Origin of the sequence: Hyalangium gracile (assembly GCF_020103725.1) — a bacterium.
Lineage (GTDB): Bacteria > Myxococcota > Myxococcia > Myxococcales > Myxococcaceae > Hyalangium > Hyalangium gracile.
In genome coordinates this window covers 57,672-114,556 of record NZ_JAHXBG010000021.1, presented here as the reverse complement: position 1 = coordinate 114,556, position 56,885 = coordinate 57,672, and the positions used below count along the sequence as shown (strand labels likewise).

Sequence of the window (56,885 nt, the reverse complement as noted above, 5' to 3'; positions counted from 1 at the left end):
AGCCCGCCAGGAAGCCCAGTCCTCCCAGCGGGGTGATGGCGCCCAGCGCTCGGACGCCCGTGAGCGCCAGCGCGTACAGGCTGCCGGAGAAGAGCAGGATGCCCGCCAGCATCGCCCAGCCCGCCGCGGAGAGCAGCGGCGAGGGCCGCGTCTGGGCCACGAGCCCGATCGCGATGAGCCCGAGCGAATGGTACATGTGGTAGCGCGCGCCCGTCTCGAAGATGGTCAGCAGGTCCGCGGGGAGCCTGGCCTTCAGGCCATGGGCACCGAACGCCCCCGCCGCCACCGAGACGAACGCGCTCACCGCGCCCAGCACAATCCATAGCCGCATCGTCGAGCGCCTTTCATCGAAGGTCCGAGTGCGGCAAGGTACACCGCCTCGGGCGAGGCGTCTCGTCCCGGGTATATCCCCCCGCGGCTGTCTCCTGGTTCTCGATGACTGACTCCACCTCGAAGAAGCGAACCTCCTCCTCCTCCAGCGCCGAGCGCCCGCTCCCGTTCGAGCTGCGCGAGTCCCCCATCCAGGGGCGCGGCGCCTTCGCCACGCGCCGCATCCGCAAGGGCGCGCGCATCATCGAGTACACCGGTGAGCACATCACCCAGGACGAGGCGGACGAGCGCTACGACGACGAGGCGATGGGCCGCCACCACACCTTCCTCTTCACCCTGGACGAGGACACGGTGATCGACGCCGCCGTCGACGGCAACGAGGCGCGCTTCATCAACCACAGCTGCGACCCGAACTGCCAGGCGCTCATCGAGGACGAGAAGATCTTCATCTACGCCCTGAAGGACATCTCGCCCGGCGAGGAGCTCTGCTACGACTACGCCTACGAGCGCGCCGAGGGCATGGACGAGGAGTCCGAGAAGCTCTACATGTGCCGCTGTGGCGCGAAGAGCTGCCGGGGCACCATCCTCGCGCCGCCCAAGCCGCCGGCTCGCGCGCGCAAGAAGACGGCCAGCAAGGCCAAGCAGGCGAAGAAGACGAAGAAGGCGCCCTCCACGAAGCAGGGCGCCCGGAGCCAGCGCAAGACGGGCGGGGGCACCGCCTCCCGGAGCCGCAAGCGGGCGTAGGCGGCGCGGGGCCCCGCGGCTACTCGTAGCGGAGGGACTCGATGGGCGTGAGGCTCGCCGCGCGCCGGGCGGGCCAGATGCCGAAGAACACGCCCACGCCTCCGGAGAAGGCGAAGGCCAGCAGGACCGACTCGGGCGCCACGGAGGTGTTCCAGCCCGCCATGCGCTGGAGCGCGTACGAGCCTCCCACGCCCAGCAGCAGGCCCAGGGCTCCTCCCACCAGGCACAGCACCAGCGACTCGATGAGGAACTGGAGCATGATGTCGCTCGGCCGGGCGCCCAGGGCCTTGCGCAGGCCGATCTCCCGGGTGCGCTCCGTCACCGACACGAGCATGATGTTCATGATGCCGATGCCTCCCACGAGGAGGGAGATCGCCGCGATGCCCGCCAGCAGCAGGGTGAACGTCTGCGCCGTCTCCTGGACGGTGCTCAGCAGCGAGGCCTGATCGCGGATGTTGAAGTCCGCCTCCTGCCCGGGGCGGAGCCGGTGCTCGCGCCGGAGCACCTCGTTGATCTCCACCATGGCCTCATCCATCCGGTCCTCGCTCACGGCCTGCACGCCGATGGAGCGGACGCGGTCGCTGCCCATGATGCGGAACTGGGCCGTGGCCAGCGGGACGTAGATGCTCTCGTCCGGGTTCGAGAACCCCTGCGAGCCCTTCTCCGCGAGCACGCCGATCACCTCGAAGGGCACGCCGCCGATGCGGATCGTCTGTCCCACCAGCGACGGTCCCGAGACGCCTCCGAGCTGCCCGCCCACCAGCGCGCCCAGCACCGCGATGCGGCGGCGCCCCCGATCCTCCGCGTCCGTGAAGAGGCGCCCGGAGGAGATCTGGTAGTTGTTGATGTTGAAGTAGGAGGGCCACGTGCCCACGATGGACAGGTTGGCGTTGCTGCTGCCGTGCTCCACCTGGGTCCGGGTCTCCATCTCCGGCGCGACGGCCAGGATGTCCTTGGGCGCCGCGCGCAGGGCCTCCGCGTCGTCCACGGAGAGCATCGCCTGGCCTCGGCCCAGGCCGCCCATGAAGGACTGGCCGGGGCGCACGGTGAGCACGTTGGCGCCCAGCGTCATCAGCCGGGCCTCCACCGAGCGCTGCGCGCCCTCGCCCAGCGCCACCATGGTGATGACCGCCGCGATGCCGATGACGACTCCCAGCATCGTGAGCAGGGAGCGCAGCTTGTTGGCGACGATGGCGTCGAGGGCGACCCAGAGGATCTCGAGGATCATCATGGCCGCGTCACCGTCCGCCGCCGCCGCGCGGACCACCGCCTCCGGCGCCGGGGATGACGCCGCCCGTCCGCTGCCGGATGCGATCCAGGCTCTGCTGCTGCTGCTGCTGGAGCTGGGCCACGGAGACCAGGTACACCTGCTCGCCCTCCTGCAGCCCGCTGATGACCTCCGTGTTGTCCCAGTCGCTCAGGCCGAGCATGACGCGTCGGGGCTGAGGCCCGCCGTCCTGCTGCACGAAGATGACGCCCGGGCGCCGGTCCGCGTTGCCTCCTCCCCGGCCCTGGCCTCCACCCCGGGAGCGGAAGCCACCGCCACCACCCTCCGCCAGTCCCTGGGGCCGGCACGCGCGCAGCTGCTCGCGATCGGCGTCGGACAGGGCCGGGACACCGGCGTCCGAGCGGAGGCGCTCGAACAGCGCGGCGCACTCCGGAGAGGGCTCCGCCGCCGGGGCGCCAGGAGGACCGGAGCCGCCCGCGGCGGACGGGTCGCCTCCTCCGGGGAGGCCCGCGTTGGAGGGGGCTCCCGCGGGCCGGAGCTGCGCGCGCACCGCCGCCTCGTCCAGGCCCAGCGCGGTGGCGGCGGAGGCGGCCTCGCGCATCGCCACTACCGCCGTGTTGGGGATGGCCACGACGCCATTGCGGCTGGCGACCTCGATGGACACCTCCGCGTTCATTCCCGGCCGGAGCAGCCCTTCGGTGTTCTTCAAGCGGATGAGCACCGGGAAGAGCGTCACGTTCTGCTCCACCACGGCCTGCGGCTCGATCTTCACCACCTCACCGGTGAAGGTGCGGTTGGGATAGGCCTCCAGCGACACCCGGGCCTCCATGCCCGGCTGGATCTTCCCGATGTCCGTCTCGTCGACCTTCGCGCGAGCCTGCATTTCGGACAGGTCCGCCATCTTGAACAGCGTGGTGCCTCCGGACACGTTGGAGGTGGCCGAGGCGATGATCAGCCCGGGCTCGATGGTGCGCTCCAGGATGGTGCCGGCGACCGGGGCGCGGATCGTCACGTCCTGCCGCCGGATGCGGGCCAGCTGCAGGTTGGTGTCGGCGCGCACCAGCGCCGCGCGGGCCGTGGCGGCCGCGTCGACCGAGGTCTCCAGCTCCTGCTGGGTGACGACCCCGGAGGCCCGCAGCTCCTCCATGCGCTTGCGCTGGGCCTCGACGGTCTGCAGGCGCACCCGGGCGGACTCGAGGTCCGCCTCGGCCTGGGACAGGGCGTTCTGGACGTCTCGCGGATCGATCTCCGCCAGCAGGGTGCCCTGCTCGACGCGGGCGCCCGTCTCGACGAGCACGTTCTGCACCTCGCCGGAGGCCTTGGACTTCACCTCCACCACGCGGATGGGCTCCAGCAGGCCGGAGGCCTCCGCCACGATGGCCAGGTCCATGCGCCTGGCCGCAGCGGTGGGCAGCTGGCTGGTGGGCGTCTTGGGCTGCGAGCGACCGCGCGCGAAGTAGACCCCCGCGCCGATGAGGGCGAGCACTCCAACGATGAGGATGAGCTTTTTCCAGTTCACGAGCGCCTCTCCGTCCGCGCCTGCTCGCCTCGCGGGTCCGACCGGTTCATGCCGGCCTCCGGGTGTCCCGCTCGATCACGCCGTCCTTGAGGAAGAGGATCCTCCGGGCGTGGTCGGCGATGTCTTGTTCATGTGTCACGAGCATCAGGGTCTGTCCCTGGGAATGCAGCTCGCCAAAGAGCGCCATGATCTCCTCGCCCGTCTTGCTGTCGAGCGCGCCCGTGGGCTCGTCCGCCAGCAGGAGCGCCGGGCGGGTCACCAGGGCGCGAGCGATGGCCACGCGCTGGCGCTGACCGCCCGACAGCTCGTTGGGACGGTGGTCCTTGCGCGCCCCCAGCCCCACCTTGTCGAGCAGCACCGCGGCGCGCTCGCGGCGCTCTCGCTTGCGCACGCCCGAGTAGACGAGCGGCATCGCCACGTTGTCGAGCGCCGAGGCGCGGGGCAGCAGGTTGAAGCTCTGGAAGACGAAGCCGATCTCTCGGTTGCGGATGCGCGCCAGCTGGTCCTCGCCCAGGCCAGCCACGGCCTGCCCGTTGAGCCAGTACTGCCCGTCGCTGGGGACATCCAGGCAGCCGATGAGGTTCATGAAGGTGGACTTGCCAGAGCCGGACGGGCCCATGACGGCCACGTACTCGTTGCGGCGGATCTCCAGGTTGACGCCGCGCAGGGCGTGGACGGTCTCCGAGCCCAGCCGGTACGTCTTGGTGAGGTTCTCGACGCGGATCACCACATCGGAGACGACGCGTTCCCCGGCGGAGGACTCGGGCGCTCCGGCCGCGCTCACAGCTCCCTCCCGACGATGGACTGGAGCTCCGCGCGGGCCAGCACGTAGTCGAAGCGCAGGCCCACGAGGTTGTTCTGCGCCTCCACCAGGGCCGTCTGCGAGGTGAGCAGCTCCAGAATGGTGGTGGCGCCCAGGCGGTAGCGCTCCTGCTGGACGCGCAGGTCCTCCTGGGCCACCTCCACGGCCTGGCGATTGAGGGTCAGCCGCTCCTCGACGAGCTGGAGCTGGCTGAGCACCCGCTCGGCCTCGGCGCGCACGGAGCGCCGGGTGTCGCTGAGCTGGGCCTGGGCGACCTCGGCCTGGGTCCGCGCTCGCACCATGCTCTCGTCGCGCGCGAAGCCATCGAAGATGGGGTAGGAGAGGCCCAGCCGGACGGACCAGCTCGTCCGCCCGCGGTCCTGGTAGAACCAGTCGTAGCCGGCGGACAGGCGGACGGAGGGGTAGTACTGGGAGCGCGCCGTGCCGATGCTGGCCTCGGCGGCGGTCACGGCGGCCTCGGCGGCCCGGACGGACGGCGCCTGGGCGACGAGCGTGGCCACCACCTCCTCACGCGAGGCCTTGAGGGGCGCGGGATCGATAGGGCCGGAGGGGGCCGGGTCCACGGGCCCGTCCACGCCGACGAGCCGGCCCAGGCTCAGGGCGGCGGTGAGGCGCTGGTTCTCCTGCTGGAGCAGGGCCTCGCGCGCGGTGTTGAGCTCGAGCTGGGCGCGGAGCAGGTCCGAGCGGGTGGCCGAGCCCACCGCGAGGCGGCGCTCGGCGAATCCCACGCCCTCCTGCGCCCGCTCGATGCGGGACTTCGCCACGGTGATGAGCTCCTCGGCGCGCAGGGCATCGAAGAAGGCGCGCTCGACGGAGAGCTCCACGACGAAGCGCTGCCCGGCGAGCGTGGCCTGCGCGGACTGGGAGTCCGCCTGGGCCCGCTGCCGCTCGGAGCGCCGGCGGAAGCCGGTGAACACGTCCCAGGAGGTGGAGAGGCCCGCGCTGTAGGAGTCACTGGAGCCGGTGACGGTGGCGCCGGTCTCGGGGATGAGGCGCTGGCTGCTGGACAGGGAGCTGTTGGCGTTGAAGGACAGGTCCGGCAGGTAGGCGCCGAAGGCGGTCTTCTCGGCGGCGGTGGTGGTGCGGACGGTGCCCTGGGCCTGGACGATCTGGGGGCTGACCTTGATGGCGCGGGAGAGGGCCTCCTCGAGCGTCATGCTCACCCAGGGCGCTTCCTGCTGGGCCGCGCCGTCACTGGGAGTGAGCGTCAGGGCCAGCAGGCCCATGAGCAGGGCGGAGAGGGGGGCGCGCGACCGGTTCCAGGAGGAGGTGAGCATCGTCGGATGAGCGTGCAGTTCCAGGAGCAGAACACCTGGGGGGACCGGAAGTTAAATTCCGTCATCATTTCAGCAGAGTCACGGGTGGGCTCCTCTGGAGAAGAAGGTGGGCTGATGGCTTAGAGTGCCCTGGTGGACGAAATCCTGCGCTTCCTCCTCACGACTCCTCCCCAGCCGGGCTCGCTCCAGTCGGTGGGGGACTGGTGGCGCCAGCACCTCGGGCTGGCCTCGCGGTTCACGACGCCGGTGGACTTGGCGCTGGCGGGCGGCTTCATGGCCGACAGGATGGGGTTCGCCTTCGCCTCGGGGTACCACGCGGCGCTCCGGTGCCTCTTCCCGCGGATGCGCCCGGATCATCGGGGCGCGCTGTGCGCGACGGAGGCGGGCGGGGCACACCCCAGCGCCATCCAGACGCGCCTGTCGGGTGGGGAAGGGGGACCGCTGCGGCTGTCGGGTGCCAAGAACTTCGTCACGCTGGGCACGGCCGCCGAGACCCTGTTTGTGGTGGCGAGTGAGGGGCAGGACGAGCAGGGCCGGAACCGGCTCCGGGTGGTGATGATCGACTCCCGGCGGGAGGGGGTGCACCTCAACGAGCTGCCGCCCACGCCGTTCGTGCCCGAGGTGCCCCACGCCGAGCTGGAGCTGCGCGACGTGGCGGTGTCTCCCGAGGAGGTGCTGCCCGGGGATGGGTACACGCGCTACCTCAAGCCCTTCCGGACGACGGAGGACTGCCATGTCCACGCGGCGCTCCTGGGATGGTTGCTCCAGGTGGGGCGGCGCTCGGGCTGGCCGGAGCGCGTCCAGGACGAGGCGCTCGCGCTGGCGGTGACGATGCGCGGGCTGGCACAGGCGGAGCCGTCCTCGCCCGCGGTGCACGTGGCGCTGGGAGGCGCGCTGGAGCTCTGCCAGCGGCTGGTGAGCGGGCTCGAGGAGTGGTGGCCGAAGGTGGATGCGGAGACGCGTGAGCGGTGGGAGCGGGACAGGTACCTGCTGGGCGTGGCGGGCAAGGCCCGGGCGAAGCGCCGCGAGGTGGCCCGCCAGCGGCTCGCGGGTGGGTGAGCCGCAGCTGGCTGGAGCGACTTCTGCGTCAGGTGCGCCCCCTGCCGGGCGAATCCTGGCCCAACTGGTCTGCCTGTCATACCAGTTGGGAACCGGTTCGCTCAAAGGGCGCCCCCCTGGTCAGGCCGCTCCCCTGGCACCTGGCCTCCCTCCAGGGTGTAAGAACTTCTCCGGAATGACTTAGAATCCCCCGCTCCATGGGTGAACCCTTCGGCAACTACGAGCTGCTCCAGCCTCTCGCGACGGGAGGGATGGGACAGCTGTACCTCGCTCGCAACCGGGCGGAGGGTTTCCAGAAGCTGGTCGTGGTGAAGATGCTCCTGTCCCACCTGTCGCGGGACCAGGGCTTCATGGCGATGTTCCTCGACGAGGCGCGGATCGCCGCCCAGCTCAACCACCCCCACATCTGCCAGATCTTCGAGCTGGGAGAGCACGCGGGCACCCACTACCTGGCCATGGAGTATGTGCCGGGAGTGGACCTCCGCTCGCTCCAGCAGCACCTCACCGAGCGTGGCCAGGTGCTGCCCCCCGCGCTGGCCTGCCGGGTGGTGGCGGACGCAGCGTCCGCGCTGCACTACGCGCACGAGCTCACCGATGACAGCGGCCGGCCGCTGGGCCTGGTGCACCGAGACGTCTCCCCCTCCAACGTGCTGGTGAGCTTCGACGGCGCGGTGAAGCTGATCGACTTCGGCATCGCCAAGGCGGCGGGGCGTGCCTCCGCCACCGCCACCGGCCAGATCAAGGGGAAGTTCGCCTATATGTCGCCGGAGCAGGCCGAGGGCGAGCCGCTGGATGCCCGGAGCGACATCTTCTCGCTCGGCCTGGTCCTCCACGAGCTGCTCACCGGCCACCGCGTCCTCCAGCGCGACTCGGATCCCGGAACGCTGAAGGCCGCCCGTGAGGCTGTCATCGCGCCGCCGTCCACGCTGCGCCCCTCCTTCCCGGAGGATCTGGACCCGGTGGTGATGCGCGCGCTCGCCCGGCGCCCGGAGGAGCGGTACGCCACCGCGGGTCAGCTCGCGCTGGCGCTCGAGGAGTGGCTCCTGCGCAGCCAGCAGCCCTCGTCGCAGACCCACCTGACGTCCTTCCTGCGCGGCGTCTATCCCGACTACAAGGAGCGCTCCCGAGCGCGCTCGGAGACCACTCCGGTGTCCGGGCTCGAGGGGACGCTCATCCGCACGCCCTCGGGCGGGAGCCAGCAGCCTTCCGGGCTCACCCGCACCTTCTTGACGCCCGAGCGCGCCCAGTCCGCGCCCCCCGCCGAGCCAGCACCCGCCACGCCTTCGCCTCTGCCTCCTGCTCCTCCCCGCCGCACACTGGGGAGGAAGCTCGCGGTCGGCGTGGCATGGGGGCTGCTGCTCGCTGGCGGCGCATACGTCACGCGACGCCCGGCCTCGCCCACGGCCGCTACCAACGTGCCTGCTCCCGGGCCCGCGACCGAGAGCGCACCCGCTCCGGTCCTGCACACGCTGCGCATCACGACGGACCCCGCGGAGGCGGAGGTCCTCATCGGTGGCTCACCCGCCGGCAAGACGCCGTTCGTGCACTCCTTCGAGCACGGCAAGCGCCTCGACCTGACGATCCAGGCTCCGGGACGGGTGCCGGTGCAGCGCACCCAGGAGATGCTTGCAGACGCCGAGCTCGCCCTGGAGCTGGCGCGCAAGAAGGCGACCGTCACCCTGAACAGCAAGCCCCAGGGAGCCACGGTGCTCCGGGATGGGCAGCGCCTCGGGGAGACGCCGCTGAGCTTCTCCGGTGACGAGGAGGTGCCGGTCCGGCTCGTGCTCAGCCTCAAGGGCTACGTGTCCAAGGACGTGGAGCTCACCCCGCGAGACGGAGCGGTCCAGGAGGTCGGGCTGGTTCGTCAGAGCGCCAGGGAGGACTCGCCGTTCAAGACGAAGGCGCAGCGATGAGGCGCTTGCTGATCCTGCTCCTCGCGCTGGTGGCGGGGGCAGCGGGGGCGGCGGACGTGGCCGACGAGGCGGAGTTCCACTTCCGCCGCGGTCTGGCCTTCCAGCGACAGGGGCGCTTCGACGACGCACTCGCCGAGTTCTACGCCTCCAACCGGCTGGTGCCGAACCGGAACGTGCAGCTGAACATCGCCTCCACGCTGGGGCGGCTGCAGCTCTACGACGAGGCCTTCCGCGCCTACTCCGAGGTGGCCCGGCAGCCGCTCGAGCCGGACGAGCGCGCGGACGTGGAGCAGGCCCTGGCCTTCCTCCGGCCCAAGCTGGCGCTGGTCCGCGTGGAGTCCACGCCCCCCGGGGCCACCATCTTCATCGGACGACGGGATCTCGGTGCGCTGGGAGTCACACCCAAGACGCTGGCCCTCAAGCCCGGCCGCCATCGCATCCTGCTGGACCTGGAGGGCTACCGCTCGCGCGAGGTGGAGGTGGACGTGGCGCGCGGGCGCGAGGTGGTAGCCACGGGAGAGCTGGAGCTGATCGTCGGCGGGCTGGAGATCCGCGACGTGCCAGAGGGCGCCGAGGTGCGGCGCGAGGACACCGATGAGGTGCTGCGCACCGGACCGGGCGAGGTGATGGGGCTGCGGCCGGGACGGGTGCCGCTGCGCGTGGTGGCCCCTGGCTTCCTGCCCACCCGGCTCGACGTGGAGGTGGTGGCCGATCAGCTCCGGCCCGTGCACCTTCCGCTCATCGCCGAGCCGCCGCCGCCCCGGCGCGTCGGCAGCCTGGTGGTGCGAGCCAACGTCGACGGCGCGGTGGTGCTGGTGGATGGCCGGGAGGTGGGCTTCACCCCGGCCGTCATCGAGAGCGTGGACGCGGGGCGGCGGGTGGTGGAGGTGCAGCACGAGGGGCTCGAGCCCTTCCGGGCCGAGGTGGACCTGGAGGATCGGCAGCTCCGCTCGCTGGATGCCCACCTGCGCCCCAAGCGGCTGGAGGTGGCCGGCGCCACCCAGCGGCTCATCCATCTCGAGGACGCGCCCGCCTCGACCACCATCATCACCGCGGAGGAGCTGCGCATGTTCGGCTACCGCACGGTGGCCGAGGCGCTGCGCTCGGTGCGCAGCCTGCAGGTGTGGACCGACCGGCTCTACGACTCGGTGGGCATGCGCGGCTTCGGCTGGCCGGAGAACGCCAACGCCCGGATCCTCGTGCTGCTCAACGGGCACCCGCTCAATGACGTGGTGCGTGGCTACGGCCCGCTCGGGATGGACCTGGGGATCGACATGTCCCAGGTGGAGCGCATCGAGGTGGTGCGCGGCGAGGGCATGGTCTTCGGCAGCACCGCCTTCCTCGGTATGATCAACGTGGTGACGCGCCGCGCGGAGGAGGGGGTGCACGTGCGCTTCGGCATGGGCGCCGACACCCTGCGCGGAACCGATCTGCAGGCCATGGCCTCGGGCCGGCGCGGAGCCACGGAGCTGGTCGTGCTCGCGGGGAACCAGTATCGGGAAGGAGATCCACTTCCCGCGCCCACGGGGGTGGGCCTGCTCTCCGACGAGGAGTCCGTGGAGCGCGCCTTCGTCCTTGGTCGGTACGGGGGCTTCTCACTCACCTCGGGCATCATCCGCCGGGCCAAGCATGTCCCCAGCAGCTTCGTCTGGACGGAAGGCCAGCCCGTCCTGGCCACGGATCTTCGGCGCTTCGCCTCGCTGCAGTACGACCACACCTTCCCGGGCGGCAGCTTCCTGCTCTCGCGGGTGGCGATCGATGACATGGACTACTCGCTGCGCTCCCAGCCCGTGCAGGCCCCGGTGCTGCCGCGAGAGGAGACAGGCTACGGGCTGGGGCTCTCCGTCGAGTCCCGCTTCGAGTGGGCCCGCTCGAGCACCAGCCGGCTCATCGCGGGCGCGTCGCTCCGGCGGGCGATGCACCTGGATGGCCAGCTGAGCCTGGGCGACGGCACGGAGGCCGAGCTGTACAGCGGCACGCGCACGGAGCTCACCTTCTACGGCAGCTATGAGTGGACGCCGCGGCCCTGGTTCCTGCTCCACTTCGGCTCGCGGATCAGCCCCTTCCGGGTGACGAGCGCCGACACCAACGATCCGTTCGAGCTGGTCTTCACCCTGTCTCCGGTGCTGGCGATGGTGAGCAAGCCCTACGAGGGAGGCAGCCTCAAGTTCACCACGGGCGTCACGGGCAGGGGACCCAGCGAGCGCGAGCTCCGCTACGACTTCGAGGACTTCGAGCGGTTGGCGCCGCTGTCATTGGTTCCGGAGAGCCACTTCGCCACGGCGCTCGAGCACACGCACACCGTGAGCGAAGAGACGAGCCTGATCGCGGCCGTGTTCCTCAACGCCTACGCCGACATCGCCCGCACTGCTTCGGAGCAGGCGCTGCCCTTCCGGTACTCGAACTCCGGGCCGCATGTCCTGGGAGGCGCGGAGGTGGAGCTGCGCTACGCCCCCGGGACGGGGCAGCTGGTGAGCATCTCCGGCTACGTGCAGGCCCGCCTCGACAGCCCCGAGGATGCGGTCCGCGAGGGGTTCGACGGGGACCTCGAGCCGCACGTGGTGAACTCGGCGGAGCATGCCATCTCCGCGCGCTTCGGCCTGCCCGTGCTGAGGAAGGGGCTGGTGGCGGGCACCGAGCTGGTCTTCACCGGCGCCCGCTTCGACTCCACCGGGCTGCGCGTCCCGGAGTCGCTCTACGTGAACCTGATGCTCTCCGGCCAGTTCACGCCGTGGCGGCTGCGCTACTACGGCGGCGTGTACAACATGCTCGACGAGCGCCGCCCCAACCCGGTGAGCCCCGACTTCGGGCGCACCACCGTGCCGCAGTACGGCCGAGAGGTGAGGCTGGGCGCGTCAATCTCGTTCTGAGCGCTCGCGGCGCTCGGGGGCTCAGTAGCGCCCGCCGCCCAGCGCGCTGACGGCGGCCGAGAGGACGCGGTTCTCCACGCCCCAGACGGCCTTGTTCATGCCCTTGATGCCGGCGCCGCGCAGGTAGTCCGTGAAGTCGTGCAGGGCGGTGGAGCGCTGCATCCGCTCCGTCTTCGCCGCGTAGAGCAGCGGGGTGCCCGGCGCGCCCGTCAGGCCCAGATCCGGGCAGGCCTGGGACAGCGCCTTCTCATCCAGCCCCGTGGCCGCCGCCAGCATGGCCACGGTGAACTTGTGCACCGGCAGCTCGCGGGCGTTGGGGACCTTCTTCAGCACCTTGGCCTGATCCTCGGGGCTGGTGGCCAGCTGCTCCAGCTTCACCTGGCTGATGGCCAGCAGCTGCTCGTTGGTCACGTGCTTGTTGTCCAGGATGGCCCGGGTGAAGAGGCTCTCGATGGTGTCGCCCTTGATCTGGATGCCCGCCGCGTCCGAGGAGCGCATCCGGTTGATCATCCCCGAGATGGCCTTGCCCACCTCGGTGTCCGGACCGCCACGCCACGCGCCCGGCATCGGCCTGGCGGGCGCCAGCGAGGCCGGAGCGTCGAAGCTGCTGCGCCCCACCTGGCCCACCGTGTTCGTCGCGGTCGTCTTCGCGGTGGCCACGGGGCGGGTCGTCTGCGCCTGGGGCGTCGTCGCGGTGGGCCGGAGGGCGGTAGGGCGGCGGCTGATGGGGTTCATGGGCGTGCTCCTGGTCGATCCGAGGGCTCCCCGGAGGTGGGGAGAGACATTGGGACCATTATCTGACAGCCTGGGCGGAAGTTGCATGCCCTTATTTCCCTCTGAATTTGCCGACCTGCTGACGCCTCGAGGCCTCCGGATTCTCAGAGGACGAGATGCGGAGGCCTGTGGGGCGCTGCTCCGGGTGCCGCCTCAGCGCTTCATCGCCTTGCCGGACGTGGTGGACGTGAGGAAGGCCACCGCCTGCCGCCAGGCGCTGGAGGAGGAGCTGCGGGACACCCTCACGGAGATGGACGATCCCATCCCCCCCGAGGCCCTGCTGGGGATGACGGAGAACTACTCGGAATTGCTGCCGAAATCCGTCCGGGTGCGCACCGCCCTGCTGGGCAGCCGGCGCTCCCGCTCGTGGCGCGCCGCGGAGCGGGTGGGGCTCACCGCCATGCTCCGCTCGGAGAGCTTCGGCGCCTTCGCGTCCGTGGTGAGCGGGCGGGCGCTGCGGCGGCGGTGGGGCATCCAGGTGCTGTGCTACGGGCCCGGGGACTATACGGGGCCCCACAATGATCACCACCCCGAGGACCCCGAGGCCCGCGACGGGTACGTGGACATGCACATCAGCCTGGCCACCCCCGCCGTGGCGCACCAGTGGCTCGTCTACGCCAAGGGCGGCCACTTCACGGAGATCAGCAGCGTCAACACCGTGGGCGGGGTGACGGTGTACCGGCTGCCCTTCTGGCACTACACCACGCCGCTGGTGGCCAAGCCTGGCGCCGAGGACGCGGCGCGGCGCTGGGTGCTGCTCGGCACCTTCCTGGACGCGCCCCGAGCCCCCCTCACGCGGCGGAGCTCTCGGGCACCGGGACGGCGCTGAGCAGCCCGCGATAGCGGAGGATGGCGTCGTAGGGGACGACGGCGCGCAGCTCCTCCAGCGAGGTGGTGCCCTCCAGGGCCAGGCGCTGGGCGTGGGCCAGCACCGAGCGGAAGCCCATCTCGAGCGCGGACTTGCGCAGCGCGGACACCTCCGCGCCCTTCTCGAGCAGATCCCGCCCCTGGTCATCCGGCTCCCAGAACTCCATCAGCGCGGTCCGGCCCGAGTAGCCCGTGCCCTCGCAGGCCTCGCAGCCGCGCCCCCGCATCAGCCGTGCTCCCTCGGGCACCCCCTGAGGGAAGAACTCTGCTACCAGATCGGCCGCGGGGGTGTAGGGCTCGGCGCAGGCCAGGCACACCCGCCGCACCAGCCGCTGGCCGAGCACGCAGAGCAGCGTCTGGGACAGCAGGCTCTCCTCCACGCCCAGGTCCATGATGCGGCGGACCACGCCGAACACGTCGTTGGCGTGGACGGTGCTCAGGATGAGGTGGCCGGTGAGCGCCGCGCGCAGCGTGCTCCGCGCCGTCTCCTTGTCGCGGATCTCCCCCACCAGGAGGATGTCCGGATCCTGGCGCATGAAGGCCCGCACGTAGTGATCGAACGTGTTGCCGATCTCCTCGTTCACCTGGCTCTGCTGGATGCCGTCGATGACGTACTCGATGGGATCCTCGGCGGTGAGGATCTTCACGTCCGGGGTGTTCAGCTCCTGGAGCATGGCGTACAGCGTCGTCGTCTTGCCCGAGCCCGTGGGCCCGGTGACGAGCACCAGCCCCTGCGGGTTGTGGAGGATGCGCCGCAGCCGCCCGAGCACACCCGGCTCGGCGCCCAGCTCCTCCAGGCGAGGCACGCGCATGCCCTGCTGGAGCACGCGCAGCATGGCGTTCTCGCCCCAGAGCGTGGGCTGGGTGGCCACGCGGAAGTCCACCCAGCCGTGCTCGTAGCGGCGGCGGATGACGCCGTCCTGTGGGCGGCGACGCTCGGTGATGTCCAGCCGCGCATCGACCTTCAGCTTGGTCACCACCGCCTGGACGTTGTCCGGGGTGACGCGGCTGTCCGCGTACGTCCACAGGTTGCCGTCCTTGCGCAGGCGGACGGTGACGCGGCGCTCGTAGCGCTCGATGTGGATGTCGCTGCACTTGCGGCGGACGGCCTCGTGCAGCAGCGCGTCCACGATGGCCGGCACACCGTTCGGATCCGGCGGGCGCGGCGGGATGCGCGGGTGGACGTGGAGGGGATCCTCCCCGCTGTAGAGCTCCTCGAGGACGGACGCCAGGATGCTGGCGGGCGTGGCCAGGAAGTGCAGCCGCGTGCAGTCCAGCGCATGGGCCAGCGCATCCAGCGTCTGGAGCTCCGGCGTGTCCGCGGTGGCCAGCCAGAGCCTGTCTCCCTCGACCCGCAGCGGCAGGGCGCCGATGGACTCCAGGAAGGGCCGGTGGACGCGCCGCAGCACATCCTCCTCCACCAGCTCCAGCAGCCGCTCGCGGGGCAGCAGCGGGACATCGAAGAAGGTGCTCGCCGCGGCGTACAGCTCGGCCTCGGGCAGCTCCTTGGAGGCCTGCAGCGCCCGCCACGTCATGAGCGTGGGATTGGCGGAGATGGCCGCGGCCCGGGCGTCATCGATGACGTTCCGTCGGCGCAGGTACTGGGGAAAGGTGAGGGTGCCCGGATCGAGCCGCTCCAGCTCCGCGTACACACGGCGGGTTCGCGGGCCCAGGTGCTCGGTCGTGCCCAGGACGATGAGCCGGGAGCCATGCCGCCGCTCCCAGCTGGCCCGCTCCACCTCGGCCACCCCGGGCTCCGCGACGCAGTAGAGGACGTGGTTCTGCCAGGCCAGGGGCAGCACGTGCAGCTCCAGCGCCCGGATCAGCGGGAACGCGCGCGGGAGCCGGAGCTGGACGAACTCGCCCTCGATGAGCTGCCCGCTGGCGCCCTCCATCTCCAACAGCACCGAGACGAGCGCCTGGCGCGACACCAGCCCGTGCTCCAGCAGGAAGGTCTCCAGCGGAGCCTGGGCGCTCCGGGCGCCCTCGATGAGGGCTGGGATGCCGGGCCGGGCCAGCCAGTGGCCGGGCAGGATCCGCAGCAGCGTCTCCTCGCGGGAGGGGGCGTGGGGGTGGGGTGTCCTCATGGGGGAGGGGACACTGCAACCCGGGCGCCACCGTCCCACCCTCCTGTCCGGAGGACCAGGGTCGCAAACCTTGCGCGTCCACCCGGGTCCGCGCACCCGCTGCGCAGCTGCCGGTGTGCGCGCTGGAAGACAAGGGCGCCGGGAGCGAGCGCGCAGGCGCACCTTTCCGGTGGCTGCGTGCGGTGGGAGCGCTAGCCTGCACGCCATGAGCCCCACCGACATCGATACCGCGGCCAAGGACCTGCTTGCCTACATCGACGCCTCGCCCACGCCCTACCACGCGGTGCGCGAGACGGCGCGACGCCTGACCGAGCACGGCTACCGGGAGCTGGACGAGCGCGAGCCCTGGAGCCTCCAGCCAGGAGACCGGGTGTTCATCACCCGAGGCGACACGAGCATCGCCGCGTTCCACCTGGGCACCACGCCCGTGGATCGCGCGGGCTTCCGGCTGGTGGGCTCCCACACGGACTCGCCCAACCTGCGCCTCAAGCCCAATGCCCCCGTGGCGAAGCACGGCTACCACCAGCTCGGCGTGGAGGTTTATGGAGGCGTGCTGCTGAGCACCTGGATGGATCGCGATCTGTCGCTGGCGGGCCGGGTGGTGGTGCTCTCGGGAGGCCGTCCCGTCCCGCACCTGGTGGACTTCCAGCGGCCGCTGCTGCGCGTGCCCAACCTGGCCATCCACCTCAACCGCACCGTCAACACCGACGGCCTCAAGCTCAACGCGCAGGACCACATGGTCCCCGTGCTCGGCCTGGAGAGCGCGGGCCCGGCGGAGCTGCGCTCCCTGCTCGTGCGGGAGCTGGCCCGCGCCAATGTCCGCGCCGAGGCCGGGGACCTCCTCGGCTATGATCTGGCCCTCTACGACACGCAGCCCTCCACGCGCTCGGGCGCGCAGGGCGAGTTCCTCCACGCGCCGCGCCTGGACAACCTGGCCAGCTGCTACTCGGGCCTGAGCGCGCTGCTGGCCGCGGGCAAGGCCGGCGAGACGACCCGGGGCGTCGTGCTCTACGACCACGAGGAGATCGGCAGCCGCAGCGCCCAGGGCGCCGCCGGCACCTTCCTGCGGGACTGCCTGCAGCGGCTGGTGCTGGGCCACTCGGACGGACGCGCGGACGCGTACCACCGCGCCATCCGTCACTCGTTCCTGGTGTCCGCGGACATGGCCCACGCCGTCCACCCCAACTACTCCTCGCTCCACGAGCCGAGGCACCAGCCGCTCATGGGCGGCGGCCCGGTCATCAAGTCCAACGTCAACCAGTCCTACGCCACGGACGGTGAGACGTGGGCGCATTTCGCGGCGCTGTGCCGCGAGGCCGGGGTGACGCCCCAGCACTTCGTCACGCGCACGGACCTGGGCTGCGGCAGCACCATCGGGCCCATCACCGCCGCGGAGCTGGGCATCCGCACCGTGGATGTAGGCAGCCCCATGCTCTCCATGCACTCCATCCGCGAGATGGCCGCCGCCTCGGATGTGGTGGCGATGATCTCCGTGTTGCAACGCTTCTTCACCTGAAGCAGGGGTGCGCAACCCCGGGAGAAATACTCCGGAAGTTGGATCTCGAGGGCCCTCGATATGGGATGCCCTCGGTTGACGTTGGAATCAGGGATCGTCAACATGACGTCCGTTTCCGGACAATCTCCTGGGAGGAGTCAGCGTGAGAGCTGTGGTTCTGACCGCGGGTCTTTTGGCCGTGATGGGCCTCATCACCGGGTGTTCCAGCAAGTGCGATTCCGTCTGCGGCAACGCCAACTCGTGTGAGGTAGACGAGCGGTCCGTCGACGTCGACTGCCCCGAGTTCTGCGCGGACGTGGAGGACTTCAACGCGCGAGCGCAGGCGGCGGAGTTCGAGAGCTGCGACGCCCAGTTCCAGGCGCACCTGGACTGCTGGGAGAACAACTCGTCGAAGATCTGCGACGCGGAGTTCGCCGGCTGCGCCGAGTCCGCGCAGGCCTGGGTGGACTGCATGACGCCGTACTGCGAGGCCGTCGCCGCCGAGACGAAGACGGATCCGAACTGCTCGGACGGCGCGCCCACCCTCGCGCCCTTCTAACCCCCGCCATTCCTGGGATCTCCATCCATGTCTCTCCACACACGCAAGGGTTCCAAGGTGTCGAAGAAATCCACCCGCAAGAACACGGTCCTGGCCCTGGCCGTTCTCGTCACAGGGACCGGCGGAGTCGCGACGGCGCAGCAGGCTCCCGCCGACGCCCCGGTCGCCACGCAGGAAGCAGCCCCTGCCCCGACGCCCGCGCCGCAGCCCGAGGCGGCCACGCCCGTCCAGCAGCCCATCGAGGCCACCCAGCCTCCGGCCGCGCCCGCGCCGCAGCCCCAGCCCCAGGCCCAGCCCCGGCCGCAGGCGAAGCCCGCGCCCCAGCCGGTGGCCGAGGAGCCTCCTCCCGAGGAGTACATCGAGGAGATCGTCGTCACCGGCTCGCGCATCCCGCGCAAGGAGCTGACCACCGCGGCGCCCGTCACCGTGCTGGACCGTCAGCAGATCGAGAAGACGGGCAAGACGTCCATCGGCGACATCCTCCAGAACCTGCCGGAGCAGTCCAACGCCATCAACACGCAGTACAACAACAGCGGTGATGGCTCCACGCGCGTGAACCTCCGCGGCCTGGGGCCCGAGCGTACGCTGGTGCTGCTCAACGGGCGGCGCCACGTGGCCGGCGGCACCGGCGCGGACGCCACCGTGGACCTCAACGCCATTCCGACCGCCGCCATCCAGCGCATCGAGATCCTCAAGGACGGTGGCTCGGCGGTGTACGGCTCGGACGCCATCTCGGGCGTGGTGAACATCATCACGCGCAAGGACTTCTCCGGCACCGAGCTGCGGGCCTTCTCCGGCATGTCCTCGCGGGGCGACGGTCTGACGTACGACCTGAGCATGACGACGGGCCAGAGCACCGAGCGCGGCAACATCCTCTTCACCGCGGGCTACTACACCCAGAAGGACGTGTTCGCGGACGCGCGCCGCTTCAGCAAGTTCGACACGGACTACGACTGGAACTCCCGGCAGATCTACACGGCGGGCAGCGTGTACGTGCCCGAGGGCGCCTTCTTCATCTACGACGACGTCGTGGGCAACGCGACCTGGAGCGATCTGCTGAGCGCCTACCCGGACGAGAGCGCCTTCTTCCGGGGGCCCAACGGATACCGTCCGTTCAACCTCTCGGGCGTGACGGAGGCGGGCGGCGACCTCTACAACTACCAGCCGGCCAACTACCTGGTGACGCCGCAGCAGCGCGCGCACGTCTACTCCACCGGTGGTCTGCGCATCGGCTCCTCCTCGCGCGCCTTCTTCGAGGCCTCGTACACCGGCCGGCAGTCGGCCCAGAAGCTGGCGCCCGAGCCGCTGAGCACGGCGGGTGAGAACCTGACCATCTCCGCGGCGAACGCCTACAACCCGTTCGGGGTGGACCTGACGCCCGACACGGTGGAGGTGCTGCGCCGCCTGACCGAGTTCGGCACGCGTGACTACGAGCAGGACCTCACGACGTTCCGCATCGTCACCGGTCTCGAGGGCAAGCTGGACGAGCAGTTCGGCCCCCTGAAGGACTGGCACTGGGATGTGGCCTACAACTTCGGCCGCACCCAGGGCATCACCACCAAGCAGGGCACGCTGCGGCGCAGCCGGCTGCAGGCGGCGCTGGGGCCGAGCTTCGTCAACGACTCGGGCCAGCTGGTGTGCGGCACGCCCGAGGCGCCCATCGAGGGCTGCGCCCCGCTGAACCTGCTGGGCGGCGCCGGCTCCATCTCTCCGGACGCGGTGGACTACCTGGGCTTCCGCGGCACGGCTCGCGGCTTCACCCAGCAGACGGCCATCACCGCCAACATGGGCGGCGAGCTGTTCCGCGTCTCCTCGAGCGCGCGCCCCGCGGGCCTCGCGGTGGGCTACGAGCACCGCCGCGAGCAGGGCGCCTACATCCCGGACCCCATCACGGACGCGGGTGACACCACGGGCAACAAGGAGACCTCGACGGAGGGCCGCTACTACGTGAACGAGGCCTACCTCGAGCTGGCGGTGCCCATCCTCGGCGCGACGAACCCGGGCACGGGCGAGCTGCGCGACGTGCTGGAGGTGACGGGCGCCGCGCGCGCGTTCAACTACAACACCTTCGGCTCGGACTTCACGTACAAGTTCGGCACGCGCGTGAGCGTCATCCCGGACTTCACCCTGCGCGCCACGTGGTCCACGGCGTTCCGCGCGCCGTCGGTGAACGAGCTCTACCTGGGGCAGTCCGACAGCTTCCAGGGCGTGAAGGACCCGTGCGCCAGCTCTGGCCGCCAGGAGGGCAACGCGCTGGACGCCGCCTGTGACGCGCAGAACGTTCCGGACGACCTGGTGGATCCGCGGCCCCAGCAGCGCACGATCCTGGGCGGCAACTCGGCGCTCGAGCCCGAGACGGCCAAGATCCTCACGGTGGGCGTCGTCTTCGAGCCGCAGTTCCTCAAGGACGTCACCGCCACGGTGGACTACTACAACATCGCCGTGGACCAGGCGATCACCAGCCTGGGCGCGGACGTCATCCTGAACAGCTGCTTCCCGGCCGCGGGCGGCGTGACGCCGCAGTACTGCGATCGGATCCACCGCAGCCCCAACGGGCTGATCAGCACCATCGATGACCCGCTGACCAACGTGGGTGGTGACCGGACGGGCGGTATCGACATCTCGCTGCGCTACTCGCCGCAGACGGCGTACGGCCGCTTCGGCTTCAGCGCGGACGCCACGTGGCTGCACAAGTTCGACCGCATCCTGGCGGGCGGCCGCGTCCTCAAGGCGCGGGGCAACTACGATCTCCAGGAGGTCCACACCGACTGGGTGGGCATGCTGGGGGCGAGCTGGGCCCGGGATGCGCTCAGCGCCGGCATCAACATGCGCTTCATCAACGGCTTCAAGGAGTGCCAGAACAACTCCTGCCAGGAGCAGGAGGGCGCTCCCGCGCCGATCTCCCGCGCCGTGTCGGACTACTACTCCTTCGATGTGAATGCGGGGTACGACTTCGAGACGAAGGTGGGCACCATCGGGGCGCAGGCCGGTGTGAACAACCTCTTCGACGCCCAGCCGGCCCGCGTGGTCAACGGCTTCCTCGCGTCCTCGGACGCGTCGACCTACGACTATATGGGTCGCTACTTCTACCTGCGCCTGTCCTACAACTACTACTAGGCCAGGCGGTGGCTCGAGGTTCCCGGGGCCGTCACGCGCGAGCGTGGCGGCCCTTCGTCATTTCAGCGCCAGGGTATCGGCAGGCGTGCGGTCGGGCCTTGCGCTCGCGCCTCGAAGGGAGGGCAGTCCCCGGCGGCCTCTTTTCCGGTGCCATCCACTTCGCGAGTGCCTCCGTAGTCCCTCATGGCTCCATGGAGGAGCCATTCGACACGGAGGTGTCACATGAAGAAGCTGGAGATGCAGACGGGAACGAGGCAGCCGGGGCGCGTGCTCGGGCGCGTGCTGGCCGAGGAGCTGGAGCAGGTCCGCGGCGGCTACCTGGGACCGGTGCTCGCGGAGGCGACGGCCGGGCGAACCCGGGATCCGCACGGCCACCCGGACCTCACCGGAGGCAGCCCGGGGCAGACCGACGGCGACTGAGGGCCCAGGCCCTCGAGAGTCCCTGTCACTCCTTGCAGACACCTGGCCGGAGAGCACGCCCTCTCTCCGGCCGGGTGCCACCCGCGCCCTTCCACCCGAGCCTCGCCATGAAGACCGTCCTCATCCTCTCCCGACCCAACGACATCCACTCCACCGCCGTCGCCGAGGCGCTTGCCCGCAGGGGCGTGGCGCACCTGCTCTGGCACACCTCGGACTTCCCCACGCGCGCCACGGAGACGGTGCGCTTCGAGCGCGGTCGCCGCTCGGTACGCCTGCGGGGCCCTGAGCTGGACCTCGCCGAGCAGGCGATCGGCACCGTGTGGAACCGGAGGCCCGCGCTGGTCATCGACCCGCGGCGCATCCACCCCGCGGACCACGCGTACGTGGAGCTGGGGTGTGGGACGTTCCGGCGGTCGCTCCTCGACACGCTCGCGCCCGAGGCCTTCTGGGTGAACCCGCACCGCGCCGTCGAGCGGACCAGCAAGCTGAGGCAGCACCAGCTCGCGCTCGAGGTGGGCCTGGAGGCGCCGGACACCGTCTACACCAATGATCCGGGGGAGATTCGCGCCTTCCTCCGCGAGCACGGCGGGCAGATTGCCTACAAGCCCTTCAAGATGACCGCCTGGAAGGACGATGCGAAGTACTACATGACGTACACGAGCCGGCTCACCGAGGCGCAGCTGGTGGAGGATGAGCTGCTCTCCATGGTGCCGGGCATCTACCAGGCGCTGGTGCCCAAGGCCTTCGAGCTGCGCGTCACGATGATGGGGCGGCGCGCGTTCGCGGCGAAGCTGCTCTCGCAAGAGACGCGGGAGGGGCGGCTCGACTGGCGCCGGGCGGACCCCGACGAGCTGAGGATGGAGCCGTTCGAGCTGCCCGCCGAGGTGGCCGCGCGGTGCTTCGCGCTGATGCGCGGGCTGGACATCGTCTTCGGCTGCTTCGACTTCATCGTCCGGCCGGACGGCCGCTATGTCTTCCTCGAGGTCAACCAGGCCGGGCAGTTCCTCTTCGTGGAGAACGCGACGCGGCAGCCCCTGCTGGACGCCTTCTCGGAGTTCCTGCGGCAGGGGAGCGTGGATTTCGACTGGAGCCCGGAGCGCGTCTCCGTCCGCTACGCGGAGGTGAAGGAGGCCGCCTTCCACCGGCTCCAGAGGGACCTGGCGCTCCACGTCCAGGAGCCGGAGGCCACCTGGTACGAGGGGGGGAGCGAGCCTTCGTCCACTCGGAAATCCAACCTGTAGGATAAGCTTGGCGAGAGCCAATCCGGCCGTTAAATGACGCGGCCTCCATGCACAAGACGCACCTCGTCGGCGCCCGTACCCATAACCTCCAGTCGCTCTCCGTGGATCTCTCCGAGGGAGAGCTCGTCTGCATCACGGGTGTGTCCGGGGCAGGCAAGTCGAGCCTGGCGCTCGACACCTTGTATGCCGAGGGTCAGCGCCGCTTCGTCGAGAGCTTCAGCCCGTACGCTCGCCAGTTCCTCGAGCGGCTGGAGCGGCCGCCCATGGACACGCTCGAGCCGGTGGCGGCCGGCGTGGCGGTGGATCGCCGCGCGCCGGTGAAGAGCTCGCGCTCCACCGTGGCCACGATGGCCGATGTGGAGGCCTACCTCTCCGCGCTCTTCACCCGCGAGGCCATGCCCGTGTGCTCCGCGTGTGGCGTGGAGGCGGTGCGCACCGATGCGCGCGTAGCCGCCTCGTCCGTCATCGCCGCGCACCCGGAGGCGCAGGCCATCTTCACCTTCCCGGTGCGCATCTCCGGCACCGCCGAGTTCCTCGATGTGCGCACGCGGCTGCTCAAGGACGGCTACCACCGGCTCCTCGTGCAGGGCGAGGTGCGTGAGTTGGAGTCGCTACGGCCGGGCGAGGCCACGGACGCGGTGGGCATCGCCCAGGTGGTGGTGGACCGGGTGAAGCTGGCGGGCTCGCAGCTGTCCCGCGTCACCCAGGCCGTGGAGGACGCGTGGGTGCGAGGTGACGGTGAGGCCCGGGTGTTCCTCCCCGGAGGGGCCACCCAGCGTCTCCGCCGAGGACTCGTGTGCCCGGAGTGCGCGCGCGAGTTCGAGCCCGCGCGGCCGGGCCTGTTCAGCTACCAGTCCGCCACGGGCGCGTGCGCCACGTGTCGAGGCTTCGGGCGCACCATCGGCATCGACTGGGCCAAGGTCATCCCCAACCCCGCGCTGAGCCTGGCGCAGGGCGCCATCCGGCCGTGGAGCGGGAAGACCTCGGACTGGGAGCGCAACATGCTCCACCGCTACGCGCGGGCCATGGGCATCCCGCTGGACAAGCCGTGGGGCACGCTCACCCCGGCGCAGCAGGAGATGGTGCTGGAGGGGGAGGGCGACTACCACGGCGGGCGCTCGTACCCCGGCGTGCGCGCGTGGTTCCGGTGGATGGAAAGCCGCACGTACAAGATGCACGTGCGCGTGCTGCTCTCTCGCTACCGGGCCTACGCGCTCTGCGAGAGCTGCAAGGGAGCGCGGCTGAACGAGCAGGCCCTGGCGTACCGCGTGGGCGGGCTGGACCTGGCGGCCTGGCACCGGCTGGAGCTGTCCGACGCCTGCGAGCGCCTGCAGTCCCTGCGCACCACCACCGGCCAGGGCGAGCTGGCGCGCAAGGAGCTGGCCAACCGGCTGCGCTACCTGGTGCGTGTGGGGCTCGGCTATCTCACGCTGGACCGTCAGGCTCGCACGCTCTCGGGAGGAGAGGCCCAGCGCGTGTCGCTCACGGCGGCGCTCGGCTCGTCGCTGACGGGGGCGCTCTTCGTGCTGGACGAGCCCACGGTGGGGCTGCACCCCAGTGACGTGCGTCCGCTCACCGAGGCCATGGCGGAGCTGGCTGATCGCGGCAACATCGCGCTCGTCATCGAGCAGGACGAGCACGTCATCCGCTCCGCCCACCGCGTGCTGGAGCTGGGGCCCGGGGCGGGCAAGCATGGCGGGAAGCTGTGCTTCGACGGACCGCCCGAGGCGCTGGCGAAGCGGACGGACCTGCCCACGGGGCAGCTCCTGGCGAGCTCCGAGGTGACGAAGCACACGCCTCGCGAGCGCACGGGGGAGCTGTTCGTGCGCAACGCCCGGGCCCACAACCTCCAGGGGCTCAGCGTGAAGGTGCCGCTCGGGGTGCTGTGCGCCATCACCGGGCCCAGCGGCTCGGGCAAGAGCACGCTGATGGACGAGGTGCTGTACCGGCACCTGGCGCGAGGGCTGGGCGAGAAGGACGTGGAGGCTCCCGGCGAGGTGGAGGCGCTGGAGGGGGCCGAGGCCGTGAAGTCCATCACCTTCGTGGACCAGTCTCCGCTGGGGCGCACCTCGCGAGGCAACGCCGCCACGTACACCAAGGCGTGGGACCGGCTGCGCGAGCGCTTCGCCAGCGAGCCGGAGGCGGAGGTGCGAGGCCTCACCGCCGCGCACTTCTCCTTCAACGTGGACAAGGGCCGCTGCGAGGCCTGCGCGGGCGAGGGCTACGAGACGGTGGAGATGCAGTTCCTGGCGGACGTGGCCCTGCGCTGCGCCTCCTGCCGGGGACGGCGCTTCAAGGAGGAGGTGCTCGCCGTCCAGCACTCGGGCTTCAGCGTGGCGCACGTGCTGGAGCTCACCGTGGACGAGGTGCTGAAGCACTTCGCGGAGGATGCCGTGCTCAAGCGCACGCTGGGGCCCGTGGCGCAGCTCGGCCTGGGCTACCTGTCGCTGGGCCAGCCCCTGTCCACGCTCTCCGGCGGCGAGGCGCAGCGCCTGAAGCTGGCGCGGGCCCTGGCCGGCGAGACGAAGGGCGCGCTCTTCCTCATCGACGAGCCGAGCGCCGGGCTCCATGAGCTCGACGTGCGCCACGTGCTCACCGCGCTGCACGCGCTGGTGGAGCGAGGGGCCAGCGTCATCGTCGTGGACCATGACCTCACCGTCATGCGCGGCTCGGACTGGATCATCGATCTGGGCCCGGGAGGCGGTCGGCATGGTGGGCGGCTGGTGGCCGAGGGCACTCCGGAGGAGGTGGCGCGGGGCAAGGGCCTCACCGCGGCGGCGCTGCGCGGCGAGGGCACGGCGACCCGGCGTCCGGCGAAGTCGCGCGGGGTGAGCTCGGGCGGCCCGGCCATCGAGGTGGAGCACGCGCGCGAGCACAACCTGCAGGAGATCTCCTGCCAGATTCCCCTGGGGAAGATGACCGTGGTGACGGGGCCGAGCGGCTCGGGCAAGAGCTCGCTGGCGTTCGACGTCGTCTTCGCGGAGGGGCAGCGCCGCTTCCTGGAGACGCTCACGCCGTACGCGCGGCAGTTCCTGCCCACCATGCCTCGGCCGGACGTGGAGCGCATCAGCGGCATCCCGCCCACCGTGGCGCTGGAGCAGCGCACCTCGCGCGCGGGCGCGACGAGCACCGTGGCCACCGTCACCGAGGTGGCCCACTACCTGCGCCTGCTCTTCGCCAAGCTGGGCCAGCCGCACTGCCCGAGGGATGACTCGCCCATTGCCTCCACCACGGCGGATGCGCTGTACGCGCAGCTCACCGGGATGAAGGGGGAGGGCACGGTGCTGGCTCCCGCGGTGCGCGCGCGCAAGGGCACCTACCTGGATCTGTTCGCCGCGGCGGCCCGCTCCGGCATCACCACCGCCATCGTGGATGGGCAGCTCGCCGGCACCGACAACCCGCCGCGGCTGACGAAGACCCGCGAGCATGACATCGATCTCGTGATGCACGAGGGGAAGCTCTCGCAGCTGTCGCGGGCCGTCTTCGATCGGGCGCTGGGCTGGGGGCAGGGTGCCCTCAAGGTGCGGGGAGCCAAGGGCGAGACGCTGCTGTCCACCGAGCGGACCTGCCCGCGCTGTGGGACGGCCGTGCCGGAGCTGGATCCGCGCTGGTTCTCCTTCAACACGAAGCAGGGCCGCTGCGAGGCGTGCGAGGGCACTGGCGTGGAAGGCGGCGCCGAGGCCATCGCCGAGGGGCACACCGAGCCGTGCAGCTCCTGCGAGGGCTCACGGCTGGCGCCGGTGCCGCGCGGGGTGAGGCTGGAGGGGGCGCGCTACCACGAGGTGGTGCAGACCTCCGTCACGGCCACGCTCGAGCGCGTGCAGGGCTGGAAGTTCCGCGGAGATCGGTCGCTCATTGGCGAGCCCTCGCGCCAGGAGCTCGTCCGGCGCCTGGAGTTCCTGGACCGCGTGGGACTGGGCTACCTCTCGCTGGACCGTGCCGCCGCGACGCTCTCGGGAGGCGAGATGCAGCGGCTGCGCCTCTCCGCGCAGCTGGGCGCGGGGCTGACGGGCGCGCTGTACGTGCTGGACGAGCCCACCATCGGCCTGCACCCGCGAGATACCCACCGGCTGCTGTCCAACCTGCGGGCGCTCGTGGACACGGGCTCCTCGGTGCTCGTCGTGGAGCACGACACGGACACCATCCGCGCGGCGGACCACCTCATCGATCTGGGCCCTACGGGCGGACGGGGCGGTGGGCGTATCCTCGCGGAGGGCTCGCCGGAGGAGGTGCTCCAGCGGGAGGACTCGCCCACCGCGCGGGCGCTGCGGACCTCCCAGGTCCGTCCTCCGTCCACGCGGGGTGCTCCGGAGCGATGGATCGAGCTGAAGGGAGCTCGGGCCAACAACCTCCAGCGCGTGGACCTGCGGGTACCCGTGGGGCGGCTCACCGTCGTCTCGGGAGTGTCGGGCTCGGGCAAGAGCACGCTCATCCGCCAGGTGATGTACCCGGCGCTCCGGGAGAAGCTGGGGCTCGTGGGGCCGAAGCCAGGGCCGTTCGACTCGCTCCACGGCGTGGAGGCGGTGTCCCGCGTGCTCGCCGTGGATCAGTCTCCCATCGGGCGCACGCCGCGCTCGGTGCCGGCGACGTTCCTGGGCATCTGGGACGAGCTGCGTCGGGCCTTCGCGGCCACTCCCGAGGCGAAGATCCGGGGCTTCGGCCCGGCGCGCTTCTCCTTCAACACCGCCGCCGGAGGCCGGTGCACCGCCTGCGAGGGGCAGGGCGCCATCTCCCATGAGATGGCCTTTCTCCCGGACGTGGTGACGCCGTGCGAGGTGTGCGGTGGGACGCGCTTCGACGCCGCCACGCAGGAGGTGCGCTACCACGGGCTCACCATCGGCGAGGTGCTGCGGCTGTCCGCCGACGAGGCGAAGGAGGTGTTCCGCGCGCTGCCCAAGGTGTCCGCGCCGCTGGAGTGCCTGTCGGATCTCGGCGTGGGCTACCTGCAGCTCGGCCAGGGCTCCAACACGCTGTCGGGCGGAGAGGCGCAGCGGCTGAAGCTGGCGGCGGAGCTGACCGCCTCCGCGCGCCACGAGCCGACGCTCTACGTGCTCGACGAGCCCACCACGGGCCTGCACCTGGGTGACGTGGAGCGGCTCATCACCTTCCTGGGGCGGCTGGTGGATCGCGGGGACACGCTCGTCGTCATCGAGCACCACCCGTCGGTGATCGCCGCGGCGGACCACGTGGTGGAGCTGGGTCCCGAGGGCGGCGACGAGGGAGGCCTCATCGTCGCCACGGGAACGCCTCGCGAGGTGTGCAAGGCGAAGACGGCGACGGGCCGTGTGCTCAAGGCGCTGTTCTCCTCGAGCGAGGAGAAGAAGGCCCGGGCCCCGGCGCGGTGAGCTGCCGCCGGGCCCCTTACGAGGGGTCCGGCTTCGGCGTCCGGGGCGTGCTCTTCGGGAGCTCGGGGGCGGTGATGTACTGCTGGGGCAGCTCGCCGGTGAGGCTCTTGAGGAAGGCCACCACGTCGTCCACCTCGCCGTCCGACAGGTTCTTGCCGAGCTGGTGCTTGCCCATCAGCCGCACCATCTCCGGCAGTGCCTGGACGGCGCCGTCATGCATGTACGGCCAGGTCTTCTCCACGTTGCGCAGCGTGGGGACGCGGAACTTCGCCCGGTCCTCCTCGGCCTTCGTCACGTCGAAGCGGCCCTTGTCCTCCAGGTGCGGCCACTCCTCGATGAGGCCGAGCTTCTGGAAGGAGGTGCCGCCCACCGCCGGGCCGTTGTGGCACGTGGTGCAGCCGGAGGTGACGAACGTCTCCAGCCCCCGGCGCTCCTGGGCCGTGAGCGCGTCGTGCTCGCCCGCGAGGAACTTGTCGAAGCGCGAGGGGGTGTTGAGCTGGCGCTCGAAGGCGGCGATGGCCTGCGTCACGGTGGCCCGCGTCACCGGCTGCTTCTCTCCGGGGAAGGCCTGCTTGAAGTACTTCACGTACTCCGGAATGGAGGTGAGCGTCGCCAGCAGGCGCTTGTCGTCTGGCAGGGCCATCTCCACGGGGTTGAAGAGGGGGCCCTCGGCCTGCACCTCCAGCGTGGGCGCGCGGCCATCCCAGAACTGCGCGACGTGGTTCGCCGCGTTGTAGACGGTGGGCGAGTTGCGCGTGCCCTTCTGTCCCCGGTGGCCATCGGACAGGGCCTTGTTGTCCACGCCGAAGGTGTCCAGGCCGTGGCAGGAGTTGCAGGAGACGTCGTGGTTCTTGGAGAGCCGCGCGTCGAAGAAGAGCATGCGGCCGAGCGTGATCTGCGCCTCCGTGTCCTGGGGCTTCGGAGCCGCCTTGGCGCTCGGCGCCAGCTTGAAGGCCTGGGCCAGCTTCGCGGGATCCATCGGAGCAGGCTTCGGCGCGGGCGGCGCGGCGGGGACCGGAGCGGGCGCGGCCGTCACGGCCTGCGGTGCCGGGGCCTGGGGAGCGCCCTGCGAGCAGCCGTGCAGGACCATGGCCGTCAGCGCTCCCAGCGCGACGTGCTTCAGAGGGGGCTTCAGCCGGATCCGGTTGTTCATATGCGAGCCTCGGAGAGTGCAGCTGGCGAACCACCGGCCACATTAACAGGGCGGCCAGCCGGCTTCTGCCGGCCCCCCAGGCTCGCGTTTCCCGGACTTTCCCCGCTCATCAGGCCCTCTACCGGCCTTGGATGGGGAGGGGACGCTCAGCCGCGGTCTTCCAGCCCCTCGTACTTGCGCAGCTTCTCGCGCAGCCGCTCCTTCGCCTTCTCGCGGAACTTGTGCTTGAACTTGGAGAACTGGCTCTCGAAGCGGGCCATGAAGAGCGCCAGCTTCGCGCGCTTCTGCGGCGGCAGATCCCGGGAGAGCGCCTGGAACATCTCGCGGTCCAGCGCCGCGAGCTGCGCCCGGGCGTCGAAGGCGCGCTGCGCCGCCTGATCCACCTGGGCCTGCACGGCGGTGTCGCCGCTCGCCGCGCGCTCGAGGATCTCCGCCGACTCGCGGACCTGCTGCCGCAGCGGCCGACGGCGCTCGTCGAACTTGCGCATCGTCTCATCCAGCTTCAGCGCCTGGGCCGAGTCCAGCTCCAGCTCCTCCGCCAGCCCGATGATTCGCGCCGTGCGCATCCGGCGCTCGGCCTCCTGCTCCGCCTCCTCCCGCGTGTCCGGGGGCGCGGCGAGCGCGACCAGCGGCAGCAGGGTCAGCATCAACACGGCCACTCGATTGTGCTTCATCACGGCGTCTCTCCAGGGTTCACAAGTCGTCGAAGAACAGCTCGCTCGCGGAGGAGTCCGGGTCGGCCCAGTCCTCGGTGTCCTCGAAGTCCTCCTCGGCGCTGGCGAGCTCGAGCGCGTCCCCGAGCGGATCCGACGAGGCCCACTGCTCGAAGTCGGCCTGGGTCTCCGAGACCGTCGAGGCAGCGACAGGCGAGGGCGTGACGCCCGGTGTCCCCTGGTGGTGGAGCGAGGGGTTCACCACCAGCAGCACCACGGCCGCCGCGGCCAGCACCGCGCCCACCGTCCGGGCCCGCAACGCCTTGCGCACCTGCTCGCGCCGCCACGCTCCCAGCGCCCGCCGGGGCAGGGCCTCCGCGACGTCCCTCATCGCCGGCGAGGGAGGCGGCAGCGCCACCGCGCCCAGGAGCTTCGCGGTGGACTCGGCCTCGCTCCGGCAGGCCTGGCAGGAGGCCAGGTGCTCGCGCAGCCGCGCCTCCTCGTCCGGCTCCAGCGCCCCCGCGGCGTGGAGCGTCAACAGCTCCTCTTGATCCTGGCACGCGCTCATCCGCGCTCCTCCTCCGGCGCGCCGGCCACTTCCGCCTTCAACCGCTTCACGGCGTGGTGGAACTGCACCTTGGCGTTGTTCTCGGTGATGCCGAGCATCTCGGCGATGTCTCGAAAGGGCAGGCCCCCATCCACCCGGAGGGTGAGCACCTCCCTCTGGCGGCGGGGCAGGGCGAGCACCGCGGCCCGCAGGTGCCGATCCCGCTCCTGGCGCTCCAGCAATTCCTGGGGAGACTCCCGTGGGTCCGTCGTGGCGTGCTCCACCTCGGTGAGCAGGGCCGGGCGCCAGCGGTGGCCCTGGCGGGCGTGGTTCTTCGCCAGGTTGAGGGCGATGCGCACCAGCCAGGCCCGGAAGGGGGTGGGGCTCGTCCACTTCCAGCGGGAGAAGACGCGGCCGGAGGCCTCCAGGGCGCGCAGGAAGGCCTGCTGCGCCAGGTCGGCCGCATCCTCGGGCCGGGGGGCGAAGCGGCGCACCAGGGAGAGGACGAGCGTCCGGTAGCGCTCCACCAGCGTGCCGAAGGCTGCCTCGTCGCCCTCCAGGAAGGCCTGGCACAGCGCCTCATCCGTGGGCGCCGGGGCGCTCGCCAGCGCCAGCCGGGGGAGCGCGGGGCCTCCCTTTGTCTTCCATGCCGTCACGGTGACTTGAACACGCGGAGGGCCAGAAGGTTACACCCCTGCCCGGAAGTCCCTGTTTTGACGCGGAGTGAGGGAGCAGGCGACACCCCGGCAGGGTCCCTCCTACATCCGGTTGCCGCACTGCATCCGTCACTGACAGAATGTCGCACCCCCTGCCTCTTCCGGGGCGCCCTCTCCATATGTCGACGGACTCTCTCCACAGCTGCCGCATCAAGGGCACGGTGCTCATTTCCCGGCTGAACATGGTGCGCCAGCACGGGGGACAGGCCCGGGTGGAGGAGGTGCTCAAGCGCCTGTCGCCCGCGGACCAGGCGCTGCTGCGGAAGATGATCCTTCCCATCAACTGGTACCCGCTGGAGCTCAACCTGCGCCTGGACGCGGCCATCGCGGACGTGCTGTCGCCCGAGGACCGGATGCGGGCCTTCATGGACATGGGCCGGGCCTCCGCGGACGAGAACCTCAAGGGCGCGCAGCACGTCTTCGTCCGGCCGGGCGAGCCGCACTTCCTGCTGAGCCAGGCGCCGCAGATCTACCGCTTCTATTACGCCTTGGGCTCGCGCACCTATGAGAAGACGGGGCCGAAGTCGGCCACCCTGCGCACCTTCGGCGCGGAGAACGTCACCGAGACGGACTGCCTCACCATCGTTGGCTGGCACCAGCGCGCCATCGAGCTGTCCGGCGGCAGGGCCGTGAAGGTGACCCACCCCAGGTGCGTGGCCCGTGGCGCGCCGCACTGCGAGTATCTCTGCCAGTGGGACTAGGCGTGTGAGCCTTCCGACGGGGCAGAGGGGAGCGGGTGTGCCTGGAGGTACTTCAGCACGTCATCCAGGTGGCGGTAGACGCGGACCTCATGGCGGATGATGGACTCCACCCGGCCGGCGGGGTCGATGATGAAGGTGACGCGCCGGTCCACCTTGAGCACGGGCCAGAGCACGTCATAGGCGGTGCTGATGCTGCGCTGCTCGTCGCCGAGCAGGGAGAAGTGGATGTTCTCCTGCTGGGCGAAGGCGCACTGGGTGCTCACCGAGTCCACGGACACGCCGACCAGCTGGGCGCCCAGCGCCTCGATGCGGGCCTGGTTGTCGCGGAAGGCCCGGATCTCGATGGTGCAGCCGATGGTGAAGGCCCTGGGGAAGAAGAAGAGCACCACCCGCCGTCCGCGCAGCGCGGCCAGGGAGAAGGGATGCCCCTGGCAATCGGTGGCGGTGAACTCCGGCGCTGGATCTCCGACCTGGATCATCCGGGGCTTCCCTCTACGTCCCACACCCCTACCACGGTCTGTCCGCGCCTGACGAATACGATGGGTGGATTGCGGGCCCCGTTTTCGAGTTAAGGTTGTCCGCCGTGCTTCCTACCAACCAAGTCCTTGTCTCACAGGTGTTCCAGGCGCGACTGGCCCAGGCCATGGGCGTCACCCGGGTAGCGCGGGTGACGGGGCTGGACCGGACGGGCGTGGAGGTGGCGTGCGCCGTGCGTCCGGGAGGCCATGTGCTCCAGGTCTGCAATGGCAAGGGGCTCTCCTTCGAGGGCGCGGCCCTGGGGGCGCTCTTCGAGACCGCGGAGCTGTGGGCCGCGGAGCATGTGTCCCCCGGCCGGCTGGTGTGGGGCTCGCGCTCCGAGTTGGACGGGCGCAACGCGGGGGCCTGGAGCGCCGAGGCGCTGGGCTCGGCCGGGAGGATGGTGGACCCACGGCTGTGGGGGGACTCGGTGCGGTGTGCCTGGCGGCAGGCCACGGAGCTGCACACGGGGCGGTCGGTGTGGGTGCCGGCCCAGGGGGTGCACTGTCCTCCCGCGGGCTCGGTGGCGCTGGGGCCGGTGTGCGTGGCGTGGACGAGCAACGGCTCGGGAGCGCACCCGGACGCGCGGCGTGCGCTGCTGCACGCGCTGCTGGAGGCCACGGAGCGGGACCAGCTCGCGCGCGCGCTGCCGGGCGGGTGGACGGAGGAGGCGGTGCGGCGGCGGATGCTGGGGCCGGTGGTGCTGGGGCGGGGGGCGCCTCGGGCGGCGGAGCTGGCCCGCGCGCTGCGGGAGCGGGGTTTCGGCGTGTACCTCTTCGATGCGACGCCCACGTCGCGGACGCCCGGCGCGGTGGGGCTGCCCGTGGCGGCGGCGGTGCTGGTGGACCAGGAGGAGGGGCCGGTGCCGCTGACGGCGGGGTATGCGTGCGCGCTCGGGAGGGATGAGGCGCTGCTGCGCGCCCTGCTGGAGGCGGCCCAGTCGCGGCTCACGGACATCCACGGCGCGCGGGAGGATGTGTCGGCGGTGGATCGCGAGGCGGCGCGCGGCTTTGCTCGCGTCTGCGCCTCGGTGCGCTCCAAGCGCCGGGCCGAGGACATGCCGGACTTCTCGGCGGACAGCGGCTCGCCGGTCCGAGGGGTGCGGCGCGTGCTGAACCAGCTTCGGCGCGCGGGCTTCACGCAGGTGGCCGCCGTCACGCTCGATGCACCGATGCCCGGACTGCACGTGCGGCGGGTGGTGGTGCCGGGCATGCGCATCTCGGAGCTCCTATGAAACGCCGTCCCGAGGATCTCGTCGTCTTCCTGGGCCCCTCGCTGCCCGCGGACGAGGCGCGCAAGCTGGCGCCCTGTCGTGTCCTGCCTCCGGCCCGTCAGGGGGATGTGTGGCGGGCACTGTCGCTGCGGCCCCGAGCCATCGCGCTGGTGGATGGCGTCTTCGAGGCGCAGCCCTCGGTGTGGCACCACGAGCTGCTGGCCGCGATGGAGGCGGGCGTGGCGATCTTCGGTGGGGCGAGCATGGGGGCGCTGCGCGCGGCGGAGCTGTCGGCCCATGGCATGGTGGGCGTGGGGCGCATCTTCGAGGGGTATCGGGATGGGGAGCTGGTGGATGACTCGGAGGTGGCGCTGCTGCACGCCGATGCGGAGCACGGCTACCGGCCGCTCACCGTGCCGCTGGTGAATGTCCGGCACGTGGTGGCCCAGGCGCGAGCGGCGCGGGTGCTCAACCAGCGGCAGGCGCGGGCGGTGGTGATGGCGGCCGAGGGCCTCTTCTACCAGGACCGCACCTGGCGCCGGATCCTGGAGTCGGTGCGGCCCACCTGGCCGGCGGCCACGCGGGGGGACTGGGAGGGTTGGTTCTCGAGGGGCGTGGAGGATCTCAAGCGGCAGGACGCCATCGCCTGCATCCGTGCGGCGGCGGCGTTCGCGTCGTCCCCGTTGCCGGTGCAGCTGCCGCGAGGCGCGTCCCGGCCTCCGCCCTCCTCGCTGGTGCGGCGGCGGAGGCTGGCGGATGACGTGTCCGTGCTGGACGGCAGGGCGGTGCCCTCCGCGCAGGTGGTGGCGGCGCTGCAGCGGGCGCCAGACAGCGTGGAACTGGCCGAGGCGGGGCTGCGGCGGGCGCTGCTGGCGGGGTGGGCTCGTTCGCTGGGGCTGGTGCCGACGGCGGAGGAGGTGAAGGCGGCGGAGGCGGAGTGGTGGCGGCACCATCGCGTGAAGCCCTCGGAGCGGCAGGCGTTCCTGGGCGCGTGTGGGCTGGACGGGCCGGGCTTGCGGCGGTTGTGCGAGGAGCGCGCGCTGGAGCGGCTCGTGCTGTCCCATGCGCAGCGGCTGTTGCCGGACGGTCCCTCCTGGGAGGAGGCGCTCGCCTCCGAGGCGCGCCTCCAGGGCCGCTGGGTGGAGGTGGTGCGAGGTGCCCGCCGCGCCGGGCGTACCCGGGCCCGCTGAGGAGGCGGGCGGGATCCATCGCTGGACACTCCGGGAGGGGAGGGCTGATGGCTGCATGGCAGTCCTCCCTGGAGACCGTTCATTCCTGGATGACCGGTGAGGCCTGAGTCGGCTTGTGGGTGGCGTGCGGGAGCAGGCACCCCAACTTCCCGGGCACGCCCAAGCCGGCATGTGCCGGTGAAGCGCAGCCATGTCTCTGAAGAAATTTTCGGCCTTCCTGCTCCTGGTGCTCGGGGGATGTACTGGAGCGGAGTTCACCGAGCCGCCCATGCCGCCGCCCTCACGCTACGAGGGGGCGGATGAGGACGAGGCGCGGCGTGAGCCCGCCGAGGCCGAGGTCGCGCGGGGAGACAGGCCTCCGGTCGCGACGCTGCACTCACCGCAGGAGGGGGCGCGCTATCAGCCTGGGAGCGCCATCACGTTCGAGGCGCGCGGCATGGACCCGGAGGATGGCGGGCTGCCGGCGAGCGCCTTCACATGGAAGGTGGACTTCCACGATGGAGGCCGGGTGTATCCCTTCGTGCCGCCCATCAGCGGGATGGCACGTGGGACGTTCACGGTGCCAGCGATGGACGAGGCCGAGGGCCCCAGGTGGTACCGCATCCACCTGCAGGTGAAGGACTCGCGCGGGAACACCTACGCGCTGTTCCGGGACGTGCATGCCCGGGAGCTGAAGTCCGGCGAGCTCACCCCTGTGCACGTCCGCTGACGGAGCTTCAGCGCTCCGAGTCAGGTGACGGGGGAGGAGCCTCTTCCAGCCACAGGGCGCCGAGCTCCAGCTCCACCGCATCAAAAGGCTCGGCACGCACCTTGTCATCGCCCACGAACGCGGCGACCAGCACCCAGCGCTCGTGCTCCTGGCGGAAGACTTCGAGCGTCCGATGGATGGGATCGATCACCCAGGCATGCTCCACGGACGCGCGCGCGTAGCGAGGCAGCTTGCGAACGAGGTCGAGCTTCGCCGTGGAAGGTGAGAGGACCTCGCAGATCCAGTTGGGAGCCAGCTCGATGAAGGGCGCATCCGGAATGCGAGGCATTCGCTCGACCTTCCAGCCGGCAAGATCGGGCACGAGCACGTCATTGCCAAAGTGCAGCTCAGGCTCATCGAGGATCCACCAGCCCCCGGGTCCTCCACGTCCCCGCTGGAACGGCCCGCCCAGGTCCATTCCCAGGACTGAAGAGACCTTGGCATGTCGGGAGGCAGGTCTCGGTGAGGTATACAGCTCGCCGTCGATGATCTCTCCCACGAGGTTCTCGGGAAGTGCGCAGAGATCTTCGTACGTCGCGGGTTTCCGAGCGGGTACTCTCATGGCTCTCCCTCTTCCTTCCTCAACAGTGTAGCCACCTCGAGCCTCCCCGGACAGCAAGGGAGACAGACGGTTGCTCGGTAGCCCCCACCGCCTTCGGGGAACCTAGCCGCCACCCAGCGCCTGCCGTCCCTCGCCCTCGCAGGAACCCTGCATCTGTTGGACCCACTCCCGGATGAGCGCCACGCCCTCGTCGTGGATGAGCGAGCGCCCCAGCTCCGGCATCATCACGCCCGGATCCAGCGAGTCCATCCGATACACGAGGATCGATCGCTCGGGCTTGCCTGGGACGATGTCGAACGGGAGGTCCTTCCCCGCGCCTCGTCCCGCGGCCACCGGCGCCTTGCACCGGCCGAGCGTGTGCGGCTCCTTCTCCTGCGCGGACAGGTACAACGCCGAGCTCGCCGCGGGCCCACGCCGGTCATGGCAGTGCGCGCAGTTCGCGTCGAGGTACGCCCGGGCGCGCTCCTCCACGCTCCCCGTGCTCGGATTGTTCCAGACAGCGTTCCGAGGCGCCGCCCGAGGCTCCGGCGCTCCCTTGAGGTACCCCACACGCGCCAGCCGCGTGAGCTGGTTCTCGGAGCCCTCGTCATAGGCATAGTCCCGGTTGAGGTGCCGCGCCTGGAGCCCGATCGGCGTCATGGCCTTGTTGCGCTCGTGGCAGCCCTGGCACTGGTTCACGTTGGGGACCATGTAGTGGACGGGCAGCTTCTTCCCCGAGGCGTGCGTCACCTCCACCGTACGGCTGGCGCCCACCACCTCCAGCGTGGCGTCCGTGCCGTCCTCGTTCCACACGTACGGCAGCGAGATCCACCCCTGCTTCGCGTGCACGAGGATTCGAGTCTCGAGCGGCCGGAAGCGCTTGTCCCCGTTGCCCGCCGTCCGCCGCGCCCCAGTTGCCGCCGGGACCTTCCCATCGCTCGGGTACATGAACGTCTTGGAGATGATCGTCCCCACCGGGAAGTCGAACACCTCGGCGTCCCGATAGGTGGCCGACTGCCCCGGTGGCAACCAGATCGTCCGGTACTTCTCCGCGTAGTCGGTGAAGAGCGGCGTGTTCAGATCGTACGGGACGACGCCCGCATTGGGCTCGAGCGTCCAGCCCGTGCCCCGGAAGAGCCCCCACGCCGACAGCTTCTCCGGATACGGATCCTCCACGAAGGTCTGGACCTCACTCCGCCCTTTGCTGCAGCCCCCCGCTCCCAGGGCCAGCACGAGCAGCAGGCCCCCCAGCTTCCAGCGTCTCGAGTGCCCGTTCCGCCTCACTGCGCCACTCCCGACAGCTTCACCGGCTCGGGGCTGGGGTGCGCGCAGTCATGGGGCTTCAGGTCCCTGTTCATGTTCGCGAAGTCGTGCTCCAGGTCGGCGTTGACGAAGTCCGCGTCCCCGTTGTTCCGGATGCAGAGTCGCAGCGCGTCCGGCAGCGTGCCCTGCGGGCTCAGCTTCTTGTCGTCCACGATGCCGTCATAGAGGATGTCCGGGAAGGGCTTGCCGAGCTTCAGCGCGAGCAGCTTGATCGCCAGCCCGCTCGGCGACTGGCCACCCCCCGAGAACGTGTTGTCGTGGATGTATATGGATTCGGGGTAGGGATCGTAGTTCTTGTCCTTGATGGGCTTGCGAGACACGAAGTAGCTGACGATGAACATGTTCGCCGTCTTGTTGTCCCGGATCCGGTTGTTGAAGACCTCGACCTGATCGTTGGCCATGATCATCATCCCCGTGCCGGCAGGCACCGTGGCGACGATGTTCCCCTCGGGCGCGAAGTTGTCCGTGTCGTTGCCGTAGATGTCGTTGTTGAACACGCGCGTGGACTTGCCGCCCTGGACCGGCAGATCCGGCAGATCGAACACCAGGATGCCGCCCGTGTTCTCCGTCGTCGTGTTCTCGTAGATGTCGGCGTACTTCGTGTTCTCGCTCTCGATGCCCGCCACGTTCCGCATCGCCTTGTTGCGGCGGATGACGACGTACTCGGACTGCCCCACGTAGATGCCCGCGTCCGACGCCCCGATGGCCACCGAGTCCTCGATCAGCACGTTCTTGCACTGCACCGGATAGATGCCGTACGCGCCATTCGTGGCCTTGGGGCCGCCCGTCCACTCGGTCCGCACGCGCCGGATGGCCAGCCCGTTCGCCCCGTTGACCTTGATGGCGTCCCCCTTCGTGTCCTCGACGGCGAAGTCCTCCAGGGTGAGGTTGTTGCCCTTGAGGAGCAGGCCCTCCGCGCCCTGCGTCTGGCCCTTGAAGGACAGGACCGTCTTGTCCATGCCCTTGCCCCGGATCGTGATGCCATCCACCGTGGAGGACAGGCTCCGGTCCAGCTGGAAGCGGCCCTCGGGCAATTCGATGACCGCGCCCGGCTTCGCGCGGATCAGCGCCTCCTGGGTCTTCTTGTAGAAGTCCGCGTCCGCGCGGACGGGCTCTTCCTTCTTGCAGCCGGTGACGGCCACCCAGGCAGCCAGGGTGGCGACGAGCAGGGACGCATTCCGTGACATGAGAGTCCTCATCGATCTTCCGAGGAGCAGAGCGCTCAGAAGATGTGGCCGATGTCCAGATAGAAGCCCGTGGTGGGCTCGGTGATGCCGACGCCGTAGTCCAGGCGGATGACGAACTCGCGGTTCCAGGAGATGCGCAGCCCGCCGCCCGTGGACGTCTTCAGGCCGCCTCCCTCCTGGAAGTCCAGGTTGCTCCAGACGCGCCCTCCGTCCAGGAAGCCGGCCAGGGTGAAGTCGAACTGCTGCCCCCACGGCTCCACCGAGAGCGCCATCCAGCGCAGCTCCGCGTTGAGCAGCAGCTTGGCCGGGCCCTGGTAGCGCCGCAGGAGGATGCCGCGCGCGGAGTACACGCCACCCAGGCCGTCCCTGTTCTCGAACCCGCCGTACACCGGCAGCAGGGAGATGGGCACGTCGCCGCCCATCACGTCGAACAGGCCGCGCCACGCCATCACCAGCCGCGAGTACCCGGGGATGACGGGGTGGAAGAACCGGGAGTGCAGCGTGGCTCCCCAGTAGTTGAACTGGCTGCCAATCGCCCCCGCGCCGCCGCGCACGGACAGCTCGTGGAACATGCCCAGCGTGGGGGCGGCCTCGATGTCTCGCGTGTCGTACTGGAGCCCGACCATCAGCTCGGAGGTGCGCTGCGAGAGCGGATCGCCGAGGCTGCCTTCATCGCTCTGGAGCACTCCCGTGGACGTGTCCTCGAGGAGCTTCGAGTCTCCGCTCTGGCCCAGATCGTCGGGCGAGTAGCGCATGCGGATGCGGTCCATGCGCAGGCGGTAGCCCAGGAAGAGCCGCCAGGTGTCGGAGAGCTGGCGCCGCGCGTTGAGGCGGATTCGCGGCAGGCTCTGGTGGTCGTACGTGTAGTAGCGCAGGCCGCGGAAGTCGGGGTTGCCCGGGCAGACGTCTGGATTGCCCTCCAGGGCGTCGCGATCGTCACACCTCGAGAACTCCTTCACGAAGGACGCGGTGTTCCCCAGGCCGTAGTAGGGCGCGAACAGGGTTCGCGCGTATGCCAGCTCCAGGCCCATGCGCCACTGCGAGTCGAGGAAGCGCGGCGCGTCGACGGTGATGAGGTGCGCGGCCACCTGCCGCGTCGTCTGGAAGAGCTGCAGCAGGACCGAGTAGCGGAAGGGCTCGTACGTGCCATCCGCCCGGTCGACGAGCATCAGGATCGCGCCGTAGCCGAACCCCTCGTCCGTGTTGAAGTTGAGCGCGGGCACGCCCTGGATGTCCCAGCCCTTGCGGCGGGCCGGCGCGCTCGGCGCGTCCGTGGGCGGTGGGGCCACGACGGCGGAGCTCTCCTCCAATGGGCCCGGCGGGCTCACGGGCGCTTCGGCGGCGCCCTGGGCCCGGACGGTGGCCGGGAGCAGGGCGAGGCTCGCCAGCAGGCAGAGGACGACGCCGCTCCGGAGAGGGCGCGACAGGGTGCGGAGGGGATTCCAGCTCATGGGCACTCGTGCGCTCAGGTCAGGCGAGACGGTATGCCGGGGCGGGCCATGGCGTCCATTGGGGGGAGCCGTCGCTCAGTGAACGCCATGCGTCATGTCCCCTCATCCGGCCCGGAGGAGCGCCCGCGCCCGAAGTAACCTGCCAGGTCCCATCGAACCCTCACAACCCGTGAGGCAGGAGGTGTCCCTGGCCATGGAGATCCCCGAGCTACCCGCGTCGCTGCCGCCCCGCGAGAAGGCGCTGCGCGTGCACGAGCGCCTATGCGCCGTCTATGGCTGTCCCATCCCGTTCTTCCACGACCTGGATCCGCTGAGCGAGCTCATCTCCGCGCTGCTGTCGCACCGCACGCGCAACGCGGACTCGGGGCGGGCGTTCCGGCAGCTCCGGGCGCGCTTTCCCACCTGGGAGGCGGTCCGGGACGCGCCCCTCCTGGAGGTGCAGGAGGCCGTGGCCTCCGTCACCTGGCCCGAGCAGAAGGCGCCACGCCTCCAGGCGGTCCTCCGGGAGATCTCCGCTCGTCGGGGTGGGGACATGGCGCTCGACTTCCTGGGCGAGCTGGAGGTGCCCCAGGCGCGTGCATGGCTGGAGTCGCTGCCGGGCGTGGGGCCCAAGACGAGCGCCGCGGTGCTCCTGTTCAGCCGCCTGAGGAGGCCGGCCCTGCCGGTGGACAGCCACCACTACCGCGTGGCGGTGCGGCTGGGCCTCATCTCGGCCCGTGTCCCCGTGGGGCGCTCCCATGCCCTGCTCTCCGCGCTGTTGCCTCCGGGCTGGGACGCGCAGCAGGTCTATGATCACCACGAGGCGCTCATGCTCCATGGCCAGCGCTGCTGCTTCCACCTGGCGCCCGCCTGCGTCCGCTGCCCCGTGTTGGACCTGTGCCCCTGGGGGCAGCAACGGGTGGCTCGTGGGAAGCCGGGCTGACGGCCACCAGGGCTCGTGGCATGGTGCGTGGGCTGTTTCGTTCACGAAAGGCAGGCGGCATGATTCTCGTCACGGGTGGCACGGGCACGATCGGCTCTTCGACGGTGAAGGCGCTTCAGGCCAAGGGCGCGCGCTTCAAGGTGGGGGCCCGCTCGCCAGACAAGCTCAAGGGGCAGGGCGTCGAGACGGTCCTGTTCGACTGGGACAAGCCGGAGACGTTCGGCCCCGCGCTGCAGGGCGTGGAGAAGGTCTTCCTGCTGACGCCCGTTTCGGACAAGCAGACGCAGTACACGCAGGCGCTCGTGGATGCGGCGAAGAAGGCGGGCGTGAAGCACATCGTGAAGCTGTCGGTGATGGGCGCGGATGCCGAGCCGGGCATCTCGCTGGGGCGGCTGCACCGGTCGAGCGAGAAGGCCATCAAGGACAGCGGCATCGCGTGGACCATGCTGCGGCCCACCTACTTCATGGAGAACTTCTTCAACTTCTACGGCGCGGATCCGAAGAAGGACAGCACCGTCTACACCACCCACGGCAACGGCAAGGCGGTCTGGGTGGATGGGCGTGACGTGGGGGAGGTGGCCGCGGCGGTGCTGACCGGCAAGGGGCACGAGGGCAAGGCGTACGAGTTGACCGGCCCCGAGGCCCTGGACTCCGCCGAGGCGCTGACCATCCTGGGCGAGGCGCTCGGCCGCAAGTACACCCATGTGCCGGTGCCGGAAGAGGCGGGGCGCAAGGCCATGAAGGACCAGCACATGCCCGACTGGATCGTGGATGGTCTGTCGGAGCTGGCGGCCCTGATTCGAAACGGCTGGGCGGCTACGCCGGCCACCGGGGTGAAGGACGTGCTCGGCCGGCCGCCGCGCACCTTCAAGGAGTACGCGAAGGACTACGCCGCCGGAAAGATCTGATCCGAGTGCAGCGCGTGACCTGATGGCTCGGGTTTGGGTTGCACCCGAGCTCCGAGGCCGTTACCGCCTTTGAGCATTCACAGGGGGAGGCGGTGCACCGCGCCTCGGAACCGGGCTCCATCCCGGGTCAGGTGGGACATGAGCCGGATCTTCCAGGACGATGTAGGGCAGTGTGACTTCATTGATGTGCTCGAGGAGGCGGTCCTGCGGCGGCGTCCCGTGGCCGTACAGCTCCGCGAGGGTGAGACCTTCATCGATCAGATGATGGACGTGGTCACCGAGGCGGGGACCGAGTTCGCGGTCTTCCGCTCGCACGTCCGGGTGCCTGTCAGTGAGATTGAGGCGGTCTCCCGCTCCGAGCTGCGCGCGATGTCTTGAGCCCCACGCCACCGGGTGTAGGGTGCGCGGTCGGATGAGCATCGATCTTCCCACCGAGGCCCTGCGCTGCCACCGCGCCGATGCGCGCGAGGAGGACGGGTACCGTGCGGCGCTCGGGGAGTCCCGCGCCGGCCTGCTCCTCACGGATCCGCCGTACTGTCTGCTGACCCGGCGCAGGAAGGGCGGGGACGAGCGGGATCCGCGCGCCCACAAGAAGATCGATCGCAACCCCATCGTCCGCTTCGAGACCGTGCGGGACTACCGCGTCTTCACGGAGGCGTGGATGACGCGCGCGGTGGGCTGGCTCACGCCGGAGGCGCCGCTGGTCATCTGGACGAACCTGCTGGGCAAGGAGCCCATCACGACGGTGGCCCGGGGGCTCGGCTACACGCACCTGAGGGGCGAGTACGTCTGGGGCAAGCGCACCACCGAGAAGAACGCGAACGAGCAGCTGCTGCGCGTCTATGAGGTCGCCCTGGTGTTCGCGCGGACGCCGGCGCCGGTGCCGGGCCTGGGAGAGCCGCCGACGGTCTGGGCGGTGGTGAGCGGCTACGACGATGACGGAGAGGCGGGGCGCTGGGGCAACCACCCGCACCACAAGCCGTTCTCCGTGCTGGAGCCGCTGGTGCGGACCTATACCCGGCCTGGGGATACGATCCTGGATCCCTTTGCGGGGAGCGGCTCCACGCCCGCGGCGGCGCTGAGGCTGGGGCGCAGGCCGGCGTGCATGGAGATCGAGCCCGAGTGGGCCGAGCGCGTCACGCACCGCCTGCACGAGACGGCGAAGGCTCAGCCTCCCAGCGCGCGGTAGAGCTTCGTCTCCGCCCACGTGGGCGTGTCCGTGGGACGCCGCGTCCACCAGTTCAGCGCGATGGTGCGGCGCTGCCGCGTGCGGCCCGGGAGCCTGCCATCCGGGATCTGGTTGTTCGCGTCCAGCACTCCGTGGGTGAGCGTGCCGTCGAAGACGACGAAGCGGTTGGGGCGGGGCGCCACCAGCGTCAGGTCGTCCAGCTTTCGGGGCGCCAGGGAGGGGTTGGCCGGGTCCGGCAGCTCGCGCGTGATGGCCAGGGCCCCGCCGCGCACGCGGTTGAGGAAGAGCACCGAGGACAGGCGCGGGTGCACCAGCTTCCCGGTGCGCAGCGCCAGCTTCTCGTCCCGGTCCTGGTGGAAGTCCACGCGCACGTCCGTGGCGTACATGCGGCTCAGCCACCACTCCACGCCGACGATGCGCGGGTGCTTCACCACGCGGGGCCGCAGCGTGAGGATGACCTCCTCCACCACGTTGGTGGGCTCGCTGAAGTCGTACCAGAAGGTCGTCTGGTAGGTGGTGCGCAGGCGCTCGGTGCCCAGCGCTCCCACGCGCCGCAGCAGGCGGCGGAAGAGCGGGGCGGGCAGGACTCCGTCGCTGAGCTCGATCTGTTGGAAGTACGGTTCCACGAGGCCTCGCAGCTTCCGCTGAATGGAAGGTATGCGCCACCTCCATTCATCGCTAGGCTGCGCCGCGATGAAGGCACACCAGAAGATGCTCGTGGGCATTATCGCTGGCACCGTGGCGGGGCTCGTGGCCCACTCGCTCGCCGGTGACGCGGCCTGGCTCTCCTGGGTGGTGACGAACATCACCGAGCCCCTGGGCAAGGTCTTCATCCGCCTGCTGATCATGATGGTGATGCCGCTGCTCTTCTCCGCCCTGGTGATTGGCGTGTGCGAGCTGGACCTGCGGCAGATCGGCCGGCTCGGGCTGAAGACCCTCGCCTACACCGTGGCCTTCTCCACCATCGCCGTCGTCCTGGGGCTGGTGCTGGTCAACATGCTCCAGCCCGGCGTGGGCTTCAGCGAGGAGGCGCGCGCCTCCGCCGCGAAGAACACCTCCACCGTCAAGGCGGCCCCCAGGCCCGGCAGCACCGCGCCCGCCGGGATCCTCGTCGGCATGGTGCCGGACAACCCGCTGCGCGCCGCCGCGGAAGGAGATATCATCGGCGTCATCATCTTCGCCCTCATCTTCGGCGCCGGCCTGGCGCTGACCCGTACGCCGGGGGCTCTGCGCCTGCGCGAGATGCTGCAGGGGCTCTATGACGTGATGATGCGGCTCATCGACGGAGTGCTGCGCCTGGCGCCTTTCGGCGTGGCGGCGCTCCTCTTCTCCGTCATGGCGCAGCTCGGTGTTCAGGTGCTGGGCTCCATCCTCGCCTACGTGGCCGTGGTGGTGCTGGCGCTCGGGCTGCACATGTTCGGGGTGTACTCGCTCTCGGTGCGCTTCCTCGGCGGGCGCAACCCCCTCACGTTCTTCCGTGACATCCGCCTGGCCATGGCCACCGCCTTCTCCACGGCCTCCTCCAACGCCACGCTGCCCACCGCCCTCAAGGTCGCCGAGGAGAACCTCCGGCTCCCGCGCCACGTGTCGCGCTTCGTCCTCACCGCTGGCGCGGCCATGAACCAGAACGGCACCGCGCTCTTCGAGGGCGTCACCGTGCTCTTCCTCGCCCAGGTGTACGCGGTGCCCCTGAGCCTCGCGGATCAGGCCCAGATCATGTTCATCTGCGTGCTGGCGGGCATCGGCACCGCGGGCGTCCCCGCCGGCTCCCTGCCCGTTGTGCTGATGATCCTCGGCATCTTCAAGATTCCCACCGAGGGCATCGGGCTCATCCTCGGCGTGGACCGCTTCCTCGACATGTGCCGCACCACGCTCAACGTCTCGGGCGATCTCGCCGCGGCCCTCTACGTCGCCCGGGGAGAGCCCTCCGAGGGCCAGTCCCCAGGGGAACCTGTCGAGTCGTCCTCCGGGTGACGGCTCCCTCCCGCACGCTGCGACAGGGCTTGCCCGGCGCGATATACCTCCTCCCAGCCCTGCTCTCGAAGAGCGGGGCCTTCACTCCGAGTCCCATATCCCGAGTGCCTTCCATAGCCTCCCTGCTCCCAGGTGGACCGACCCGCCGGGCAGGGGCTCGCTCCCCAGGTGGGGGTACGTCAGGGCAGTGCAGGTGTGGGAACTCGCTCGCAATCTTCCGGAAGGAAGTCCCAACTCGTAGTCGCACCCAAGGAGCGGCCTCATGAAAGTCGGCAAGGATCGAATCATCTCGTTGGAGTACCAGCTGCACCTCGGGGACGGTCAGGTCGTCGACCAGAGCGAGCCCGGCCAGCCGCTCTCGTACCTGCACGGGCGTGGGCAGATCGTCCCGGGGCTCGAGGGGGCCCTGGAGGGCATGGGCGTGGGCGATGCCAAGAAGGTGGTGGTGCCCCCCGGGCAGGGCTACGGCGAGCATGACTCCCGAGGGCTCCAGGAGGTGCCGCGCACCATGTTCCCCGCCAACGCCGAGCTGAAGCCGGGCATGCGCCTGGCCGCGCAGACGGACGGGGGCGAGGTCATCCCCATCGGCATCCACGAGGTGAAGGGGGACACGGTCATCGTCGACCTGAACCACCCCCTGGCGGGCAAGACGCTGCACTTCGACGTGACCGTACGCGGGGTGCGGGATGCCACCGCCGAGGAGCTCACCCACGGCCACGCCCACGGCCCGGACGGCCACGGCCACCACCACGAGTGACGAGGGGGGGCGCACGCCCTCCGCGCGGGGCGCTCGGCGATTCGGGGCCGGTGCATTATGGTTGCTGCCCCCAATGAGCCACCCCGCACCGAACGAGAAGCCCTCGCACGTTCCCGTTGAGGCCCCTCCGGGGGCCGCGTCCGCCGCGGCGCAGGACCCCGAGCGCTACTGGCTGGAGAACGTGTACCAGGGAGGCGTGCGCCAGCTCACGCCGCGCGCCGTCATCGCCGGCATGCTCATCGGCATGGTGATGTGCCTCTCCAACCTGTACGTCATCCTCAAGACGGGTTGGAGCATGGGCGTCACCCTCACCGCCTGCATCCTGGCCTTCTCCGTCTTCAGCCTGCTGCGCCAGGTGGGCGTGTTCCGCAACGACTTCTCCCCGCTGGAGAACAACGCCATGGGCTCGGTGGCGTCCGCGGCGGGCTACATGACGGGCGGCGGCAACATGCACGCGGTGCCCGCGCTGCTGATGCTGACGGGCACGCTGCCCGGCACCGGCTGGCTGGTGCTGTGGCTCACGGTGGTCGCCATCCTGGGCGTGGTGGCCGCCATCCCCATCAAGCGCCAGCTCGTCAACATCGAGGCGCTGCCGTTCCCCACGGGCACCGCCACCGCGGAGACGATCCAGGCCCTGCACGGCCATGGCGAGGTGGCCCGCCAGAAGTCGCGGCTGCTCGGCGGGGCGGGCCTGATCGGCGCCGTCATCGCGGTGCTGCGCGAGTCCAAGAGCGCCTGGCTCGATACCCATGCCCCCGCGCTGCTGCGCCTGCCCCTCATCCCGGCCAAGGTGAGCCTGCCGTTCATCACCATCCGCGGCCGCCCCGCCGGGGACTGGGGGCTGTCCCTCGACTTGAGCCTGCTGCTGGTGGGCGCCGGGGCGCTGATGAGCTGGAAGACCGGCTGGTCCATGCTCCTGGGCGCGGTGCTCACCTACGGCTTCCTCGCCCCGGCCATGTTCGACCAGGGCGTCATCACCGCCGTCACCTTCAAGGCCATCAACACGTGGACGCTGTGGACGGGCGCGGCCCTGCTCGTGTCCTCGGGACTGCTGTCCTTCGCGTTCCAGTGGCGCAGCGTGGCGCGCTCCTTCAAGGCGCTGTCGGGGCTGTTCGGGAAGAAGAAGGAGGACGCCGCCGCCGATCCGCTGGCGGACATCGAGTGCCCGCCCGCGTGGTTCCCCCTGGGCTTCGCCATCATGGGCCCCATCGCCGTGGCGCTCATGGCGTACCTCTTCCAGATCCCCGTGTGGGCGGGCGTGCTCGCGCTGCCGCTGGCGGTCATCATGGGCGTCATCGCCGCGCGCGTCACCGGCGAGACGGACACCACGCCCACCAAGGCGCTGGGGCCCGTCACCCAGCTCATCTACGGCGGCCTGGCGCCGGGCAACATCGCGGCCAACGTGATGAGCGCCAACGCCACCGGCGGCGTGGGCCTGCACTCGGCGGACCTGCTGACGGACCTCAAGTCCGGGTGGCTGCTGGGCGCCAACCCGCGGCAGCAGTTCATCGGCCAGCTCTTCGGCGTGGTGGCCGGCGCCATCGTCGTGGTGCCCGCCTTCCACCTGCTCGTGCCGGACGCCAGCGTGCTGGGCACCGACCAGTTCCCCGCGCCGGGCGCCCTGGTGTGGGCCGGCGTCTCCCAGATGCTCTCGGTGGGCATCGAGGCGCTGCACCCGAGCGCTCGCATCGGGGCGGTGTGCGGCGCCACGCTGGGCATCGTCCTGGTGCTGCTGGAGCGGTGGGCGCCGAAGAAGGCCAAGCCCTTCATTCCCTCCGCCGCGGGCTTCGGGCTGGCCATCGTCATCCCCGGCTCCAGCTCGATCAGCTTCTTCATCGGCGCGGCCATCGCGGAGTACCTGCGCCGCCGCAAGCCGAAGCTGGCCGAGGCGACGGTGTTCCCCGTGGGCTCCGGCCTCATCGCCGGCGAGAGCCTGATGGGCATCGCCCTCATCATGCTCAAGGCCTTCGGCTTCATGCCGAAGTAGGCCTGTCCGTCCCGGCGGCCTGGCCCGGGCCTACCTCGTGGAGGGAGGCTCGGGGATGCTCGCGAACCTGCCGGAGGGAGTCTTCAGCCGAGCGGGAGCCGGCGTGGCACCCGAGCCCTGGCGCGGGTCTCGGCGCTTGAGGCTCCAGTAGCGCTGCTGGAGGGGCAGGTTGAGCGGGTCGGCGCTCAGCGCCTTCTCGTACTCCGTCAGCGCCGGATCGATCTTCCCCTGGGCCTCCCAGGAGGCGGCGCTCGTGGCGTGCATCCTTCCCCGCATCTCCGCGCCGGGGTGGGCCTGCAGGTAGCGGGCGCGCAGGGTCTCGATCTCCGTGGCCGTCAGCCCGCTGGAGATGCACCGGGCCACGCCCGGGTAGTTGCCGTGCCGGGCATCGTGCTCGATGCGCTGCCGGGGCTGACCGAGCAGGTCCGCCGCCCGCTCCACGCGCGAGCGCACCTCGGCGAGATCCCTCATCTGGCGGGCCGACAGCGGCCGGGCGGCAATCGCCTCCACGGAGCGTTGGATGTCGCGCACGTGGTTGCGCACGTCGTCGAAGGTGGCGTCCTGCGGCAGCGACAGCAGCGCGTAGGGATCGCTGCTCATGTGGTGGAGCAGCGCGCCCAGCAGCGCCTCCGCCCGCGGATCGTCCGGCAGCGTCTTCGCGGGCTTCAGGGGTGCCGGCGTGTGTCCGTGGGCCAGCCGGTCCAGGGCGTCCCGGAGCTCGGCGGACAGGTTGACGAACTGGATGGCGAAGCCCGCGCGCATTCCCCAGGAGGCGGCCTCGGCGGGGAGGACATGGCGCACCACTTCGCCCGTGCAGGGCAGCAGCCTGTCGTTCAGCTCCAGCATGAGCGACACGCGCGAGCGCAGCGCGGGGAGGGCTCCATCACTGCACAGGAAGGCGCCCGCACGCGTCAGCGCGGTGCAGGCCATGCGCTGGGACTCGGCCCCCGGCGGGAACCCCACCCAGGCAATCACATCCGCCACGCGGGGGGCCGCGGACGGGGAGGAGGGCGCCATGGGCGGAGTCAGCGGGGCCACCGGCGCGGCCGTCGCGGGGGCTCGGAGCACGGGCGTGGCCAGCGGCGTGGCTGGGGCGGTGGGGAGCGCCATCGGGGTGGCACGGGCCACGGGGGCCGGCGTCATCCGGGCGGCGAGCTCGGCCATCGGCGTCACCTGCACCCGGGGCATCGCCATCGGCGTATGCCGGGGGGACTCGAGGCTGGGCGGATGCGCCCTCACCACCGTGGCCGCGATGGGCATGGCCGACGGCGCCATGGCTCGCTCCAGCGCGGCGCGCAGCTCGCTCGCGGTCTGGAACCGGTCCTCCGGCCGCTTGGCGATGGCGCGCATGACGACGTCCGAGAGGGCGGCCGGCACCTCGGGCCGCACCCCGTGCGGGGACATCGGCACCTGCCTCAGGTGGGCCTGCAGCTGCTCGCCCAGCCCCTCTCCGCTGAAGGGCCGCCGGCCCGTGAGCATCACGTAGGCGATGAGCCCCAGCGCGTACAGGTCCGTGCGTCCATCCACCGGCTGGCCCGTCCACTGCTCGGGGGCCATGTACTCGGGAGTGCCCAGCAGCGTCCCCACCGAAGTCTGGGCCTGGCCCACGTTGCGGTCGAGCAGCTTGGCGACGCCGAAGTCCAGCACCTTCACGAAGTGGGGCGTGCGGTCGCGCCGCACCAGGAAGATGTTCTCCGGCTTCAAGTCGCGGTGGATGACGCCGTGCGCGTGAGCCGCCTGCAGCGCATCGCAGACCTGGGTGAGGATCGGCACGGCCACCGCTGGCGGCACCGGGCGACGCAGGAGCGAGGCCAGCGACTGGCCCTCGAGGTACTCCATGACGAGGTAGTGCCTCCGAGGCGGCAGCACGCTCATGTCGAAGATGTTGACGATGTTCTCGTGGCCGATGAGGTTGACGGCGCGGGCTTCGGCCAGGAAGCGCTGGACGAGGGCCTCGTTGGTGGCGAAGTGCTCGTGGAGGAACTTCACCGCCACCTTGCTGCCGATGACGGTGTGCTCGGCCAGGTAGACGTTGCCCATGCCGCCGCCGCCCAGCTTGCGCACCAGGCGGAAGCTGCCCACCACCGCGCCCAGCAGCGGATCCTTCTCCTCGGGGCGCGCGCGCAATTGCGTGGGGGCGGACTCCGGACGAGCGGCCACCCCGGGCGCGGTCTCACCCGACGCCTCCTCGGGCTTCAGGGTCTGCTCGGGAGCGTTCGTGCCTTGCTGACGCATAAGGATCTGCCTTCCTCGAACCACGTCTCGGGCGCCTGGGTGCGGAGCCCGTCGCCATCGTTTGCAAGGTGCGTGCACAGCCCTTCCTCTGGGATGCGTCTATGCGAGCGCCTGGGCCGCGCAGGCTTTTCGCGTCCGCTTCGGAAGCAGGGCGCGGGCCCGCACAGCTTTCAGGTGGGATAAAGACCTTCCTCGTCGGAGATCAGCGCGGAGCCAGGTGCACCCAGACGCCATCCCGGGCGCGCAGGGTGGTGGCGAACTGCGGCTGCGCCAGCTTCCCGGGAATCGCCGTGACGCGGTAGCGCTGCGCGATGCGCGCCAGGATGAACTGCCCCTCCATCAGGGCGAACTCCTTGCCGATGCACTGCCGCTGGCCGCCGCCGAAGGCCAGCCACGCCAGCTTGGGGCGCCCCTCGGAGCGCTCGGGGGAGAAGCGGTCGGGATCGAAGCGCTCGGGAGACTCCCAGATGTCCGGGCGGCGGTGGATGAGGTGCGAGAGGACGCCCACCAGCGTCCCCGCGGGGATGCGGTAGCCGTCGAGCTCGTCATCCTCCAGCGGTGTCCGGGGCAGCCAGTACACCGGCGAGTACAGCCGGAGCGTCTCCTGCAATATGCAGCGCGTATAGGAGAGCCGCCGCAGATCCTCGAACCGCGGCGCGCGCGTGCCCAGCACGCTGTCCACCTCCGCCTGGAGCCGCCGGGCGACCTCCGGCTGCTGCGTCAGCGCATGGAGCGCCCACGCCAGGCCCGTCGTCGTGGTCTCGAAGCCCGCGACGAAGAGCGCGATGGCCTCGTCCCGGATCTGCTTCGTCGTCATCCGCTCGCCCGTCTCCGCATCGACGGCCTGCCCCATCAGGGAGAGCAGGGTGTCGCCCAGCTCGGCGTCGTGCTCGCCCCGCTCGATCATCCGGAAGATGACCGAGTCCATGGCCTCGATGGCGGCGCGGTAGCGCGCGTGTCCTGGGATTGGCACCCACGGTGGCAGCAACCGGCTCACCATCCCCTTCAGCATGAAGTGGATGATGTAGACCATGGCCTGCTCGGCCTGCTCGGCCTCGGCCTGCGACAGCCCGCCGCCGAACATGGTGCGCACCAGCAGGTGCATCGTCATGTGGGTGAAGGCCTGGGCGGCGTTGAAGGGCTCACCCGTCCGAGCGGCCTCGTCCCAGCGCTCGGCCAGGCTCTCGTCCAGGGTCTCCACCAGCCGCTCGGCCAGGGTGACGAGCCGCTGGTGGTGGAAGGCGGGCTGGAGCAGCCGGCGCTGCCTACGCCAGTACTCACCGTCGCTCACGGGCAGCCCGTTGCCCATGAAGGTCCGCACCGAGTCCCAGAAGGGCCCGCCCTTGATGTAGTTGGGCCCGTTGTCCACCAGCACGTGCTGGGCGTGGCGCGGGTGGCACAGCGCCACGGCCTCGGCGGGCCCCAGGCGCAGCCGGAAGATGTCGCCGTGTCGCTGGCGTGCCTGCTCGAGGAAGTCGAGCCTGCGCCGCAGCAGCCGCGGGAGGTTTCCCACCAGGGGCAGGCCCGGAACGGCGGGCGGAAGGTGCAGGCGAGGAAGCGGGGACATGGCCGCGGTGTCGCGCATGGGATGAGTTCTCCAGGAGCAGGCACGAGGGCGAGGACGGCAGGACAGTCCTAGCAGTGGCCTCCCTGAAGACAGAACCCGTGCTGGCGCTCCGAGTGCTCCCGACAACGTTGCCTCGCCGCGCTACGAGCGGCCAGGTCGGCGGCGCAGTCCCGGGATGTCCTGGCCCTTGGAATCCGGGGCCGGCGTGGGTTTCCCGCGCTGCTTCAGACTCCAGTACCGCTGTTGGAGCGACAGGTTGAGCGGATCGGCGGTGAGCGCCTTCTCGTACTCCGCCAGGGCCAGGTCGACGCGGCTCTGGCCCTCCCAGGCGGACGCGGTGGTGGAGTGGATGCGCTCGCGGGCCTCGGCTCCGGGGTGGGCCAGCAGGAAGCGGGCGCGCAGGGACTCGATCTCGCTGGCCGTCAGGCCGCTGGAGATGCACCGGGCCACTCCGGCGAAGTTGGCGCGCCAGGCGTCGTGCTCGATGCGCTGGCGGGCATGGCCGAGCAGGTCCGCGGCCTTCTCCACGCGCGAGCGCATGTCGGACAGCTCCTTCGACTGCCGGGCCGACAGCGGCCGGGTGGCGATGTTCTCCAGGGCGCTCAGGGCGGCGCGAGCGTGCTGCCGCACGTCATCGAAGGTGGCGTCCAGCGGCAGCGACAGCAGCACGTACGGATCGCTGCTCATGCGCCGCTGCAGCATGGCCAGCAGCGCCTCCGCCTGCGGATCATCCGTGGTGGCCTTGGGCGGCGCGGGGGCGGGGCTCTGCCCCTGGGCCAGCCGCACCAGGGCGTCCCGGGCCTCGGTGGAGAGATCGACGAACTGGATGGCGAAGCCCGCGCGCATGGCCCAGGCGGAGGCCTGCTCGGGGGTGACGTGGCGGACCACCTCGCCCATGCAGGTGAGGGGCCTGTCTCGCGGCTCGAAGGTGATGGACACGCGCGAGCGCAGCGGGGGCATGACGCCCTCGGTGCAGAGGAAGGCGCCCGCGCGGCTCAGGTCGGTGCAGTTCAGGCGGACCGCGTCCGTGCCCGGCGCGAGCACCACCCGCACGGCGATGTCGCCCGGCGGGGGAGACATGGAGCGGCGGGGCGGGGCGGGCGCGGTGGGCGGGATGCCCATGGCCGTGTCCGCGGGGAGCGGGGGCGGGGGCGCGCTCGCGGCGGGTGGGGGCGCGATGAGCTTCGGCGTCGGCACGGACTCGGGGGCCGTGAGGGCCTGCTCCAGGGCCGCGCGCATCTCGCTGGCGCTCCGGAAGCGATCCTCCGGGCGCTTGGCCATGGCGCGCATGACGACCTGCGAGAGGGCCACCGGCACCTGGCGGTTCACCTCGTGGGGGGCGGCGGGCATCTCCTGCAGGTGGGCATGCAGCAGGCTGCCCAGCCCGCCCTTGCCGAAGGGAGTGCGCCCGGTGAGCAGCTCGTAGGCGATGATGCCCAGGGCGTACAGGTCCGTGCGCCCGTCCACGCCCTTGCCCGCCCACTGCTCGGGGGCCATGTACTCGGGGGTGCCGATGATGGTGCCCAGCGACGTCTGTCCCGGGCTCACCCCGTCCAGCAGCTTGGCGATGCCGAAGTCCAGCACCTTCACGAAGTGGGGCGTGCGGTCGTGCCGCACCAGGAAGATGTTCTCCGGCTTCAAGTCGCGGTGGACCACGCCGTTGACGTGCGCGGCCTGCAGCGCGTCACACACCTGGCTGAGGATCGGCACGACGACCGAGGGCTGCTGCGCGCTCCCCGTCATCGCGGACAGGGGGCTGCCCTCGAGGTACTCCATGACGAGGTAGTGCCGCCGGGGCGGCAGCACGTTCATGTCGAAGATGTTGATGATGTTCTCATGGCCGATGAGGTTGACGGCGCGGGCTTCGGCCAGGAAGCGCTGGACGAGGGCTTCGTTGGAAGCGAAGTGCTCGTGGAGGAACTTCACCGCCACCTTGCTGCCGATGAGGGTGTGCTCGCCCAGGTAGACGTTGCCCATGCCGCCGCCGCCCAGCTTGCGCACCAGGCGGAAGCTGCCCACCACCAGGCCAATCAGCGGATCCTTCACCTCGGGCGCTGGCGCCTTGGCCACCTGCTCCGGCGTGTTCTCCGGGGGCGCCCACCACTGCTCGCCGTTCTGGCTGTCCGGGCGCAGGTTGGTGGGGGACAGCTCACCCGGTGGGTTGGGCGCGGGCCTCCCCATCGCGGAGGAGGGCTCCGGCCGCTCGGGTTCTCCCGAGGACTCCTGCTCAGGGAATTTGACTTTGTCCTGAGACATAGAGGACCAACGGGGTACCGCCACCCTACCGCGCGCCGCGATTCTTATCGTGTTTCACGAAAAGGTGAAGTTCGACTCAAGTATTTCGCGGGAGCGGAATTTCACTCTGGGGGCAGAGCATCCGTGTCAGCGAACTCGACGCGTCAGCGGGGCGTTCCGACGTGTCAGAAGTGACACGGTGAGGGCTCAGCCCTCGAGCCGGACGCTTCCCGGCAGCTGGCGCAGCAGGTTGAGCAGGCGAAGCGTGGAGTGCAGGTTTCCCTGGATCTCCCATGGGTCAATCTTGTCCCCACCGTTGGTGAACTGGGGCGAGAGGACGAAGGTGCGCACCCGGGCGCCGGTGACGAGGCCGTGGAAGCGCGCGTCCCTCAGCAGCCCTCGGCTGAGGCGGAGCTGCGGCGAGGGCTGGAAGAAGTCCAGATCCAGGGAGACCCAGTCCGCCTCGGTGGCGCCGGGCTGCTCGAGGACCTGGCGCCAGTGGAGCTGGTCGGGGTCCAGGAAGCCAGGCACGCGCACGGACACGCCCACGTCCCGGCCGCTCATCCAGGCGGCGCGCTGGGCGGCGGCGGTGGTGAAGAAGACGTCTTGTTCGCGGAGGACGGCGGAGGCGCTGCCTGGACGCTTGAGGCCCTCGATGAGCGCCCACCAGGTGGCGGCCTGCTGCGGGCGGCGGGCCTCCAGGTAGCTGTCCTTGCACCAGTCCGAGTGCCGGTCCGCGTGGAAGAGGGCGCGCGGCAGCTCGCCCGTGGTGCGGTAGTGGTAGAGCGCCACGTCGAGCATGTGGTGGTCGCGCAGCACGTAGTCGGTGGGGCCGGACGGGCGGCGCAGCACCAGGACGGTGCCTCGCAGCGCCTGCTCGATGTCGTCCATCGTCAGCGCGTCACGCCAGGTGAGCTCCTCGAAGGTGTGCTGCTGGCTCTCGTAGGGCTTCTCACCCGTCTCGGGGATGGCGTCCTCGGGGCCGCTCCAGCGGTCGATCCGCTTCTCGAAGCGGTCCGCCTCTCCGTCCGCGAGCGCCAGGCGAGCCACCTCCCGGATGTCGCTGCGGGTGCCGGCGCTCGGGATGGCCGGAATGAACCCCTCCGTTCCGGCGGAGGCCGCGCGGAGCTGGAACGCGTAGGCGTCGTCGGTGGGGCGCTTCCAGTCGGAGTAGCGGATGAGCACGCGCGGGTCTCTCGGGGGATCGAGTGTAGCGAACAGCCAGGGGGCCCCGAAAATGCCACTTCCGGGTGAGCGTCACTTCCCCTTGGTCAGCTCGGTGGCGAGGAACATTCCGGCCTCGGCGAGCCCTGCGGCCATCATCTTGCGGCCCTGCTCGGTCTCCATGACGCGCCGGGCGGCGTCCCCGGCGGTGCCGATCTCCAGGTCCAACATCATCATGAAGGCGCTCCAGGCGGGGTTGGTCTCCATGGCGCGGCCGTAGCGCAGGGGGCGCTCCTCGAGCGTGTTGAACACCTTGTCGAGCAGCCGCAGCTCGTCCAGGCGCTTCACGCGGCCCTTCATGGCCTCCCACGTGGCGGCCAGCAGGTCCTCCCAGATGCGGCCGGCGAGGGCGCGCGTCAGGCGCTGCGAGGCCTCCTGCTCGTCGATGTTGTGGGCCTTCGCGTAGGTGGGGACGAGCCGGTTCACCACCACCGGGCGGGTGGCGAGGTGTCCCAGCCGGGGCGGGTATCTCATGCGCGGGGCTCCATTCTATCGCGGGAGGGTGACAGCCCTTCGGGAACCGGGCTCCCCCGGCGGGCATGAGAGGCCATCTCCCAGGTCGTGGGCAACCCCTTCGGCGGCGGTCCTGTCGCCCCGAGGAATGTCAGACCCGCTCGGTAGTCTCTCTTCATTCCCGCAACGGCAAGGAAGGGTCGATCGATGGCTGAAATCCGTGAGAATCCGTGCGTCTCGGTCAACAAGCTGGGGCAGTACCTCACCGCGACGCCCGCGCTGCGCAAGCGCATCATCCACGCCCAGAAGAACCCGCCGGACCCCCAGTACCTGCGCTACCCCGAGGCCGCCCAGGCCATCGTCGAGTTCCTCTGCGGCGGCCGCGACGAGGTCATCCTGCGCTACCACCAGCGGCGGATGCTCAACGCCACGCCGGAGACGGACTTCGACGCGCACCGGCTGGCGCTGTGCGCCGAGGCGCTCCAGCGCTTCCTGGCCTCGGCCGACGAGCTGGCGCTGACGAACGCCGTGGCGAGCCCCGCGGACGCGGAGCTGCCGCCGATGGCGCTGTCGGGAGTGACGATCAACGTGCGCCCGGAGCTCATCCTGCGCAGCGTGGACCGTCACGGGCAGATGCACTCGGGGCTGCTGAAGCTCTATTTCTCCAAGCACACGCCGCTGACCGAGCAGTCGGGGCAGTACATCGCCACGGTGCTCCACATGTACGCTGAGCAGCACCTGCAGCAGCGCGGGCCGGTGGACCACCGGCTGGTGCGCGTGTTCGACGTGTTCGCGGGCAAGGTGTACGTGGCGCCCAAGGCGCAGCAGCGCCGGCTGGGCAACCTGGAGCTCGCGTGCGCGGAGATCGCCGCGTGCTGGGACGTGAACTGACGATCGGCTCTTGAGCTTGTGAGGAGCGGCTTTCGCCGCTCACGCGCGATGGGCCTTTGGAAGAAGGCCCATGCGCTTCTTGAGCCAGTAGATGAGTACCTGGCAATAGGGTTGTAGCTGCCCTCTCGCGTTGGGCTGCTGGAGTTCCGCCAGCGCTCGTTCCAGAGAAGCGTCAGTCCAGGTGAGCTGGGGAAACTTTCGGCGCATGGCCTCGAGGAAACCGGCGAGAGCGGCTTTGCGGTTGTTCCTCAGGAGCGCGTAGTTCAGGTTCAGGGTCTGGTTGAGGTCGTCGTTCACGGCAGGAGTGCCAGACTCGATGGAGCCGTCCGCGAGGAACCGGACGAGCTGCTCGCAGCGCTCATCGCTCGGGTTCACCGTCAACGGGATGTCGCCTTTCCGCGTGTCACAGTGTTGGGCTCGCAGGGGCTGACCTTCGTTGCCCCTGCAGGCGCCAAGAAGGTTCTTCCAGTCGAGCTGTCGATGCCGGGTAGCGGGATCTCCCTGCGGCGCCCAGTGCTCGATCTTCATTCCATGGAGATCCGGCGTGATGCGCTGCATGCAGTAGCAGCAGAGGAAGCCCTGCTCCCGCGCGAGCTGTGCACGGATGTCGTCCTTGGCTTCTTGAGGGAGGCCATCGTAGGAGGCCCCCTCCGTCTGCCGATACGCCAGGAGGCTTTGCGGCTCTGGCCCCTTGCGGATGTGCCGCACCTCAACCTCCCAGGAAGCCGATGAGAGCTCGGAGGCGGACGACCTCGGAGTCCTGCTCGCCGAGTTGCTTCGCCAACTCGTCCAAGGCTTCGCGGGCTCGGGGTAGCTCTCCCGAGTCGATCATCCCGGAGATGTCGTGGATGCGGCTGGCCGAAGCCTCGGGACGCTCTGGGATGCCCATGACCTCCGAGAGGATCGAATTGCTGTCTCGTCCCAGCGTGCCGGCTG

General features: G+C 70.5%; 47 protein-coding genes (2 of these 47 cut by a window edge). 23 read left to right on the top strand and 24 right to left on the bottom strand.

The genetic code is table 11. The features are described 5' to 3' along the window. Positions 1 to 331, bottom strand: the 5' portion of a protein-coding gene (locus KY572_RS33920; protein ID WP_224247818.1) for a DUF423 domain-containing protein. It extends 41 nt beyond the left edge of the window; the window shows 331 of its 372 coding nt (coding positions 1-331); it begins with the start codon at positions 329 to 331; its stop codon lies beyond the left edge, outside the window. 104 nt (positions 332 to 435) lie between these two features. Between KY572_RS33920 and KY572_RS33915 the strand changes: the two genes are divergently transcribed. Next, positions 436 to 1,074 carry an SET domain-containing protein gene (locus KY572_RS33915; protein ID WP_224247817.1) on the top strand — a complete coding sequence of 213 codons (639 nt, stop codon included), beginning with the start codon at positions 436 to 438 and terminating at the stop codon, positions 1,072 to 1,074. A 19-nt stretch (positions 1,075 to 1,093) separates the two neighbouring features. Here the strand turns inward: KY572_RS33915 and KY572_RS33910 are convergent, their stop codons facing one another. From KY572_RS33910 to KY572_RS33895, 4 genes are read right to left on the bottom strand one after another with little or no spacing between them, the layout of a single operon-like run. Further along, the gene (locus KY572_RS33910) at positions 1,094 to 2,305 is read right to left on the bottom strand and encodes an ABC transporter permease (protein ID WP_224247816.1); all 1,212 of its coding nucleotides are present in this window, start codon (positions 2,303 to 2,305) and stop codon (positions 1,094 to 1,096) included. Between the two features lie 7 nt (positions 2,306 to 2,312). Further along, positions 2,313 to 3,821 (bottom strand): efflux RND transporter periplasmic adaptor subunit, encoded by a 1,509-nt coding sequence (locus tag KY572_RS33905; RefSeq protein WP_224247815.1) that lies wholly within the window; start codon positions 3,819 to 3,821, stop codon positions 2,313 to 2,315. A 46-nt stretch (positions 3,822 to 3,867) separates the two neighbouring features. Further along, positions 3,868 to 4,605 carry an ABC transporter ATP-binding protein gene (locus KY572_RS33900; RefSeq protein ID WP_317987937.1) on the bottom strand — a complete coding sequence of 246 codons (738 nt, stop codon included), beginning with the start codon at positions 4,603 to 4,605 and terminating at the stop codon, positions 3,868 to 3,870. After that, positions 4,602 to 5,921 (bottom strand): TolC family protein, encoded by a 1,320-nt coding sequence (locus KY572_RS33895; RefSeq protein ID WP_224247814.1) that lies wholly within the window; start codon positions 5,919 to 5,921, stop codon positions 4,602 to 4,604. Before KY572_RS33895 ends, KY572_RS33900 begins: the two co-directional genes overlap by 4 nt. Before the next feature lie 132 nt (positions 5,922 to 6,053). On the opposite strand from KY572_RS33895, the gene KY572_RS33890 reads away from it, so the two are divergent. From KY572_RS33890 to KY572_RS33880, 3 genes are all read left to right on the top strand, one after another. After that, entirely contained in the window at positions 6,054 to 6,980 is a 927-nt protein-coding gene (locus KY572_RS33890) for an acyl-CoA dehydrogenase family protein (protein ID WP_224247813.1), read from the top strand. A gap of 197 nt (positions 6,981 to 7,177) precedes the next feature. Continuing rightward, a complete protein-coding gene (locus tag KY572_RS33885; protein ID WP_224247812.1) occupies positions 7,178 to 8,893 on the top strand; it encodes a serine/threonine-protein kinase in 1,716 nt (571 codons plus the stop codon). After that, a complete protein-coding gene (locus KY572_RS33880; protein ID WP_224247811.1) occupies positions 8,890 to 11,763 on the top strand; it encodes a PEGA domain-containing protein in 2,874 nt (957 codons plus the stop codon). The genes KY572_RS33885 and KY572_RS33880 overlap by 4 nt, the downstream gene beginning before the upstream one ends. A 21-nt stretch (positions 11,764 to 11,784) precedes the next feature. Here KY572_RS33880 and KY572_RS33875 read toward each other — a convergent pair whose 3' ends face one another. Next, positions 11,785 to 12,498 carry a hypothetical protein gene (locus tag KY572_RS33875; RefSeq protein ID WP_224247810.1) on the bottom strand — a complete coding sequence of 238 codons (714 nt, stop codon included), beginning with the start codon at positions 12,496 to 12,498 and terminating at the stop codon, positions 11,785 to 11,787. An 85-nt stretch (positions 12,499 to 12,583) separates the two neighbouring features. Here KY572_RS33875 and KY572_RS33870 point away from each other — a divergent pair, with 85 nt between their 5' ends. Beyond that, entirely contained in the window at positions 12,584 to 13,366 is a 783-nt protein-coding gene (locus KY572_RS33870) for a hypothetical protein (protein ID WP_224247809.1), read from the top strand. Here the strand turns inward: KY572_RS33870 and KY572_RS33865 are convergent. Beyond that, positions 13,329 to 15,491 carry a type II/IV secretion system protein gene (locus KY572_RS33865; protein WP_224247808.1) on the bottom strand — a complete coding sequence of 721 codons (2,163 nt, stop codon included), beginning with the start codon at positions 15,489 to 15,491 and terminating at the stop codon, positions 13,329 to 13,331. The genes KY572_RS33870 and KY572_RS33865 overlap by 38 nt on opposite strands. Before the next feature lie 205 nt (positions 15,492 to 15,696). Between KY572_RS33865 and KY572_RS33860 the strand changes: the two genes are divergently transcribed. The 6 genes from KY572_RS33860 to uvrA all read left to right on the top strand — a co-directional run bounded on the left by KY572_RS33860 (position 15,697) and on the right by uvrA (position 27,668). Then, positions 15,697 to 17,007, top strand: coding sequence for a M18 family aminopeptidase (locus KY572_RS33860; RefSeq protein ID WP_224247807.1), 1,311 nt, complete (start codon positions 15,697 to 15,699; stop codon positions 17,005 to 17,007). A 142-nt stretch (positions 17,008 to 17,149) separates the two neighbouring features. Continuing rightward, on the top strand, positions 17,150 to 17,545 hold the full coding sequence (locus KY572_RS33855) for a hypothetical protein (protein WP_224247806.1): 396 nt from the start codon (positions 17,150 to 17,152) through the stop codon (positions 17,543 to 17,545). Positions 17,546 to 17,572: 27 nt separating this feature from the next. After that, positions 17,573 to 20,662: a TonB-dependent receptor domain-containing protein gene (locus KY572_RS33850; protein ID WP_224247805.1), complete on the top strand. Its 3,090-nt coding sequence runs from the start codon at positions 17,573 to 17,575 to the stop codon at positions 20,660 to 20,662. Between the two features lie 222 nt (positions 20,663 to 20,884). Next, complete coding sequence (locus KY572_RS33845; protein WP_224247804.1) at positions 20,885 to 21,082, top strand: hypothetical protein; 198 nt, start codon at positions 20,885 to 20,887, stop codon at positions 21,080 to 21,082. A 107-nt stretch (positions 21,083 to 21,189) separates the two neighbouring features. After that, entirely contained in the window at positions 21,190 to 22,323 is a 1,134-nt protein-coding gene (locus KY572_RS33840; protein ID WP_224247803.1) for an MvdC/MvdD family ATP grasp protein, read from the top strand. A 47-nt stretch (positions 22,324 to 22,370) separates the two neighbouring features. Next, entirely contained in the window at positions 22,371 to 27,668 is a 5,298-nt protein-coding gene (gene uvrA / locus KY572_RS33835) for an excinuclease ABC subunit UvrA (protein ID WP_224247802.1), read from the top strand. A 16-nt stretch (positions 27,669 to 27,684) separates the two neighbouring features. On the opposite strand, the gene KY572_RS33830 is transcribed toward uvrA, so the two are convergent. The 4 genes from KY572_RS33830 to KY572_RS33815 form a co-directional block, all read right to left on the bottom strand. Further along, entirely contained in the window at positions 27,685 to 28,821 is a 1,137-nt protein-coding gene (locus KY572_RS33830) for a cytochrome-c peroxidase (protein ID WP_224247801.1), read from the bottom strand. A gap of 146 nt (positions 28,822 to 28,967) precedes the next feature. Next, positions 28,968 to 29,495: a periplasmic heavy metal sensor gene (locus tag KY572_RS33825; protein ID WP_224247800.1), complete on the bottom strand. Its 528-nt coding sequence runs from the start codon at positions 29,493 to 29,495 to the stop codon at positions 28,968 to 28,970. A gap of 19 nt (positions 29,496 to 29,514) precedes the next feature. Continuing rightward, the gene (locus KY572_RS33820) at positions 29,515 to 30,042 is read right to left on the bottom strand and encodes an anti-sigma factor family protein (RefSeq protein WP_224247799.1); all 528 of its coding nucleotides are present in this window, start codon (positions 30,040 to 30,042) and stop codon (positions 29,515 to 29,517) included. Next, complete coding sequence (locus tag KY572_RS33815; protein WP_407660046.1) at positions 30,039 to 30,677, bottom strand: RNA polymerase sigma factor; 639 nt, start codon at positions 30,675 to 30,677, stop codon at positions 30,039 to 30,041. Before KY572_RS33815 ends, KY572_RS33820 begins: the two co-directional genes overlap by 4 nt. A 179-nt stretch (positions 30,678 to 30,856) precedes the next feature. Here KY572_RS33815 and KY572_RS33810 point away from each other — a divergent pair, with 179 nt between their 5' ends. Then, positions 30,857 to 31,438 carry a TIGR02265 family protein gene (locus KY572_RS33810; protein ID WP_224247798.1) on the top strand — a complete coding sequence of 194 codons (582 nt, stop codon included), beginning with the start codon at positions 30,857 to 30,859 and terminating at the stop codon, positions 31,436 to 31,438. Here the strand turns inward: KY572_RS33810 and KY572_RS33805 are convergent. Further along, positions 31,435 to 31,917 carry a peroxiredoxin gene (locus tag KY572_RS33805; protein WP_224247797.1) on the bottom strand — a complete coding sequence of 161 codons (483 nt, stop codon included), beginning with the start codon at positions 31,915 to 31,917 and terminating at the stop codon, positions 31,435 to 31,437. The two genes, KY572_RS33810 and KY572_RS33805, sit on opposite strands and share 4 nt — an antisense overlap. A gap of 104 nt (positions 31,918 to 32,021) precedes the next feature. On the opposite strand from KY572_RS33805, the gene KY572_RS33800 reads away from it, so the two are divergent. The 3 genes from KY572_RS33800 (at position 32,022) to KY572_RS33790 (ending at position 35,066) form a co-directional block, all read left to right on the top strand. Continuing rightward, positions 32,022 to 33,188 (top strand): YcaO-like family protein, encoded by a 1,167-nt coding sequence (locus KY572_RS33800; protein ID WP_224247796.1) that lies wholly within the window; start codon positions 32,022 to 32,024, stop codon positions 33,186 to 33,188. Further along, positions 33,185 to 34,357 carry a TfuA-like protein gene (locus KY572_RS33795; RefSeq protein ID WP_224247795.1) on the top strand — a complete coding sequence of 391 codons (1,173 nt, stop codon included), beginning with the start codon at positions 33,185 to 33,187 and terminating at the stop codon, positions 34,355 to 34,357. The genes KY572_RS33800 and KY572_RS33795 overlap by 4 nt, the downstream gene beginning before the upstream one ends. 190 nt (positions 34,358 to 34,547) lie before the next feature. Then, positions 34,548 to 35,066, top strand: coding sequence for a hypothetical protein (locus KY572_RS33790; RefSeq protein ID WP_224247794.1), 519 nt, complete (start codon positions 34,548 to 34,550; stop codon positions 35,064 to 35,066). Positions 35,067 to 35,073: 7 nt separating this feature from the next. Here KY572_RS33790 and KY572_RS33785 read toward each other — a convergent pair whose 3' ends face one another. The 4 genes from KY572_RS33785 to omp85 all read right to left on the bottom strand — a co-directional run bounded on the left by KY572_RS33785 (position 35,074) and on the right by omp85 (position 39,607). After that, positions 35,074 to 35,667, bottom strand: coding sequence for a Uma2 family endonuclease (locus tag KY572_RS33785; protein ID WP_224247793.1), 594 nt, complete (start codon positions 35,665 to 35,667; stop codon positions 35,074 to 35,076). Between the two features lie 102 nt (positions 35,668 to 35,769). Then, positions 35,770 to 36,930 carry an SO2930 family diheme c-type cytochrome gene (locus tag KY572_RS33780; RefSeq protein WP_224247792.1) on the bottom strand — a complete coding sequence of 387 codons (1,161 nt, stop codon included), beginning with the start codon at positions 36,928 to 36,930 and terminating at the stop codon, positions 35,770 to 35,772. Next, the gene (locus KY572_RS33775) at positions 36,927 to 38,156 is read right to left on the bottom strand and encodes a parallel beta-helix domain-containing protein (protein ID WP_224247791.1); all 1,230 of its coding nucleotides are present in this window, start codon (positions 38,154 to 38,156) and stop codon (positions 36,927 to 36,929) included. The genes KY572_RS33780 and KY572_RS33775 overlap by 4 nt, the downstream gene beginning before the upstream one ends. Positions 38,157 to 38,191: 35 nt before the next feature. After that, positions 38,192 to 39,607, bottom strand: coding sequence for an Omp85 family outer membrane protein (gene omp85 / locus KY572_RS33770; RefSeq protein WP_224247790.1), 1,416 nt, complete (start codon positions 39,605 to 39,607; stop codon positions 38,192 to 38,194). A gap of 193 nt (positions 39,608 to 39,800) precedes the next feature. Here omp85 and KY572_RS33765 point away from each other — a divergent pair, with 193 nt between their 5' ends. The 4 genes from KY572_RS33765 to KY572_RS33750 all read left to right on the top strand — a co-directional run bounded on the left by KY572_RS33765 (position 39,801) and on the right by KY572_RS33750 (position 42,626). Continuing rightward, positions 39,801 to 40,529, top strand: a complete 729-nt coding sequence (locus KY572_RS33765) for an endonuclease III domain-containing protein (protein WP_224247789.1) — start codon at positions 39,801 to 39,803, stop codon at positions 40,527 to 40,529. A gap of 59 nt (positions 40,530 to 40,588) precedes the next feature. Further along, positions 40,589 to 41,437 carry an SDR family oxidoreductase gene (locus KY572_RS33760; RefSeq protein WP_224247788.1) on the top strand — a complete coding sequence of 283 codons (849 nt, stop codon included), beginning with the start codon at positions 40,589 to 40,591 and terminating at the stop codon, positions 41,435 to 41,437. Between the two features lie 138 nt (positions 41,438 to 41,575). Continuing rightward, positions 41,576 to 41,815 carry a hypothetical protein gene (locus KY572_RS33755; RefSeq protein ID WP_224247787.1) on the top strand — a complete coding sequence of 80 codons (240 nt, stop codon included), beginning with the start codon at positions 41,576 to 41,578 and terminating at the stop codon, positions 41,813 to 41,815. A gap of 34 nt (positions 41,816 to 41,849) precedes the next feature. Next, on the top strand, positions 41,850 to 42,626 hold the full coding sequence (locus KY572_RS33750; RefSeq protein WP_224247786.1) for a DNA-methyltransferase: 777 nt from the start codon (positions 41,850 to 41,852) through the stop codon (positions 42,624 to 42,626). Here KY572_RS33750 and KY572_RS33745 read toward each other — a convergent pair. Next, positions 42,605 to 43,252 (bottom strand): hypothetical protein, encoded by a 648-nt coding sequence (locus KY572_RS33745; protein ID WP_224247785.1) that lies wholly within the window; start codon positions 43,250 to 43,252, stop codon positions 42,605 to 42,607. The two genes, KY572_RS33750 and KY572_RS33745, sit on opposite strands and share 22 nt — an antisense overlap. Before the next feature lie 67 nt (positions 43,253 to 43,319). Here KY572_RS33745 and KY572_RS33740 point away from each other — a divergent pair, with 67 nt between their 5' ends. The 3 genes from KY572_RS33740 (at position 43,320) to KY572_RS33730 (ending at position 47,344) form a co-directional block, all read left to right on the top strand. After that, entirely contained in the window at positions 43,320 to 44,600 is a 1,281-nt protein-coding gene (locus tag KY572_RS33740; protein WP_224247784.1) for a dicarboxylate/amino acid:cation symporter, read from the top strand. Positions 44,601 to 44,862: 262 nt separating this feature from the next. Then, positions 44,863 to 45,357 (top strand): FKBP-type peptidyl-prolyl cis-trans isomerase, encoded by a 495-nt coding sequence (locus KY572_RS33735; RefSeq protein ID WP_224247783.1) that lies wholly within the window; start codon positions 44,863 to 44,865, stop codon positions 45,355 to 45,357. Between the two features lie 73 nt (positions 45,358 to 45,430). Then, positions 45,431 to 47,344 (top strand): OPT family oligopeptide transporter, encoded by a 1,914-nt coding sequence (locus tag KY572_RS33730; RefSeq protein WP_224247782.1) that lies wholly within the window; start codon positions 45,431 to 45,433, stop codon positions 47,342 to 47,344. Positions 47,345 to 47,374: 30 nt separating this feature from the next. Here KY572_RS33730 and KY572_RS33725 read toward each other — a convergent pair whose 3' ends face one another. From KY572_RS33725 to KY572_RS33705, 5 genes are all read right to left on the bottom strand, one after another. Further along, complete coding sequence (locus KY572_RS33725; RefSeq protein ID WP_224247781.1) at positions 47,375 to 49,579, bottom strand: serine/threonine-protein kinase; 2,205 nt, start codon at positions 49,577 to 49,579, stop codon at positions 47,375 to 47,377. 202 nt (positions 49,580 to 49,781) lie between these two features. Further along, positions 49,782 to 51,164 carry a cytochrome P450 gene (locus KY572_RS33720; RefSeq protein WP_224247780.1) on the bottom strand — a complete coding sequence of 461 codons (1,383 nt, stop codon included), beginning with the start codon at positions 51,162 to 51,164 and terminating at the stop codon, positions 49,782 to 49,784. A gap of 123 nt (positions 51,165 to 51,287) precedes the next feature. Beyond that, positions 51,288 to 53,327: a serine/threonine-protein kinase gene (locus KY572_RS33715; RefSeq protein WP_224247779.1), complete on the bottom strand. Its 2,040-nt coding sequence runs from the start codon at positions 53,325 to 53,327 to the stop codon at positions 51,288 to 51,290. Positions 53,328 to 53,588: 261 nt separating this feature from the next. Beyond that, positions 53,589 to 54,566: a hypothetical protein gene (locus KY572_RS33710; RefSeq protein ID WP_224247778.1), complete on the bottom strand. Its 978-nt coding sequence runs from the start codon at positions 54,564 to 54,566 to the stop codon at positions 53,589 to 53,591. A 72-nt stretch (positions 54,567 to 54,638) separates the two neighbouring features. Continuing rightward, positions 54,639 to 55,079 (bottom strand): hypothetical protein, encoded by a 441-nt coding sequence (locus KY572_RS33705; RefSeq protein ID WP_224247777.1) that lies wholly within the window; start codon positions 55,077 to 55,079, stop codon positions 54,639 to 54,641. Positions 55,080 to 55,265: 186 nt separating this feature from the next. Between KY572_RS33705 and KY572_RS33700 the strand changes: the two genes are divergently transcribed. Continuing rightward, positions 55,266 to 55,949: a hypothetical protein gene (locus KY572_RS33700; RefSeq protein ID WP_224247776.1), complete on the top strand. Its 684-nt coding sequence runs from the start codon at positions 55,266 to 55,268 to the stop codon at positions 55,947 to 55,949. A gap of 39 nt (positions 55,950 to 55,988) precedes the next feature. Here the strand turns inward: KY572_RS33700 and KY572_RS33695 are convergent, their stop codons facing one another. Then, positions 55,989 to 56,657, bottom strand: coding sequence for a retron system putative HNH endonuclease (locus KY572_RS33695; protein WP_224247775.1), 669 nt, complete (start codon positions 56,655 to 56,657; stop codon positions 55,989 to 55,991). 1 nt (position 56,658) lies between these two features. After that, positions 56,659 to 56,885, bottom strand: partial view of an AAA family ATPase gene (locus tag KY572_RS33690; RefSeq protein WP_224247774.1) — the final stretch only. 1,030 nt of this gene lie beyond the right edge of the window; the window shows 227 of its 1,257 coding nt (coding positions 1,031-1,257); the start codon falls outside the window, past its right edge; it ends in the stop codon at positions 56,659 to 56,661.

Bases quoted from the DNA above. Each gene is read 5' to 3' on its own strand.
- KY572_RS33730 (WP_224247782.1), top strand. From the start codon at position 45,431: ATGAGCCACCCCGCACCGAACGAGAAGCCCTCGCACGTTCCCGTTGAG.
- KY572_RS33885 (WP_224247812.1), top strand. From the start codon at position 7,178: ATGGGTGAACCCTTCGGCAACTACGAGCTGCTCCAGCCTCTCGCGACG.
- KY572_RS33915 (WP_224247817.1), top strand. From the start codon at position 436: ATGACTGACTCCACCTCGAAGAAGCGAACCTCCTCCTCCTCCAGCGCC.
- KY572_RS33750 (WP_224247786.1), top strand. From the start codon at position 41,850: ATGAGCATCGATCTTCCCACCGAGGCCCTGCGCTGCCACCGCGCCGAT.
- KY572_RS33725 (WP_224247781.1), bottom strand. From the start codon at position 49,579: ATGCGTCAGCAAGGCACGAACGCTCCCGAGCAGACCCTGAAGCCCGAG.
- KY572_RS33765 (WP_224247789.1), top strand. From the start codon at position 39,801: ATGGAGATCCCCGAGCTACCCGCGTCGCTGCCGCCCCGCGAGAAGGCG.
- KY572_RS33805 (WP_224247797.1), bottom strand. From the start codon at position 31,917: ATGATCCAGGTCGGAGATCCAGCGCCGGAGTTCACCGCCACCGATTGC.
- KY572_RS33880 (WP_224247811.1), top strand. From the start codon at position 8,890: ATGAGGCGCTTGCTGATCCTGCTCCTCGCGCTGGTGGCGGGGGCAGCG.
- KY572_RS33910 (WP_224247816.1), bottom strand. From the start codon at position 2,305: ATGATGATCCTCGAGATCCTCTGGGTCGCCCTCGACGCCATCGTCGCC.
- KY572_RS33720 (WP_224247780.1), bottom strand. From the start codon at position 51,164: ATGCGCGACACCGCGGCCATGTCCCCGCTTCCTCGCCTGCACCTTCCG.
- KY572_RS33775 (WP_224247791.1), bottom strand. From the start codon at position 38,156: ATGTCACGGAATGCGTCCCTGCTCGTCGCCACCCTGGCTGCCTGGGTG.
- KY572_RS33865 (WP_224247808.1), bottom strand. From the start codon at position 15,491: ATGAGGACACCCCACCCCCACGCCCCCTCCCGCGAGGAGACGCTGCTG.
- KY572_RS33755 (WP_224247787.1), top strand. From the start codon at position 41,576: ATGAGCCGGATCTTCCAGGACGATGTAGGGCAGTGTGACTTCATTGAT.
- KY572_RS33845 (WP_224247804.1), top strand. From the start codon at position 20,885: ATGAAGAAGCTGGAGATGCAGACGGGAACGAGGCAGCCGGGGCGCGTG.
- KY572_RS33705 (WP_224247777.1), bottom strand. From the start codon at position 55,079: ATGAGATACCCGCCCCGGCTGGGACACCTCGCCACCCGCCCGGTGGTG.
- uvrA (WP_224247802.1), top strand. From the start codon at position 22,371: ATGCACAAGACGCACCTCGTCGGCGCCCGTACCCATAACCTCCAGTCG.
- KY572_RS33795 (WP_224247795.1), top strand. From the start codon at position 33,185: ATGAAACGCCGTCCCGAGGATCTCGTCGTCTTCCTGGGCCCCTCGCTG.
- KY572_RS33740 (WP_224247784.1), top strand. From the start codon at position 43,320: ATGAAGGCACACCAGAAGATGCTCGTGGGCATTATCGCTGGCACCGTG.
- KY572_RS33850 (WP_224247805.1), top strand. From the start codon at position 17,573: ATGTCTCTCCACACACGCAAGGGTTCCAAGGTGTCGAAGAAATCCACC.
- omp85 (WP_224247790.1), bottom strand. From the start codon at position 39,607: ATGAGCTGGAATCCCCTCCGCACCCTGTCGCGCCCTCTCCGGAGCGGC.
- KY572_RS33700 (WP_224247776.1), top strand. From the start codon at position 55,266: ATGGCTGAAATCCGTGAGAATCCGTGCGTCTCGGTCAACAAGCTGGGG.
- KY572_RS33760 (WP_224247788.1), top strand. From the start codon at position 40,589: ATGATTCTCGTCACGGGTGGCACGGGCACGATCGGCTCTTCGACGGTG.
- KY572_RS33840 (WP_224247803.1), top strand. From the start codon at position 21,190: ATGAAGACCGTCCTCATCCTCTCCCGACCCAACGACATCCACTCCACC.
- KY572_RS33825 (WP_224247800.1), bottom strand. From the start codon at position 29,495: ATGAAGCACAATCGAGTGGCCGTGTTGATGCTGACCCTGCTGCCGCTG.
- KY572_RS33790 (WP_224247794.1), top strand. From the start codon at position 34,548: ATGTCTCTGAAGAAATTTTCGGCCTTCCTGCTCCTGGTGCTCGGGGGA.
- KY572_RS33860 (WP_224247807.1), top strand. From the start codon at position 15,697: ATGAGCCCCACCGACATCGATACCGCGGCCAAGGACCTGCTTGCCTAC.
- KY572_RS33735 (WP_224247783.1), top strand. From the start codon at position 44,863: ATGAAAGTCGGCAAGGATCGAATCATCTCGTTGGAGTACCAGCTGCAC.
- KY572_RS33820 (WP_224247799.1), bottom strand. From the start codon at position 30,042: ATGAGCGCGTGCCAGGATCAAGAGGAGCTGTTGACGCTCCACGCCGCG.
- KY572_RS33715 (WP_224247779.1), bottom strand. From the start codon at position 53,327: ATGGGGAGGCCCGCGCCCAACCCACCGGGTGAGCTGTCCCCCACCAAC.
- KY572_RS33870 (WP_224247809.1), top strand. From the start codon at position 12,584: ATGCCCTTATTTCCCTCTGAATTTGCCGACCTGCTGACGCCTCGAGGC.
- KY572_RS33875 (WP_224247810.1), bottom strand. From the start codon at position 12,498: ATGAACCCCATCAGCCGCCGCCCTACCGCCCTCCGGCCCACCGCGACG.
- KY572_RS33895 (WP_224247814.1), bottom strand. From the start codon at position 5,921: ATGCTCACCTCCTCCTGGAACCGGTCGCGCGCCCCCCTCTCCGCCCTG.
- KY572_RS33830 (WP_224247801.1), bottom strand. From the start codon at position 28,821: ATGAACAACCGGATCCGGCTGAAGCCCCCTCTGAAGCACGTCGCGCTG.
- KY572_RS33810 (WP_224247798.1), top strand. From the start codon at position 30,857: ATGTCGACGGACTCTCTCCACAGCTGCCGCATCAAGGGCACGGTGCTC.
- KY572_RS33785 (WP_224247793.1), bottom strand. From the start codon at position 35,667: ATGAGAGTACCCGCTCGGAAACCCGCGACGTACGAAGATCTCTGCGCA.